At 64.4% G+C, this 56,773-nt stretch carries 52 protein-coding genes and 1 pseudogene (2 of these 53 only partly in view); 26 read left to right on the top strand and 27 right to left on the bottom strand.

Annotated elements, in window-relative coordinates:
- From recB to E3U47_RS11855, 5 genes are all read left to right on the top strand, one after another.
- On the top strand, positions 1-1,683 hold the 3' end of the coding sequence (gene recB / locus E3U47_RS11875) for an exodeoxyribonuclease V subunit beta (protein WP_134691626.1). Its footprint begins 1,989 nt before the window's first position; the window shows 1,683 of its 3,672 coding nt (coding positions 1,990-3,672); its start codon lies off the left edge, out of view; its stop codon occupies positions 1,681-1,683.
- Complete coding sequence (gene recD / locus E3U47_RS11870; protein ID WP_134691625.1) at positions 1,680-3,755, top strand: exodeoxyribonuclease V subunit alpha; 2,076 nt, start codon at positions 1,680-1,682, stop codon at positions 3,753-3,755. The genes recB and recD overlap by 4 nt, the downstream gene beginning before the upstream one ends.
- A gap of 70 nt (positions 3,756-3,825) precedes the next feature.
- Positions 3,826-4,401, top strand: coding sequence for a YfiR family protein (locus E3U47_RS11865; RefSeq protein ID WP_134691624.1), 576 nt, complete (start codon positions 3,826-3,828; stop codon positions 4,399-4,401).
- Positions 4,398-5,669 (top strand): diguanylate cyclase domain-containing protein, encoded by a 1,272-nt coding sequence (locus E3U47_RS11860; RefSeq protein WP_134691623.1) that lies wholly within the window; start codon positions 4,398-4,400, stop codon positions 5,667-5,669. Before E3U47_RS11865 ends, E3U47_RS11860 begins: the two co-directional genes overlap by 4 nt.
- Positions 5,670-5,690: 21 nt before the next feature.
- Positions 5,691-6,173 (top strand): OmpA family protein, encoded by a 483-nt coding sequence (locus tag E3U47_RS11855; RefSeq protein WP_134691632.1) that lies wholly within the window; start codon positions 5,691-5,693, stop codon positions 6,171-6,173.
- A gap of 39 nt (positions 6,174-6,212) precedes the next feature.
- Here E3U47_RS11855 and E3U47_RS11850 read toward each other — a convergent pair whose 3' ends face one another.
- On the bottom strand, positions 6,213-7,163 hold the full coding sequence (locus tag E3U47_RS11850; protein WP_134691622.1) for a LysR family transcriptional regulator: 951 nt from the start codon (positions 7,161-7,163) through the stop codon (positions 6,213-6,215).
- A gap of 133 nt (positions 7,164-7,296) precedes the next feature.
- Here E3U47_RS11850 and E3U47_RS11845 point away from each other — a divergent pair, with 133 nt between their 5' ends.
- Together E3U47_RS11845 and mmsB are read left to right on the top strand one after the other, a co-directional pair.
- A complete protein-coding gene (locus tag E3U47_RS11845; protein ID WP_134691621.1) occupies positions 7,297-8,823 on the top strand; it encodes a CoA-acylating methylmalonate-semialdehyde dehydrogenase in 1,527 nt (508 codons plus the stop codon).
- Positions 8,824-8,833: 10 nt separating this feature from the next.
- On the top strand, positions 8,834-9,724 hold the full coding sequence (mmsB, locus tag E3U47_RS11840; protein WP_134691620.1) for a 3-hydroxyisobutyrate dehydrogenase: 891 nt from the start codon (positions 8,834-8,836) through the stop codon (positions 9,722-9,724).
- A 100-nt stretch (positions 9,725-9,824) separates the two neighbouring features.
- Here mmsB and E3U47_RS11835 read toward each other — a convergent pair whose 3' ends face one another.
- The 10 genes from E3U47_RS11835 to E3U47_RS11790 all read right to left on the bottom strand — a co-directional run bounded on the left by E3U47_RS11835 (position 9,825) and on the right by E3U47_RS11790 (position 19,269).
- Positions 9,825-10,169, bottom strand: coding sequence for a cupin domain-containing protein (locus tag E3U47_RS11835; protein ID WP_023631693.1), 345 nt, complete (start codon positions 10,167-10,169; stop codon positions 9,825-9,827).
- Between the two features lie 119 nt (positions 10,170-10,288).
- Positions 10,289-11,221 (bottom strand): phosphatidate cytidylyltransferase, encoded by a 933-nt coding sequence (locus tag E3U47_RS11830; RefSeq protein ID WP_134691619.1) that lies wholly within the window; start codon positions 11,219-11,221, stop codon positions 10,289-10,291.
- A 1-nt stretch (position 11,222) separates the two neighbouring features.
- Entirely contained in the window at positions 11,223-11,846 is a 624-nt protein-coding gene (locus tag E3U47_RS11825) for a 1-acyl-sn-glycerol-3-phosphate acyltransferase (protein ID WP_134691618.1), read from the bottom strand.
- 5 nt (positions 11,847-11,851) lie between these two features.
- Positions 11,852-12,271 (bottom strand): hypothetical protein, encoded by a 420-nt coding sequence (locus E3U47_RS11820; RefSeq protein WP_134691617.1) that lies wholly within the window; start codon positions 12,269-12,271, stop codon positions 11,852-11,854.
- A complete protein-coding gene (locus E3U47_RS11815) occupies positions 12,268-13,593 on the bottom strand; it encodes a phosphatase PAP2/dual specificity phosphatase family protein (RefSeq protein ID WP_134691616.1) in 1,326 nt (441 codons plus the stop codon). Before E3U47_RS11815 ends, E3U47_RS11820 begins: the two co-directional genes overlap by 4 nt.
- On the bottom strand, positions 13,593-15,347 hold the full coding sequence (locus E3U47_RS11810) for a bifunctional alpha/beta hydrolase/class I SAM-dependent methyltransferase (protein WP_134691615.1): 1,755 nt from the start codon (positions 15,345-15,347) through the stop codon (positions 13,593-13,595). The genes E3U47_RS11815 and E3U47_RS11810 overlap by 1 nt, the downstream gene beginning before the upstream one ends.
- Before the next feature lie 30 nt (positions 15,348-15,377).
- Positions 15,378-15,983, bottom strand: a complete 606-nt coding sequence (locus E3U47_RS11805; protein WP_134691614.1) for a CDP-alcohol phosphatidyltransferase family protein — start codon at positions 15,981-15,983, stop codon at positions 15,378-15,380.
- Positions 15,984-16,442: 459 nt separating this feature from the next.
- The gene (locus E3U47_RS11800) at positions 16,443-17,648 is read right to left on the bottom strand and encodes a methylaspartate mutase (protein WP_134691613.1); all 1,206 of its coding nucleotides are present in this window, start codon (positions 17,646-17,648) and stop codon (positions 16,443-16,445) included.
- Positions 17,649-17,695: 47 nt separating this feature from the next.
- Entirely contained in the window at positions 17,696-18,076 is a 381-nt protein-coding gene (locus E3U47_RS11795; protein WP_177414224.1) for a methylaspartate mutase, read from the bottom strand.
- 65 nt (positions 18,077-18,141) lie between these two features.
- Positions 18,142-19,269: a fatty acid desaturase gene (locus tag E3U47_RS11790; RefSeq protein ID WP_134691611.1), complete on the bottom strand. Its 1,128-nt coding sequence runs from the start codon at positions 19,267-19,269 to the stop codon at positions 18,142-18,144.
- Positions 19,270-19,521: 252 nt separating this feature from the next.
- Between E3U47_RS11790 and E3U47_RS11785 the strand changes: the two genes are divergently transcribed.
- Positions 19,522-20,403, top strand: coding sequence for a LysR family transcriptional regulator (locus E3U47_RS11785; RefSeq protein WP_134691631.1), 882 nt, complete (start codon positions 19,522-19,524; stop codon positions 20,401-20,403).
- 12 nt (positions 20,404-20,415) lie between these two features.
- Here the strand turns inward: E3U47_RS11785 and E3U47_RS11780 are convergent, their stop codons facing one another.
- From E3U47_RS11780 to E3U47_RS11770, 3 genes are all read right to left on the bottom strand, one after another.
- Positions 20,416-21,402 (bottom strand): quinone oxidoreductase, encoded by a 987-nt coding sequence (locus E3U47_RS11780; RefSeq protein ID WP_256660265.1) that lies wholly within the window; start codon positions 21,400-21,402, stop codon positions 20,416-20,418.
- Positions 21,403-21,412: 10 nt separating this feature from the next.
- Positions 21,413-21,988: a LysE family translocator gene (locus E3U47_RS11775; protein WP_134691629.1), complete on the bottom strand. Its 576-nt coding sequence runs from the start codon at positions 21,986-21,988 to the stop codon at positions 21,413-21,415.
- Positions 21,989-22,150: 162 nt separating this feature from the next.
- A complete protein-coding gene (locus E3U47_RS11770) occupies positions 22,151-23,035 on the bottom strand; it encodes a LysR family transcriptional regulator (RefSeq protein ID WP_134691610.1) in 885 nt (294 codons plus the stop codon).
- 77 nt (positions 23,036-23,112) lie between these two features.
- On the opposite strand from E3U47_RS11770, the gene E3U47_RS11765 reads away from it, so the two are divergent.
- Entirely contained in the window at positions 23,113-23,877 is a 765-nt protein-coding gene (locus tag E3U47_RS11765; RefSeq protein WP_134691609.1) for a sulfite exporter TauE/SafE family protein, read from the top strand.
- On the opposite strand, the gene E3U47_RS11760 is transcribed toward E3U47_RS11765, so the two are convergent.
- Complete coding sequence (locus E3U47_RS11760) at positions 23,867-24,181, bottom strand: putative quinol monooxygenase (protein ID WP_134691608.1); 315 nt, start codon at positions 24,179-24,181, stop codon at positions 23,867-23,869. The genes E3U47_RS11765 and E3U47_RS11760 overlap by 11 nt on opposite strands.
- A gap of 155 nt (positions 24,182-24,336) precedes the next feature.
- Between E3U47_RS11760 and E3U47_RS11755 the strand changes: the two genes are divergently transcribed.
- The 3 genes from E3U47_RS11755 to ggt all read left to right on the top strand — a co-directional run bounded on the left by E3U47_RS11755 (position 24,337) and on the right by ggt (position 27,683).
- Positions 24,337-24,927, top strand: a complete 591-nt coding sequence (locus E3U47_RS11755; RefSeq protein ID WP_134691607.1) for an NAD(P)H-dependent oxidoreductase — start codon at positions 24,337-24,339, stop codon at positions 24,925-24,927.
- Positions 24,928-25,000: 73 nt separating this feature from the next.
- Positions 25,001-25,897, top strand: a complete 897-nt coding sequence (locus E3U47_RS11750) for a LysR family transcriptional regulator (protein WP_134691606.1) — start codon at positions 25,001-25,003, stop codon at positions 25,895-25,897.
- Between the two features lie 118 nt (positions 25,898-26,015).
- Positions 26,016-27,683 carry a gamma-glutamyltransferase gene (gene ggt, locus E3U47_RS11745; RefSeq protein WP_134691605.1) on the top strand — a complete coding sequence of 556 codons (1,668 nt, stop codon included), beginning with the start codon at positions 26,016-26,018 and terminating at the stop codon, positions 27,681-27,683.
- Between the two features lie 71 nt (positions 27,684-27,754).
- Here ggt and E3U47_RS25505 read toward each other — a convergent pair whose 3' ends face one another.
- The 3 genes and pseudogenes from E3U47_RS25505 to E3U47_RS11735 all read right to left on the bottom strand — a co-directional run bounded on the left by E3U47_RS25505 (position 27,755) and on the right by E3U47_RS11735 (position 30,816).
- Positions 27,755-28,459, bottom strand: coding sequence for a methyl-accepting chemotaxis protein (locus tag E3U47_RS25505; protein ID WP_372239503.1), 705 nt, complete (start codon positions 28,457-28,459; stop codon positions 27,755-27,757).
- Between the two features lie 198 nt (positions 28,460-28,657).
- Positions 28,658-29,539: pseudogene (locus tag E3U47_RS25500) on the bottom strand (methyl-accepting chemotaxis protein); the annotation flags it as partial.
- 389 nt (positions 29,540-29,928) lie between these two features.
- Positions 29,929-30,816 carry a neutral zinc metallopeptidase gene (locus tag E3U47_RS11735; protein ID WP_134691603.1) on the bottom strand — a complete coding sequence of 296 codons (888 nt, stop codon included), beginning with the start codon at positions 30,814-30,816 and terminating at the stop codon, positions 29,929-29,931.
- A gap of 200 nt (positions 30,817-31,016) precedes the next feature.
- Between E3U47_RS11735 and pcaH the strand changes: the two genes are divergently transcribed.
- A complete protein-coding gene (gene pcaH, locus E3U47_RS11730) occupies positions 31,017-31,736 on the top strand; it encodes a protocatechuate 3,4-dioxygenase subunit beta (RefSeq protein ID WP_134691602.1) in 720 nt (239 codons plus the stop codon).
- A gap of 11 nt (positions 31,737-31,747) precedes the next feature.
- Positions 31,748-32,353 carry a protocatechuate 3,4-dioxygenase subunit alpha gene (pcaG, locus tag E3U47_RS11725; RefSeq protein WP_134691601.1) on the top strand — a complete coding sequence of 202 codons (606 nt, stop codon included), beginning with the start codon at positions 31,748-31,750 and terminating at the stop codon, positions 32,351-32,353.
- Positions 32,354-32,425: 72 nt separating this feature from the next.
- On the opposite strand, the gene E3U47_RS11720 is transcribed toward pcaG, so the two are convergent.
- The 6 genes from E3U47_RS11720 to E3U47_RS11695 all read right to left on the bottom strand — a co-directional run bounded on the left by E3U47_RS11720 (position 32,426) and on the right by E3U47_RS11695 (position 38,583).
- On the bottom strand, positions 32,426-33,016 hold the full coding sequence (locus E3U47_RS11720) for a cupin domain-containing protein (protein WP_256660264.1): 591 nt from the start codon (positions 33,014-33,016) through the stop codon (positions 32,426-32,428).
- Positions 33,017-33,247: 231 nt separating this feature from the next.
- Positions 33,248-33,685: a cupin domain-containing protein gene (locus E3U47_RS11715; protein ID WP_134691600.1), complete on the bottom strand. Its 438-nt coding sequence runs from the start codon at positions 33,683-33,685 to the stop codon at positions 33,248-33,250.
- Between the two features lie 107 nt (positions 33,686-33,792).
- Positions 33,793-34,692 (bottom strand): LysR family transcriptional regulator, encoded by a 900-nt coding sequence (locus tag E3U47_RS11710; RefSeq protein ID WP_134691599.1) that lies wholly within the window; start codon positions 34,690-34,692, stop codon positions 33,793-33,795.
- Positions 34,693-34,748: 56 nt separating this feature from the next.
- Positions 34,749-35,834: a tRNA (uridine(54)-C5)-methyltransferase TrmA gene (gene trmA, locus E3U47_RS11705; RefSeq protein ID WP_134691598.1), complete on the bottom strand. Its 1,086-nt coding sequence runs from the start codon at positions 35,832-35,834 to the stop codon at positions 34,749-34,751.
- Positions 35,831-37,126, bottom strand: a complete 1,296-nt coding sequence (locus E3U47_RS11700) for an NCS2 family permease (protein WP_134691597.1) — start codon at positions 37,124-37,126, stop codon at positions 35,831-35,833. Before E3U47_RS11700 ends, trmA begins: the two co-directional genes overlap by 4 nt.
- Positions 37,127-37,362: 236 nt before the next feature.
- Complete coding sequence (locus tag E3U47_RS11695) at positions 37,363-38,583, bottom strand: MFS transporter (RefSeq protein ID WP_134691596.1); 1,221 nt, start codon at positions 38,581-38,583, stop codon at positions 37,363-37,365.
- 341 nt (positions 38,584-38,924) lie between these two features.
- Between E3U47_RS11695 and E3U47_RS11690 the strand changes: the two genes are divergently transcribed.
- The 3 genes from E3U47_RS11690 to E3U47_RS11680 are packed head-to-tail and all read left to right on the top strand — an operon-like array spanning position 38,925 to position 41,523.
- Positions 38,925-40,361, top strand: coding sequence for a cytochrome ubiquinol oxidase subunit I (locus tag E3U47_RS11690; RefSeq protein ID WP_134691595.1), 1,437 nt, complete (start codon positions 38,925-38,927; stop codon positions 40,359-40,361).
- 1 nt (position 40,362) lies between these two features.
- Positions 40,363-41,370, top strand: a complete 1,008-nt coding sequence (gene cydB, locus E3U47_RS11685) for a cytochrome d ubiquinol oxidase subunit II (RefSeq protein WP_134691594.1) — start codon at positions 40,363-40,365, stop codon at positions 41,368-41,370.
- A 12-nt stretch (positions 41,371-41,382) separates the two neighbouring features.
- Positions 41,383-41,523, top strand: a complete 141-nt coding sequence (locus E3U47_RS11680; protein ID WP_134691593.1) for a DUF2474 domain-containing protein — start codon at positions 41,383-41,385, stop codon at positions 41,521-41,523.
- Positions 41,524-41,551: 28 nt separating this feature from the next.
- Here E3U47_RS11680 and E3U47_RS11675 read toward each other — a convergent pair whose 3' ends face one another.
- Both E3U47_RS11675 and E3U47_RS11670 read right to left on the bottom strand, forming a co-directional pair.
- Entirely contained in the window at positions 41,552-42,676 is a 1,125-nt protein-coding gene (locus tag E3U47_RS11675) for a methyltransferase (protein ID WP_134691592.1), read from the bottom strand.
- 63 nt (positions 42,677-42,739) lie between these two features.
- Positions 42,740-43,501 carry an autoinducer binding domain-containing protein gene (locus E3U47_RS11670; protein WP_167659474.1) on the bottom strand — a complete coding sequence of 254 codons (762 nt, stop codon included), beginning with the start codon at positions 43,499-43,501 and terminating at the stop codon, positions 42,740-42,742.
- A gap of 202 nt (positions 43,502-43,703) precedes the next feature.
- Between E3U47_RS11670 and E3U47_RS11665 the strand changes: the two genes are divergently transcribed.
- Entirely contained in the window at positions 43,704-44,480 is a 777-nt protein-coding gene (locus E3U47_RS11665; protein ID WP_134691590.1) for a ferredoxin--NADP reductase, read from the top strand.
- A gap of 22 nt (positions 44,481-44,502) precedes the next feature.
- Here E3U47_RS11665 and recN read toward each other — a convergent pair whose 3' ends face one another.
- Positions 44,503-46,176, bottom strand: a complete 1,674-nt coding sequence (recN, locus tag E3U47_RS11660) for a DNA repair protein RecN (RefSeq protein ID WP_134691589.1) — start codon at positions 46,174-46,176, stop codon at positions 44,503-44,505.
- Between the two features lie 164 nt (positions 46,177-46,340).
- On the opposite strand from recN, the gene grpE reads away from it, so the two are divergent.
- The 8 genes from grpE to E3U47_RS11620 all read left to right on the top strand — a co-directional run.
- Positions 46,341-46,913: a nucleotide exchange factor GrpE gene (gene grpE, locus E3U47_RS11655; RefSeq protein WP_256660263.1), complete on the top strand. Its 573-nt coding sequence runs from the start codon at positions 46,341-46,343 to the stop codon at positions 46,911-46,913.
- A gap of 101 nt (positions 46,914-47,014) precedes the next feature.
- On the top strand, positions 47,015-48,943 hold the full coding sequence (dnaK, locus tag E3U47_RS11650) for a molecular chaperone DnaK (RefSeq protein ID WP_134691587.1): 1,929 nt from the start codon (positions 47,015-47,017) through the stop codon (positions 48,941-48,943).
- A gap of 212 nt (positions 48,944-49,155) precedes the next feature.
- Positions 49,156-50,280, top strand: coding sequence for a molecular chaperone DnaJ (gene dnaJ / locus E3U47_RS11645; protein ID WP_134691586.1), 1,125 nt, complete (start codon positions 49,156-49,158; stop codon positions 50,278-50,280).
- Between the two features lie 13 nt (positions 50,281-50,293).
- Positions 50,294-51,100, top strand: a complete 807-nt coding sequence (gene dapB / locus E3U47_RS11640) for a 4-hydroxy-tetrahydrodipicolinate reductase (protein ID WP_134691585.1) — start codon at positions 50,294-50,296, stop codon at positions 51,098-51,100.
- Between the two features lie 337 nt (positions 51,101-51,437).
- A complete protein-coding gene (carA, locus tag E3U47_RS11635; RefSeq protein ID WP_134691584.1) occupies positions 51,438-52,574 on the top strand; it encodes a glutamine-hydrolyzing carbamoyl-phosphate synthase small subunit in 1,137 nt (378 codons plus the stop codon).
- 104 nt (positions 52,575-52,678) lie between these two features.
- A complete protein-coding gene (carB, locus tag E3U47_RS11630; RefSeq protein WP_134691583.1) occupies positions 52,679-55,900 on the top strand; it encodes a carbamoyl-phosphate synthase large subunit in 3,222 nt (1,073 codons plus the stop codon).
- Positions 55,897-56,379 carry a transcription elongation factor GreA gene (gene greA, locus E3U47_RS11625; RefSeq protein WP_081255197.1) on the top strand — a complete coding sequence of 161 codons (483 nt, stop codon included), beginning with the start codon at positions 55,897-55,899 and terminating at the stop codon, positions 56,377-56,379. The genes carB and greA overlap by 4 nt, the downstream gene beginning before the upstream one ends.
- A protein-coding gene (locus E3U47_RS11620; protein ID WP_134691582.1) for an MFS transporter crosses the window boundary here: on the top strand, positions 56,357-56,773 show its 5' portion. It continues 24 nt past the right edge of the window; the window shows 417 of its 441 coding nt (coding positions 1-417); it begins with the start codon at positions 56,357-56,359; its stop codon lies beyond the right edge, outside the window. Before greA ends, E3U47_RS11620 begins: the two co-directional genes overlap by 23 nt.

Below are 56,773 nucleotides of genomic sequence, written 5' to 3'. Positions count from 1 at the left end.
GTGATGCGTTTTCGGCGTTACCGCGATACCTGGCAGCGCCAGGGCGTGCTGCCGATGCTGCGCCGCCTGCTGCATGACTTCCGGCTGCCGCGCACGCTCATGGGCCGCAGCGACGGCGAACGGGTGTTGACCAACCTGCTGCACCTGGCCGAGCTGCTGCAACAGGCGGCGGGCGAACTGGATGGCGAGCAGGCGCTGATCCGTCACCTCACCGAGCACCTGGCCACCGCCGGGCAGGCCGGCGAAGAGCAGATCCTGCGCCTGGAGAGCGACGAACAGCTGGTCAAGGTGGTGACCATCCACAAGTCCAAGGGCCTGGAGTACCCCTTGGTCTACCTGCCGTTCATCTGCACCAGCAAGCCGGTGGACGGCCAGCGCCTGCCGCTGGGCTGGCATGACGACGAGGGGGTCGCACACCTCACGTTGACCCCCGATGCACGGCAGATCGAGCGCGCCGACGATGAACGCCTGGCCGAGGACCTGCGCCTGCTCTACGTGGCCTTGACCCGGGCCCAGCATGCCTGCTGGCTGGGGGTGGCCGACCTCAAGCGCGGCACCCAGCGCGGTTCGCAGTTGCACCGTTCGGCCCTGGGCTACCTGCTCGGCGGTGGCGTGCCGCTGGCGGCGAGCAATCAATTGGCCGCGTGGCTCGACACCCTGGCGGCCAGTAGCCCAAGCATCGCCAGGCTGCCGTTGCCGCAGGCCGACGAACAGCGCTACCGCATACCGGACAACCAGCGCGAGCTGCTGCCACCGCGCAAACCACGGCGCGCCGCCGCCGAGCATTGGTGGATCGCCTCGTACAGCGCCCTGCGCCTGGGCGACCAGACGCTGGTCGCCGACAGCTCCCAGGCCCAGCAACTGCTGGACGACGAAACCCTGGACAGCCAGTTGCTGCGCGAGGTGCCGGCCGAGGCGGGCGACATTCATCGCTTCCCGCGCGGCCCGAACCCCGGCACCTTCCTCCATGGCCTGCTCGAGTGGGCCGGGCGCGAAGGCTTTGCCGAGGTCAGTGCCCAGCCCGCCGAGATCGAGCGCACCGTTGGCCGGCGTTGCAACCGGCGTGACTGGAAAGGCTGGATCCCGACGCTCACGCAATGGCTGCAACAGCTGCTGGTACAGCCCTTGCCGCTGCAGGGTACTACGGTAAGCCTGGCGGGGTTGCGCCAGTACCAGATCGAGATGGAGTTCTGGTTCGCCAGCCACCGGGTCGATGCGCAGCAGCTCGATCAACTGGTGGCGCGCCATACCCATGTCGGCGCCGCGCGCCCGGCGGCCTTGCCGACCGTGCTCAACGGCATGTTCAAGGGCTTCATCGACCTGGCCTTCGAACTCGATGGGCGCTACTACGTGGCCGACTACAAGTCCAACTGGCTAGGCCCCGATGCCGGCGCCTACGAGGCCCAGGCCATGGAGCAGGCGATCCTCGAGCATCGCTACGACCTACAGTACGTGCTCTACCTGCTGGCCCTGCATCGCCAACTGCGCGCACGCCTGCCCGACTACGACTACGACCGCCATGTCGGCGGTGCCTTGTTCATCTTCCTGCGTGGTGTCACCACGGCGGGCCATGGGCTGTACCACACCCGGCCGCCACGGGCGCTGATCGAGCAGCTCGACGCGCTGTTCCGCGGCGAGCACGCACCCGAACAACAGGACCTGTTTGCCGGAGCCGCGCCATGAGCCGACGCCTCGACGACCTGCTGCCAACGCCATTGCAGGCCGAACACCTCAGCGCCCTGGCGCCACTGGGCGACAGCCATGACCTGCTGGCCCTGCTCGATCGCTGGGTCGAGCGTGGCTGGCTGCGCGCCCTTGACCGGGCGTTCGTCAGCTTCCTCGAGGAGCGCGCGCCCGGCAGCGACCCGCTAGTGCTGCTGGCGGCGGCGTTGGCCAGCCATCAGCTGGGCCATGGCCATGTCTGCCTCGACCTGCGCCAGACCCTTGCCGAACCGGACTTTGCCTTGTCGTTGCCACCGGAAGGGGATGCCCTGACCGGTCCCCTGCTGCTGCCCTCGCAGCTGCTGGGCAGCCTCGACCTGGGGCTGTGGTTGCAGCGCATCGGCCAAAGCACCCTGGTGGCCGATGGCGATGCCCTTGCGCAACGCCCACGACCCTTGGTGCTCAGTGGCGAACGCCTGTACCTGCGGCGCTACTGGACCTACGAGCGGCGCATCGACGCCACGCTGCACCAGCGTCTGGCACGGCAGCTGCCGTTGCAGGCTGACTTGCCGCAGCGCCTGGCGCAGTTGTTCGACGGCGGCGCCCCCGCGGGGGAGGTGGATTGGCAAAAGCTTGCCTGTGCCTTGGCTACCCGAGCCGGTTTCAGCGTGATCACCGGAGGCCCGGGTACTGGCAAGACCACCACTGTGGTGCGCCTGCTGGCCCTGTTGCAGGCGCCCGCGGTCGAGCAGGGGCGGCCGCTGCGTATCCGCCTGGCAGCGCCGACCGGCAAGGCCGCGGCACGTCTGACCGAATCCATTGGCCAACAGGTGGCGCGCCTGCAAGTGGCAGCCGAGGTGCGCGAGCAGATCCCCACCGAGGTCAGCACCGTGCACCGCCTGCTGGGCAGCCGCCCCGGGTCGCGGCACTTCCGCCATCACGCGGGCAATCCCTTGCCGCTGGATGTGTTGGTGGTCGACGAGGCGTCGATGATCGACCTGGAGATGATGGCCAACCTGCTCGATGCCCTGCCGGCCAGCGCGCGTCTGGTGCTGCTGGGCGACAAGGACCAGTTGGCCTCGGTGGAAGCCGGCGCGGTGCTGGGCGACCTGTGCCGGGATGCCGAGGATGGCTGCTACTGGCCGCAGACCCTGGCCTGGCTGGAGCAAGTGGGGGGGCAGTCGCTGGCCGACATCGGTTTGCAAGCGGGCGTTGAGCCGCGCAAGCCACTGGCCCAGCAGATTGTCATGTTGCGCCATTCCCGGCGCTTTGGTGAGGGCAGCGGCATCGGCCAGCTGGCGCGGCTGGTCAACCGCCAGCAGGCGCTGGAGGCGCGGGCGCTGTTGGCCACCCGGCTCGACGATGTGTTCTGCCTGACGCTCGGTGGCGAGCACGACAAGCGCTTCGATCGCCTGCTGCTCGATGGCCTCAACCAGGGCGCAGAGGGTCCGCAAGGCTACCGCAGCTACCTGCGCACGATTGGCCGCTTGCGCCCGGCGCCGGGCACGCCCGTCGACGATCCGCGCTGGGAGCAATGGGCCGGCGAGGTGCTGCGCAGTTTCGAGGCGTTCCAGTTGCTGTGCGCGGTGCGCAAGGGCGCCTGGGGCGTCGAAGGGCTGAACGAACGGGTCGCCCGGGTGCTGCACAATGCCGGGCTGATCGACACCCAGCAACCCTGGTACGAGGGCCGCCCGGTGCTGGTGACGCGCAACGACTACGGCCTTGGCCTGATGAACGGTGATATCGGCATTGCCCTGCGCCTGCCGGACGAGCAGGGCGAGGCGCTGCTGCGCGTGGCCTTCCCGCGCAACGATGGCAGTGGTGGCGTGCGTTTCGTCCTGCCCAGCCGGCTCAGCGAAGTGGAAACCGTGTTCGCCATGACCGTGCACAAGTCTCAGGGCTCGGAGTTCAGCCATACCGCGCTGGTGTTGCCCGATGCGCTGAACCCGGTGCTGACCAAGGAACTGGTGTACACCGGCATCACCCGCGCCAAGCACTGCTTCAGCCTGATCGAGCCGCGCGCCGGGGTGTTCGAGGAGGCTGTGGAGCGCAAGGTCAGGCGGGTGTCGGGGCTGATGCTGGAGCAAGTCTGACTCTGGAGTTCGCCGCCGATATGCTATCGTTGCGGCATTATCTGCAAATACTTTTGTGAGATTTCCCTCCATGACAGTGGCTGTCTCGGCCTTGAGACGAGTGACGGGCTGTGCGTTCTCGCTGCTGATGGCCCTGCTGTTGTCGAACGGCGCGTCTGCCTGGGCGGCCGGCACCGTGCCGGACGCGCAAGTGCAGCAGCGCGCCCGGGCCGTTACCCAGGTGGTGCTGGGCATTCTCAGCTACGCACGCTGGCCGGCCGAGCCCAACCCCTTGCGCCTGTGCCTGATCGGCCCCACCGAGTACGCCGATGACCTGATCAAGGGCAATGTGCAGAACTCCGGGCAGCCGCTGCAGGTGCGGCGCCTTCTGGCCAATGACCCGAGCGTGGCCAGTGCCTGCGATGCGGTGTACATCGGCAAGCTCGACCAGGCCCATCGCGAGCGGCTGTTCCAGGCGCTCAACGGCCATCCGGTACTGAGCATCAGCGAGGCCGGCGACCCGTGCACGGTCGGCAGCCTGTTCTGCCTGCGCATTGGCGACCCGCAGGTGGCCTTCGACGTCAACCTCGACTCGGTCGCGCGCAGCGGCGTGCGCATCCACCCCAGCGTGCTGCAACTGTCGCGCCGCCGGGCAGGGCAGCCATGAAACGTCCAGCCAAGCGCGTCAGCCGGCCAACCTTGCGTGCGGTACTGGGCCGCGGCCACCTGGGCGTGGCCTTGCTCGCCGCCGGTCTTGCCGGTGTGCTGGTGACCCTGCTCGGGGTCGCGGCGCTGCGGGTCTACGCCAACCACAACCTGCACCTGATCGCCCGCTCCATCAACTACACCGTCGAGGCCGCCGTGGTGTTCGACGACAGCGCCGCGGCCAACGAGGCGCTGGCGCTGATCGCCGCCACCGAGGAGGTGGCCGACGCCAAGGTGTACGACAACGACGGCGACCTGCTGGCCCATTGGCAACGCGATGAGCAGGGAGTGATGGCGCAGTTGCAGAGCCAGGTGGCGCGCAGCCTGCTGGAAGAGCCGATCAACATGCCGGTGCAGCACATGGGCCAGCGGGTCGGCCATATCGAGCTGACCGGGCAGGGCGGCAGCCTGGTGCGCTTCCTGCTCAGCGGCCTGGTTGGCATCCTGGTGTGTACCGTGCTCAGCGCGGTGCTGGCGCTGTACCTGTCGCGCCGGGTGTTCGGCGATATCATCCGGCCGCTGCGCCACCTGGCCAGCGTCGCCCACGCGGCGCGCCGCGAGCGTAGTTTCGACCGGCGCGTGCCCGAGACGCAGATCGCCGAGCTCAATGAGCTGGGTAACGACTTCAACGCCCTGCTCGATGAGCTGGAAGCCTGGCACAGCCACTTGCAGAGCGAGAACGAGAGCCTCGCCCACCAGGCCAGCCACGACAGCCTCACTGGCCTGCCCAACCGCGCGTTCTTCGAGGGCCGCTTGAGCCGCAGCCTGCGCAGCGCCGCGCGCAACGAGGAGCACCTGGCGCTGCTATTCCTCGACAGCGACCATTTCAAGCAGATCAACGACAGCCTCGGCCACGCGGTGGGCGACCAGGTGCTGGTCAGCGTCGCCAGCCGGGTGCGCGCGCAGCTGCGCGAGCATGACCTGGTGGCGCGCCTGGGCGGCGACGAGTTCGCCATTCTGCTGACGCCGCTGCACTCGCGCGAGGACGCCCAGCGCATCGCCGAGAAGATCATTGCCAGCATGAAGGTGCCGGTGCCGCTGGAGGATGGCAACAGCATCACTACTTCGCTGAGTGTCGGCATCGCCTATTACCCCGACGACGGCCGCGACCCGGCCAGTCTGCTCAATGCCGCCGATGCGGCGATGTACCAGGCCAAGCGCAAGCGCCGTGGCCATTGGCAAGTGGCCCAGCCGGAGCGCCGTGCCACTGACGTAAAGAACAGGAGCTGAACCGTGACCAACCGTTTTTTCATGCTGCGTTTCCCGATGCTTGCCCTGCTGCTCGCGCTGCTGGCGCTTGGCGGCTGCCAGAGCGTGCCGCCCAAGGGCCTGACCGCCGAGCAGGTGGCGGTGCTCAAGCGCGAGGGCTTCGCCCCGACCGACGAAGGCTGGGCGTTCGACCTGTCGGGCAAGGTGCTGTTCGGCAGCGACCTGGACAGCCTCAACAGCCAGAGCGAATCGATCGTCGAGCGAATCGGCAAGGCCTTGCTGTCGGTGAACATCCAGCGGGTGCGCATAGACGGCCACGCTGACGCCTCGGGCAAGGCCGCCTATAACCAGCAGTTGTCCGAGCGCCGCGCGCAGAGCGTGGCCAAGGCCTTGGCCGGCATCGGCATGCAGCCGCAGAACATCCAGACCCGCGGCATGGGCAGCAGCCAGCCGGTGGCGGACAACCGCACCGCGGCGGGGCGCATGGAGAATCGCCGGGTGTCGATCGTGGTGGGGTCGGAGTGATACCGACATCGCGGGGCTTGCCCCGCGATGATGCCTACCTCAATCCCGCGCGAACTTCATCTCCCGCGTCTCCCCCATCAACAACGGCGCATTGGCCTCGGTCACCTCACGGATGTAATCCCACAGCAGGGTGATCCGCTTCAACTTGCGCAGGTCCTCCCGGCAGTACATCCAGAACTGCCGCGTCACCTCGACCTGCTCCGGCAGCACCGTCACCAGCCGTGGGTCCTGCGCTGCCAGGAAGCACGGTAGGATCGCCAGCCCGCGCCCTTGCAACGCCGCAGTGTACTGGGCGATCACGCTGGTGCTGCGCAGGTGGGCCTGGGCATTGGGGATCAGGTTGGCCAGGTACAGCAGCTCCGAGCTGAAGGCCAGGTCGTCCACGTAGCTGATGAACGGGTGGCCCCCCAGGTCGGCGATCTCGCGGATGGGTTCATGGCTGTCCAGGTAGTCCTGGGTGGCATACAGGCGTAGGCGGTAGTCGCACAGCTTGCAGCACACATAAGGGCCATGTTCCGGGCGCTCCAGGGCGATGACGATGTCGGCTTCGCGCTTGGACAGGCTGATGAAGTGCGGCAGCGGCAGGATATCCACCGAGATCGCCGGCCAGGCGTCGACGAAATGGCTCAGCTGCGGGGTGACGAAGAAGCTGCCGAAGCCCTCTGTGCAGCCCATGCGCACATGCCCCGACAACGCCACGCCCGAGCCCGAGACTTGCTCGCAGGCCATGTGCAGGGTGCTCTCGATCGACTCGGCATAGCCCAGCAGGCGCTGGCCCTCGGCGGTGAGGACGAAGCCGTTGGTGCGCGACTTCTCGAACAGCAAAGTGCCCAGCGCCCCTTCCAGTGAACCGATGCGCCGCGACACCGTGGTGTAGTCCACGGCCAGGCGCTTGGCCGCACTGCTGGCCTTGCGGGTGCGCGCTACCTCAAGAAAGAACTTGAGGTCGTCCCAGTTCAGCGCGCTCAGGGAGGTGAGGTCTTTTTGCATGATGATCCGGTTTTTTTGTGCATTCTTGTTGGATGTTTGCACATCTATACTCGATCTCAGCCCCTGTACGCCACCCCGTGTCCATGCCGGCGTAGGCGTCTTCGTTCCGACAATAATTCCAAGGAGAGCGCAGATGAACGCACCCCAGACGCCCGACCAGACCAAGGTCGAGCAGGTCAAGCTGCTGATCGACGGCCAATGGGTCGAGTCGAAAACCACCGAGTGGCGCGACATCGTCAACCCGGCCACCCAGCAAGTGCTGGCGCGGGTGCCGTTCGCCACCGAAGAGGAGGTGAACGCCGCCGTGGCCGCCGCCGAGCGCGCTTTCAAGACCTGGCGCGACACCCCGATCGGCGCGCGCATGCGCATCATGCTCAAGCTGCAGGCACTGATCCGTGAGCACAGCAAACGCATCGCCGTGACCCTCAGCGCCGAGCAGGGCAAGACCATTGCCGATGCCGAAGGCGATATCTTCCGCGGCCTGGAAGTGGTCGAGCACGCGGCGTCCATCGGCACCCTGCAGATGGGCGAGTTCGCCGAGAACGTCGCCGGTGGTGTCGACACCTACACCCTGCGCCAGCCGATCGGCGTGTGCGCGGGCATCACCCCGTTCAACTTCCCGGCGATGATCCCGCTGTGGATGTTCCCGATGGCCATCGTCTGTGGCAACACTTTCGTGCTCAAGCCGTCCGAGCAGGACCCGCTGTCGACCATGATGCTGGTCGAGCTGGCGCTGGAGGCGGGCATCCCGGCCGGCGTGCTAAACGTGGTGCACGGCGGCAAGCAGGTGGTCGATGGCATTTGTACCCACCCGGACATCAAGGCGATTTCCTTCGTCGGCTCGACCGAGGTCGGCACCCACGTCTACAACCTGGGCAGCCAGCACGGCAAGCGCGTGCAGTCGATGATGGGCGCCAAGAACCACGCCGTGGTGCTGCCCGACGCCAACCGCACCCAGACCATCAACGCCCTGGTCGGCGCGGCCTTCGGCGCGGCCGGCCAGCGCTGCATGGCCACCTCGGTGGCGGTGCTGGTGGGCAAGGCCCGCGAATGGCTGCCGGATATCAAGGAAGCGGCCAGCAAGCTCAAGGTCAATGCCGGCAACGAGCCGGGCACCGATGTCGGCCCGGTGGTCTCCAAGCGCGCCAAGGAGCGCGTGCTGGGCTTGATCGACAGCGGTATCAAGGAGGGCGCCAAGCTCGAACTCGATGGTCGTGACGTCAAGGTGCCGGGCTACGAGCAGGGCAACTTCGTCGGCCCGACCCTGTTCTCCGGGGTGAAGACCGACATGCAGATCTACACCCAGGAAATCTTCGGCCCGGTGCTGGTGACTTTGGAGGTGGATACCCTCGACGAGGCCATCGCCCTGGTCAACGCCAACCCGTTCGGCAACGGCACCGGCCTGTTCACCCAGAGCGGCGCGGCGGCGCGCAAGTTCCAGAGCGAGATCGATATCGGCCAGGTGGGTATCAACATCCCGATCCCGGTGCCGGTGCCGTTCTTCAGCTTCACCGGGTCCCGTGGCTCCAAGCTTGGCGACCTCGGCCCATACGGCAAGCAGGTGGTGCAGTTCTACACTCAGACCAAGACCGTCACCGCCCGTTGGTTCGATGACGACAGCGTCAATGACGGTGTGAACACCACCATCAGCCTGCGCTAAGGAGCTCGTCATGCGTATCGCATTCATTGGCCTGGGCAACATGGGCGCGCCCATGGCCCGTAACCTGATCAAGGCCGGACACCAGTTGAACCTGTTCGACCTGAACAAGACCGTGCTGGCCGAACTCGCCGAGCTGGGCGGGCAGGTCAGCACCTCGCCGAAGGACGCCGCCGCCAACTGCGAGCTGGTGATAACCATGCTGCCGGCCGCCGTTCATGTGCGTGGCGTGTACCTGGACGAAGACACCGGCGTGCTGGCCGGCATCCGCCCCGGCACCCCGACCGTGGACTGCAGCACCATCGATCCGCAGACCGCCCGTGAGGTCTCCAAGGCCGCGGCGGCCAAGGGCATCGACATGGGGGATGCGCCGGTCTCCGGCGGCACCGGTGGCGCGGCGGCCGGCACCCTGACCTTCATGGTCGGCGCCAGCGCCGAGCTGTTCGCCACGCTCAAGCCGGTGCTCGAGCAGATGGGCCGCAATATCGTGCACTGCGGTGAAGTGGGCACCGGGCAGATCGCCAAGATCTGCAACAACCTGCTGCTGGGCATCTCGATGATCGGCGTGTCCGAGGCCATGGCCCTGGGCAATGCGTTGGGCATCGACACCAAGGTGCTGGCCGGGATCATCAACAGCTCGACCGGACGTTGCTGGAGTTCGGACACCTACAACCCGTGGCCAGGCATCATCGAGACTGCCCCGGCTTCACGGGGTTATACCGGCGGCTTCGGCGCCGAACTGATGCTCAAGGACCTGGGGCTGGCCACCGAGGCCGCGCGCCAGGCGCACCAGCCGGTGATCCTCGGCGCCGTGGCCCAGCAGCTGTACCAGGCCATGAGCCTGCGCGGCGAGGGTGGCAAGGATTTCTCGGCGATTGTCGAGGGGTACCGCAAGAAGGATTGACCCGCGAGTGGACTTGATCGCGGATCGCATGGTCTTCCCCCTTGTAACTGCGCACCTTGGGGGAGGGGCATGCGCTCCGCGATTTTTTTGCTTCGAGCTATCAGGCAAAGACGAAGTACTTGCGCACCGTCTCCACCACTTCCCAGGTCCCTTTCATCCCCGGTTCGATCACGAACACATCCCCAGCCTTCAGATGCTTCGGCTCTTCACCCTCAGGCGTGACGATGCAATAGCCATCGAGGAAATGGCAGTATTCCCACTTCTCATAGTTGACCTCGAACTTGCCCGGCGTGCAGATCCAGGTGCCCATGATCTTGCTGCCGTCGGCGGACAGGTAGGCATTGAGGTTGACGGTGTGCGGGTCGCCGCCGATGCGTTTCCACTTGGTGGCGTCGACCACCGGGGTCGGGCAGGTTTCGCGCAGGACGGTGATGAAATCGGACATGGCGTGGCTCCAGATGAGTGGCGAAATGATCCATCACCATAGGGCCATCGCCTTGGGCACGGTTGCCTAGGCTCGACGTTCAGCTGTCTGCGCGCGCTATGCCGGCAGGGGCTTTTGCCTCACGCCCACCAATACCGCACGAAGTGGAAGAACACTGGCGCGGCAAAGCACACCGAATCCATGCGGTCGAGCATGCCACCATGGCCTTCGATCATGTGCCCCCAGTCTTTAACCCCACGGTCGCGCTTGATCGCCGACATCACCAGCCCACCAAAGAAGCCCATGGCGTTGACGGTCAATGCCATCAGCGCCGCCTGCCAGAAGGTGAACGGGGTGATCCAGCACAGCGAGGCGCCCACCAGGGTGGCCAGCGCCACGCCGCCGGCCAGGCCTTCGACGGTCTTCGACGGTGACAGGTTGGGCGCCACCTTGCGCTTGCCGAACAGCTTGCCGCACACGTACTGCAACACATCGCTGATCTGCACCACGAGGATCAGCCAGGCAATCAGCAGCAGGTTGCGGCCCTCGTAGCCAGGGATGTCCAGGGTCATAAGCGCCGGCACCGACGACACGCAGTACACCGCGATCATCAAGCCCCATTGCACCTTCGAGGCGCGCTCGAGAAAACGTGTGGTATCGCCGCCGAAGCTGGCCAGGATCGGCAGCAGCAGGAACAGGTATACCGGGATGAAGATGCTGAACAGCCCGTACCAGTCCATGGCGATCAGCAGGTACTGCACCGGCAGCGCGACATAGAACGCCGCCGCCAGGGCCGGGTAGTCGCTGCGTCGGGTCGGGGTGAGGGTCATGAATTCGCGCAGGGCGTAGAACGACACGCCGTAGAACAGCACGATCACGCCGTACTTGCCGAACAGGAAGGCGATGCCGATCACCAGCACCATCACCCACCAGGCATTGATGCGCGCGTTGAGGTTGTCGATCACCGCGTGCGGCGCCGGGCCGGCGCGCCACTTGAGCAGGCGGCCGACCAGGCTGGCGAGTAGCAGCAGGGCGCCGATGCCGGCGAACAGGGACAGGGTGTTGTGATCCATTTCAGGCCTCCTTCGGTGCCAGGTTCAGCAGGGCCTGGCGGGCCCGCTCGAGAAAGGCGTGCTTGCTTTCGTCCGGCCCCAGGTGCAGCGGCTCGCCGAAGCTCAGGGTGCACAGCAGTGGCAGCGGCAGGGCGCGGCCCTTGGGCATGACCCGGTTGAGGTTGGCGATCCATACCGGTACCAGTTCGACCTGCGGGTTGGCCGTGGCCAGGTGGAACAGGCCGCTCTTGAATGGCAGCAGCGGGTCGTCTGTCAGGTTGCGCGTGCCCTCTGGGAAGAAGATCAGCGAATCGCCCTGGGCAAAGGCATCGAGCACCGGTTGCAGCGGGTTGCCCTCGCTTGCGCTGTGCTGGCGGTCGATCAGCACGCCGTTGAACACCTGGCGGATCAGGAAGTTGCGGATACCTGGCTGGCACCAGTAGTCGGCACCCGCCACGGGCCGGGTGCGACGCCGCAACGGCTCGGGCAGCGCGGCCCACAGCAGCACGAAGTCGCCATGGCTGCTGTGGTTGGCGAAGTACAGGCGTTGCACCGGTTGCGGCGTGCAGCCCAGCCACAAGGCACGGGCGCCGGTGATCAGGCGGGCGGCGGAGGTGATGACGAAGGCGGTCAGGCTGGCGAGCATCGGGTTTATCCGGTGAAGGGAAGGGTGGCGATCAGCAGCACCTGCACGGCCAGGCACAAGGCCTGGCGGCGTAGCAGGGCTAGCGCGGCCTGGCTGCGGCCCGGCCAGTCGCGCGGATCGTGGTGGGGCGGTTTCAGGCGCAGTTCGAACAGTGCGCGGTCCAGTGCCTCGGTGTCGGCGGGCAGGTCGGCGCTGGCGCCGAGCTGTGCGAACAGCTCGGCATCCAGGGCGACGCGGATGGCCCAGTATTTGTGCGCCAGGCCGATTACCAGCAACGCCACGCAGAGCAAGCGGGCGAGCGGATGCAGGGCAATGCCCAGCAGCGGTGTGAGGCTATAAGCCAGGGCCAGCAGGGTGATGCCATCTGACAGGCGCTCCAGCTGGCGCCCGCGAGCGAGCAGGCTGGCGACTACAGATAGGTTCATGGATGGGCTTCCAGCTGTTGCAGGGCGAGCTGGTGGGCCGGCTGCAGGACCACGCCGGGGCGCGCCTGGCGAATCAGCGCTTGGGCCTGTTCGGCAGAGGCACAGCGGCCGCTGAGCAGCAGCCAGGCGGCGACGGCGCTGGCGCTGCGGGAGTAGCCCAGGGCGCAGCAGACCAGCACCGGGCCTTGTCGCTGGCAGTGTTCGATGGCCTTGGCGGCCTGTTGCAGGGTTTCCCGGTCTGGGGCGATCAGGTCCAGGGTTGGCAGGCTCTGGTAGTGCTGTGGTGTTGTCATCGCGGGGCGACTGACGGCAAGACAGGGCAGTTCCGCGCTCAGGTCGACAATCGCTGCGAACAGCGATGCTTGCGTGCGCCCTGGTACCCTGCCCAGATACACGCCGTCAGCCACCTCGTCCGCCTGCGGATGGCGCCGCGTCCATAGCCGCGAATTGATCCAGGCGCCCAGCAGGTAGGGCGCCAACAGCCAGCTGGCGGCCACCGACAGCCGCCCGTCGGCGCCTTTCTGGAACCCTGCGGCGCCGAACAGGGCATAGTTCAGTGCCACCAGCAGTAACGACAGCGCTGGCCACAGCAACCACAATCCGCCACCGCCGAGCGTCATCGCCAGCAGCGTCAGCACGGCCGCGCCCAGGCCATAGCGCAGCGCCAGGCGCCAACGTTGCGGATCTTGCGCCAAACCTGCCTGCCGCCAGGGCAACGGGCTGCTGCGCGGCCACAGCCACAGGCAGACGAAACCCGCCAGCGCCCCGGTCGGCACATCGACGAAGTGATGCTGCCAGGTAGTCAGCACCGACACACCGATCAGCCCCATCCAGCCATGCACCAGCCAGCGCCAGGCAGGACGGCGCGCATGCCGGGCGAACATCGTCCAGATGATCACCAGCAATGCAATGTGCAACGACGGCGCCTGGTTGTAGGGCTTGTCGAAGCCCATCAACACATCGAACAACCAGCCGAACAGCCCAGATATCTCGGGTCGTTCGAAGGTGAAGCGCAGCGGCCAGAGCAGGAAGCAAGCCACGCAGATCACCTGCGCGGTGAGCAGCGCCAGGGCATGGCGGTCCATTTCCGAGCGCGAGCGCGGCAGCAGGAACGACAGCCCGTACAGCAGGTCGATCGACCAGTACGGGATGATCGTCCAGGGCCACAACGGCAGGTGTCGCTCCCAATCGAATACCAGGCTGGCGATATCCGCGCGCCCGGCGGTATAGGTGTTGGCTAGCCCGTAGCTGAGAAAAAACAACGGCCCCAGCAGTAACAGCCACAGTACGCCACGGCGAATCAGCCCGCTTTCACGGGCCATCATCGCACCCGTTGCGCCAGGCTGACGCTGAAGATGCCCCATTCGTCGATGCGCTGGGTCAGCTTGCGAAAACCTGCTGCCTCCACCAGTTGGTCCATCTCTACCTGGCTGCGTCGACGCATGACCCAGGCCTGTCCGCCACGGTGGCTGGTCAGGGCGCGGGCGATCATCTCCAGTTGCGGGTGCCACGGCTGGCCGGTGTAGACCAGGTAGCCACCGTCCTCGATAGCGTCGGCCAGCCCGGCCAGGGAGTTGCCCACCTGCTCGTTACTGGCAAACAGTTCGTACAAGCCGGAAACCACGGCCAGGCTGGGGTGCGGTGCGAGGTTGGCCAGGCTCTGGCGGTCGAAGGCGTCGCCCTGGACGAAACGGGCGACCTGGCCCAGCCCCTTGGCTTCGATCAGTGCGCTGCCTTGCTGGACGTTCAGGTCGCTGTAGTCGCGCAGCAGGATCGAGTCCGGCAACTGCTCCAGCCCTTGCAGGGCCTCGAGGATGTAGCGGCCGTGACCGGCGGCGATATCGACGATATGCACCGGGCGTTGTTGCGCGCGCAGCTGGGTGATGGCCAGGCGCAGCAGTTCCTCCACATGCAGCTTGCGCTGGCGAATGCCGCGCCAGCCGATGGCGTTGAGGTAGTTCTGGTCGATCAGCGCGCCCAGGCGGCCTTTGCCCGTGGCCGTATTGCGGTAGACATAGTCGAGGGTGGAGCCAGAGTCGAAGCCGGTGTCGAAGCCCAGCTTGATCCCCGCGGACAGGCCCTGGCCCAGGCGCAGGCTGGCGCGGGTGGCGCGCCAGTAAAGGTCGCGCGGCGAGTTGCGCGGCAACGGTGCGGCCAGGCTTTCGGCCTCGGCGCAGCTGGCGCCGGCCTTGTCGGCAGCGAGTAGCGATGGCACAGGTGCGGGCGCGTCGAAGCAATGGGCGACGAAGCGCTCGATTCGCGCCAGGGCGTGGGCCCGATCACGTTCGCCCAAGGTGTCGTGGAAGAAGCCGGCGAGCAGGTGCATTTCCTTGCGGGCGCTGCCCAGGCGTTCGAAGAAGCGCAGCTGCGGGCCGCGCTCGACGACGAAGTCGGCGCCGGAGACCAGCAGTTGGGTCGGCACCTGGATCGCCTGGGCATCGGCCACCACGCGTTCGGCGGCCTCGTACAAGCCCAGCAGCATGGTCACCGAGATCGGCCGGCTGATCAGCGGGTCGGCGACATAGGACATGACCCGTTCCGGGTCGTGGGTGAGCAGGCGTGGCTTGACGTAGCTGTTGACGAAGAAGTTGCCGCGCAGGGCCTTGAGCAGTTTCAGACCGGGGCGGGCGAACGGCACGTAGAGCTTGACCTTGAACGCCGGCGAGGCGAGCACCAGGCAGCGCACCTTGGGCGCATAGTCGTGGGCCCAGGTGGCCACCAGCACAGCGCCGACACTTTGCGCCAGCACCGCCATGTCGGCCTCGGCGATACCGTGCCGGGCCTGGATATGCTCGATGAACGTCTGCACATCGCGCACGCTGGTGGCGAAGCTCGGGCTGTCGCCGCGGGCGCCGGGCGACTGGCCATGGCCACGGGCATCCCAGGCGAACAGGTCGTAGCCGGGCATGTCCAGCTCGTCGGCCAGGTGCGCCAGGCGCCCGCCGTGCTCGTGGCCGCGGTGGAACATCACCAGCGCGCGGCGCGGCTGGTGCTCGTTGCGCGTGGCGGGCCAGTGACGGTAGTGCAGCTCGACCCCGTCATGGGTTGAGAAATGCAGCGATTGCGCTTGGCGCATGGCGAATATCCTTGTCCGGCAGCGAGAGGCTCAGCGGGTTTCGGCCAGGCCATGGCGAACCCGGTTGTACAGGGTATAGAGCGATAGCAGCAGGATGACCAGCAGCAGGCCGTTGATCCAGCTCGCGGCCAGCAGGCCCAGCGCCACCCCGGTGCCCAGCACGCCGAAGGCGAACGCCCGGTCGCTCTTGCCCATGGGCCCGTCGTAGCGGCGCGAAGCGCCGGCCAGCGGCCCCATGACCCCGGCGTATTCACTGATCACCGAGGCCAGCACCACCAGCACCACCAGTGTTGGCGCAACGCCGGGCAGCAGGGCGAAGGGCAGGTACAGCGCCGCGTCGGCGACCAGGTCGCACAGTTCGTTGAGGTAGGCGCCGAGCTTCGATTGCTGGCCGAACTCGCGGGCGAGCATGCCGTCCACGGCGTTGAGGGCCATGCGCAGCAGCATCCACAGCGGGATCAGGATGAACAGCCAGGTGAACTGGGGTAGCCAGGCCAGTAGCAGGCCCAGCAGCAGGGAGACCACGGCAGCGGCCACAGTGACCTGGTTGGCGCTGACGCCGCGGTCATGCAGGCGTTGCACGGTGGGGCGCAGCAGCGCCTGGAAACGGGGTTTGAGCTGGTAGATCGATGGCACGGCGAATTCCCTGTCTTGGCGCGGCATGGGCCGGATTGTGGGGAATCGGGTGGCTGCCGGGCAAGGGGCATTTGCCCTACTTGTGAAGTAGACGAAACTCGCACGCGGCGGGCAGTGTGCCGCTTGTCGGACCTGGTGTGCAGGGTGTGTGGCTTATCGCGGCAAGCAACTGGTAGGTCTTTGGAAGCCAGGGTTGTTGATCGTGTTAGGGCTTCCAGATGTTTGTCGTAAACCATGCAGCGCCTAGGAGATCGAGCGCCGCCCGCGCGGCGCATCGCGACGCAAGGCCGCTCCTACATTTGTTTCGGGCCAGTTATGCCTGTGCAAGTATCGGCGCCTGCCTGGGTGCATGCCTTGAGTCATGTGGAGCAGCGTCAGCGCCCACGCTGAAACCGGGGCGTTCCTGCGCGAACTGGCCGTCGTCCAGTGAGCAACGGCCAGTGCGGTTGACGCCTCTGCTCAGTGAAACGCGTCGTAGGTAATGATGTTCTGGCGCAGCGCCGAGAGGAATGAAAACGCGTTCTCCACCCTCGCCCCTTCGAAGCCCATGTAGTAGTTATTGGCATCCAGCACGGTTCCCGCGCCACGCTTGTTGTCCGGGTGCAGGCAGTAGGGGATCGACAACAGCCCGCTGTCGAACGCGGCGAGGATGGCTTCGCAGATGTCGCTGTCCAGGGCCAGGGTCCCGTTGATCAGCGCGCCCGCCTTGTCGAGGATGCGCCGATACTCCTGTTGGTCGAAGGGAATCGGCTTGAGGGTATGCTGGGCGCGCAGGCAGTAGTCGGCATACTCCAACGCCGCGATGTTCTCCTCGACCCGTGGGATGCGCCGGGACTCCACCGGGGTCTTGACGATCACCCGTTGCACGCCGGCGGCTCGCACCACCGACAGCGCGTCCTGGGTGATGCGGCAGAAACCGCCGAGGGTGCGCGGGAAGAAACCCATGAAGACGTAGGCGACGAAGTGGTAGCTGCCAGGGGCGAAACGCTCGCCAACCAGGGTCTGCAGGGCGCTCAATGCGGCCAGGTCCTGCAGCGGCGAAGTACCTTGGGCGTAGGAGAACGCCAGGGTGGCGATGCCGTGCTGGCGCAGGAACAAGCCCTCGAGCACATTCAGCGCCACCAGGATCGCCGGGTCGCACATCTGGCCCATCATGCAGCCGGCGAAGCTCTCGATATGGCTATTGGGCACACCCGCGGCGAGTATCCGGCAGGCCTTCTGCCAATGGCCGAAGGCCGCACGCAAAGGGGTGCGGCTGTAGGGCAGGCAATAGGACACCGGCCCGCCTTCGGTGGCCGACAGGCCGACTTCGGTCATGCGCTGGAAGATATGCACAGGGTCGGGCGAACCATGGCGCACTTGCACGGGCGTCGCATAGCGTGTCTCGATCGTAGCCAGCATCGCCCTGGTATCGGCGACCGGGTGATTGACGATGGGATAGCCGTTGAGCATCGCGCCGCTGTCGATGGCCTTTTGCGCCGCCTTGAGGTCGTTGACCCGGGTGAAGGCGTCGAGGGTGATGGTGCAGACAGTGTGGGCACGGCTCGCGGCGGTAGCCTCCAGGCCGCGTTGCATGCGCTCCAGCGAGCTGAAGCCCAGGCGTGGTTGCAGCACCGGGCCGCGGGCGTCGAAGTGCCCGAGCACATAGGCATTGAAATCCTGCATGAATGGGTTCTCTTGGTGCGAGGAAAGCCGGCCTGTCGAGCGCCGGGTCACGAGCCGCTGCGAGCCAGGTCCTGGCTGGGCGCGGTGCTGTCGAGCAGTGCCTGGAAACGATCGAAGTTGTTCTTGTCGCTGTCGTCGAAGACCGCGTCGAAGCCCGCCTGCACCAAGGTATGGCTGTAGCGCTCGAGGGTGGCCGCGTCGTTCTCGGTGCAGATCTTGCCGCCAATGCACAAGGCGCCGGCGTAGCGGCTTTCGTCGCGGATACGCTGGGCCAGCTCGACGCCTTCCAGGTAACCGTGGCCGTTGACGGTGCTGACCACCACCAGGTCGCAGGGGTGCTGCTTGAGCCAGTCGATGACATCGCTCATCGGCGTGTTCGGCCCCATGTTGTTGACCTGGTAGTTACCTTCGCTCAGGAGGAACTCCATGAATACCATGTTCCAACTATGGGAGTCGGAAGGAATGGTTACCAGCAGTGCAGGCTGTTGCGCTTTCATTGGTCACCCGTCAATGCGTTAAATGTTGAGCCTTGATAGTAAGGAAGGGCTTTCTGGAAGTTTCGGAAGTTGTCCGTGACTGTCGAGACATACCCCCACTTGTCGATATAGTTTCTGGGGAAGGGCTTGGCGCCCAATAACTTGTCACGCTCCCGCGCGGTGACATAATTTGGCCAGTCGCTGGAGCGCGGACGGCGATGATGAAAATCATGGCAAGGTGTATCGCCGACCATGATGAACAGCCGCACGAACAGATGATAAGTGAAGGTCTTCAGCAACCAGCGGGAGATACACAGGATGCGCTTCAGCGGTTGGGCGTTGTCAGGCATGTTCAGCGGCTCGCCGATGAACACCGAGGTGGTGCTGTCGCAGATGAAGTCGACACCGCGTTTCTCCAGCACTTCGACGCTCGGCCAGGTGTGTTCGGCGGCCAGGCGGAACGTGGTGCTGATGTGGTAGCCGATGAACACCGGCAGCACCCAGGCCGCGATGAACCCCTGCAGTTGGCCAAGCGCCCAGGCACCCAGGGTGAGGCCGGCCCACAGCGCCATGGTCAGCGCGGCCACGCCACGGTCGGTGGCGGTGGCGTTGGCCTTGATGCGGTTGAGCGAGGTGCGCAGGATAGCCAGTGGCGAGAAGGCGGCGAACAGCAGCTTGGCCCACATCATGGCGATGCTGTCGGTGGGCTTGAGGCCAACCACCCCCTGCAGGTAGGTGAGGGTGTCGTCCTGGTCGGTCAACAGGGTCCTGGAGCTGTGGTGCAGCATGTGCTCGTGCTTGTAGAGGGTATAAGGCTTGAGCATGAACAGGGCGGAAATGACATGGCCGACAACGGTATTGGCACGACGGCTGGCAAACACCATGTCATGGGCGCAGTTGTGGCAGATCATGACTTGCATTTGTTTGATACCGCCCGCGGCCAGGACAAAACCCGGCAACCACCACAGCAGGCTATGCTGGTAATAACCGAGACTGGTCAATAACACGCCGAGGATTATAAAACTTGCCGCGACGCCGACATGGAACAGCGGGGTTCTTTTACCTGGAGTTTCAAGTTCCTCGGGCAGTGGTTTGGCGCTCAACCAACTCAGGAACGGCTGGAGGAAACCGGGTAGCGGCCTCATTGTTTCCCGGGGTGTTATTTCATTTTGCTTGTGCACACTTTCCACTCCGCAAACTTGTATTGGGGGTGGACCTTAACCGCCTGTAATGGCTATTTGAATTCCAAATTATGGAGATCGATATTGCATTTTTAGCTATTGCATCGACCGAATTCGGACCCGCCGCTAGCTGCCTGCGGCGCGTCATCCATGGTCACGCCAGGCCGCTGTGTTACGCTGCCCGGCGCGTGTCAGACGATGGAACCAAACAAGCAGATGAACTGGGATGACCTGAAGACTTTCATATCGGTCGCCAAGACCTGCAACGTCACCGATGCTGGTGCCGCCCTGCGGGTTTCGGCCTCTACCGTGTCGCGCAAGATTGCCGCGCTCGAAGAGGCGCTGGGCTCGGCACTCTTTCTGAAACGAACCAATGGCTACTTCCTCACCGAGGCCGGCCAAGCATTGCTCCCGCTGGCGCTGGAAGCCGAAGAACGCTTCAAACTGATCGAGCGGCAGATCGCCCACCCCCGTGAGCACGCCGGTGGCTGCGTGCGCATCGATTGCCCTGAAGTCATGGGCACGCACTTGATCATTCCGGCGCTCGAGCAAGTGCACGAGCAGTATCCCGACATTCAGTTCGACCTGGTCAATTCGGCGTTGTCCTCGAAGCTGACCCACAGCCACAGCGATATCATCATTCGCCTGCATCGCCCGGAAAATGGCAATTTCACCATGCGTTGCCTGGGGCGGCTGACCCAGGGGCTGTTCTGCTCCGACACCTACGCCGCGCGGCACGGCTTGCCGCAGCAGCCGACGGATCTGCAGCGTCACCAGTTGATCGGCTGGACCGAAGAAATGGCGCACATGCCGCTCGCCCGCTGGTTGCACGAACTGAGCAACGGCCATAAACCCTGGTTGCGCCTGCAGAACCTCAACGCGCAGATCAACGCCGTGGCCACCGGCCTGGGCATTGCCGCGTTGCCGATCTATGTGGGCATACGCAACGGGTTCACCCGCGTGCTTCCCGCAGGGCCCGCCCATGGCGCGGATATCTGGCTGCTGCGTAACCTGGCCAGCCAGGACCTCAAGCGGGTCAGCGTGGTCACCGAACATCTGATTGGCTACTTCGCCCGGACCCGCACCGACCTGCCTTGAGGGACGCGCGGATCAAGGCCGCAGGATCACCGTGCCCAAGGTCTGACGGTCCTGGAGCAGTTGGTGCACCTGACCGGCATCCGCCAGGTCGTGGGCAGTGATCTGCGGCAGCTTGATCTGCTCGGCCTTCAACGCCTCCATCACCCGGCGAGCGGCCATGCGCAGCTCGTCGCGCTCTGCCACATAGTGCTTGAGCGTGGGCCGGGTCACATGCAGCGAGCCCAGCGCGCCCAGGCGCGACAGGTTGAAGCCGGTCACGTCCCCCGACGCATTGCCGAACAGCACCAGCTGGCCGCGTCGGCGCAGGCTGGCCAGGGAGAACTCGATCGTGTCCTTGCCGACGGAGTCGAAGACCACGTCGACCCCGCGCTCCTCGGTCAGCTCGCGGATGGCCTGGGGCGTGGCGGCGTCGCTACTGTCCAGGGCGGCGATACAGCCGGCGTTGAGCGCTGCCTGGCGCTTTTGCGCGGTCGAGGCCAGGCCGATGACCTTCATGCGGCGCGCGGCCAGCCAACTGGTGGCCAGGCTGCCGACGCCACCGGCGGCGGCGTGCCACAGCACCCAGTCGCCGGTCATCAGTGGCACGCATCGGTGGGTCAGGTATTCGGCGGTGATGCCTTTGAACATCACGGCTGCCGCGGTTTCGAAACTGATCTCCGGGTCCAGGCGGATCACCCGCGCGGCCGGCACTATGGCATGGCTGGCGTAGCTGCCGGACGAGCCGTCGATGAAGGCGACGCGGTCGCCGACTTTCAGTTCGCTGACATCCGCCGCACATTCGATGACCCGCCCGGCGCCCTCGGTGCCGAGGCCGCGTGGATACGCCGAGCCATCGTCCAGCGCCCCCGAGCGGCGATAGGTGTCGATGAAGTTGACCCCGGCGGCCTCGATGGCGACAAGTACCTGCCCGCTACCCAGCAGGGGCAGTTCATGTTGGCGCAGGTACAGGACATCCGGGCTGCCGGGCTCATTGAAGACTACTGCTTTGGCGCGGGTCATCTGTTTGTCCTTAGAGGTTGCTGGTGCGTACGAAGATCCAGGCCGCCACGGCGATCAGCATCAGGCCGAACACCACGTTCTGCGCCTTGAGCAGGCCGGGGCGGACCGCCAGCAGGCGCTGGATGGTGGCGCCCATGGATACCCAGATGATATGCGCGGTGAAGTTCACCAGGATCAGCGCCAGGCTCAGGGCCAGTACCGCGCTGCTGTTGCTGGTGCCAGCGGGGATGAAGGTGGAGAACATCACCAGCAGCATCACCAGCCCCTGGACATTGCCCAGCTGGACGATGATGCCGTCGCGAAACTGCAGGTCCAGCCGCTGGTCGCCGACCTTGCGCATCGGCCGGATGATCAGCTTGATCCCCAGCCAGAGGATGTACAGGCTGCCGGCCACGCGCAGCACCCATATCAGGTGGGGGCTGGCCATGATCGTGTGATAGAGGCCCAGGCCCACCAGCACGGCGATCAGGAAGTAGGTGGCATCGAGGCCGACGATGAACTTGACCGAGCGACGCACGCCGCTTTGCGCGCCGGAGGTGGCCACCATGAGGTTGCCGGGACCGGCGCTCAAGGCCAGCGGCACCATGGTGGTCAGCCATAGCGCCCAGTTGATTTCTAAAGACACAGGGACTTTACCTTATCGCAAGATAATCAGGACGTTGCGCGCCAGTCTAAGTCCGCCGTGGTGGATTGGTTATCGCCAAAAATGCAAAGCCACCAGCCATAAATGGGGGTATCGCCGGTTCGTTCAGGTGCCGTGCAAATGCGTCACCAGTTCGCGGGTGAAACCGGGCAGGGCGCTGAAGTCGCGGGCGCACAATTGCAGGCGGCGGTTGGCCCAGCGATCCTGTAGGGCGACCCAGTGCAGCGCAACCCGGCCGTGCCAGCGCAACACCGCCGCCCGTGGCACGATGCCTACCCCGGCACCGCCGGCGACCATGCGGATCACCCCGTCGAAGCCATCGGCGCGGACCCGGACTTGCAACCGCCGGCCCAGGTGCAGGGCTTGTTCTTCCAGGTGCAGGGCCAATGCGCTGTGGGCGCCAAGGCAGACGTGCCCGTGCTCGAGGCAGTCGGCGAACCTTGGTGTCTGTTGCCCGGCCAGGGGATGCCCGGGCGGCGTCAGCAGCACCAGCGGGTCGTCGCGAAAGGCCAGGGTCTGCAGGTGTTCGCAGGGCGCGGCGTCGGAGACGATGCCCAGGTCGGCCATGCCCTGGGTGATCGACTGGACGATGCGCAGGCTGGGCAGTTCCTCGACATCGATGGTCATCCCCGGGTAGCGGGCCAGGTGGCTGGCCAGCAGTTCCGGCAAGTATTCGGTCAAGGCGGCGGTGTTGCACAGCAGGCGTATCTGACCCTGCTGGCCCTGGGCGTATTGCCCGAGGTCGTATTGCAGGCGTTCGACCTGCTGGGCGATCAGCCGCGCATGTTGCAGCAGGGCCTGCCCTGCGGCTGTAGCCTGCACGCCACGGCGGTTGCGCTCGAGCAAGAGGATGCCGAGTGACGCTTCCAGGGCGCGGATGCGCGCGCTGGCCGCCGGTAGGGACAAGTGGCTGCGGCGGGCGCCGGCGGTGATGTTGCCGCACTCCAGAGTGTGCTGGAACAGCTTGAGATCGATTAGGTCGAAATGCATCTGCCTCTGTCCTGGAAAGAGTCTGGGTATAGGTATGACAGATTTTCAGGCGGCCGTCGCCAGGTGAGGATAGCGCCATGAATATGTCCTTGGCGTTCTACCAGCACCTTGGCCCAGCCCTGACGACGCTGGTGATTTTCACATTCCTGCTGGCCGGTGCGGTCAAGGGCGTGATCGGCTTGGGCCTGCCGACCATCGCCATGGGGCTGCTTGGCCTGGCTATGCCTCCGGCGCAGGCTGCGGCGTTGTTGATCGTGCCCTCGACATTGACCAACCTGTGGCAACTGGCGTGCGGTGGCCAGCTGTCGGCCTTGCTGCGGCGGTTGGGCGGGATGCTGATGGCAATCTTCGCTGGCACCTTGCTGGGCAGCTTCTGCCTGGGTATCGACAGCGGCCCTTGGGCGGTCCATGCATTGGGTGGCGCGCTGCTGCTCTACGCCCTGCATGGGCTGGGTGGCCGCGGCTGGCGGGTTGCCGCGGCGCATGAGCGCTGGCTGGGGCCGTTGTGTGGGCTGCTGACGGGGGTAGTGACGGCGGCCACCGGTGTGTTCGTGATGCCGGCGGTGCCTTACTTGCAGGGCCTGGGGCTGGACCGCGAGGCTTTGGTCCAGGCCCTGGGCCTGTCGTTCAGCGTTTCGACCCTGGCGCTGGCCATCGGCCTGGCCGGTCAGGATGTGCTGGGCGGCCAGGCGCTGGGGGCCTCACTGCTGATGCTGGCCCCGGCCTTGCTCGGCATGTTCGCCGGGCAGTGGTTGCGCGGCCGGATCAGCGCCGTGCTGTTCAAGCGTGGCTTTTTCATCGGCCTGGCGCTGCTGGGTGGTCATTTGCTGATCAACGGTTAGCCGACGAGGCGCTGAGCATGTCGAGCCTCTGGATCTCGAAATCGCGCTCCAGGTAGTCCATGCGTTTCTCGAAGAATGCCCGCATGTGCGGCAGGGCCGAGTGCACGTCCAGGTCGGCCTCGCTCGCCCATACCTCGAAAAACACGAACAGGCTTGGGTCTTGCTGGTCGCGCAGCATGTGGTACTCGATGCAGCCTGGCTCCCGGCGGCTCGGCTCGACGTAAGGGCGGAACAGTCGCTCGAATGCCTCGGCCTTTTCAGGGCGGGTCTTGGCTTTGAGAATGAAGGCGTGATGCTCGCTCATGGGGAGGTCTCCAGGGGAAGAGTGTCCATGATAAATCAACAATATGTTTGAAATTCGTGATTTCAGGGCAAATGTATTTTGCCGCCGAACCGCTGTTTCCCCAGTGGGTGATTGCCTAACCTGCCGGCAATTTCACTTACCGGGTTGACCCTTTCATGAAAAAGATTCTCCTGCTCAACGGTGGCAAGCGCTTCGCTCATTCCGACGGCCGCCTCAACCAGACCCTGCACGACGCCGCCGTGGCCCATCTGGACCGTGCCGGCCACGACGTTCGCGAAACCTTCATCGACGGAGGCTACGACGTTCAGGCGGAGGTGGATAAATTCCTCTGGGCGGACGTGGTGATCTACCAGATGCCGGGTTGGTGGATGGGCGCGCCGTGGACCGTGAAAAAGTACATCGACGAGGTCTTCACCGCTGGGCACGGCAGCTTGTACGCCAACGATGGTCGCACCCGTTCCGATGCATCGCAGAAGTACGGGAGCGGTGGCCTGATCCAGGGCAAGCAGTACATGCTGTCGCTGACCTGGAATGCACCGCGGCAAGCCTTCGACGACCCGAGCGACTTCTTCGAGGGCAAGGGCGTGGACGCGGTGTACTTCCCGTTCCACAAGGCCAACCAGTTTCTCGGCATGAGCGGCTTGCCGACCTACCTGGCGGTGGATGTGATGAAGCGCCCGGATGTGCCAGCGGCAGTGGCGGCTTATGCGCGCCACCTGGACACGGTGTTCGGCAAGGCCCGTTGAATCGCCGCGCCGGCTTGCATGTTGGCTGCCCAGCCGCTATCAATCACGGCATTCCCTTGCCAAGGCTACTTGAGTGAAAACCCGTTCCGAAGAACTCCAGGTATTCGTCGCCGTGATCGATTGCGGCTCGATCTCCGCTGCCGCCGAGCAGATGGGCCAGACCCCGTCGGCGGTCAGTCGCACCTTGTCGCGCCTGGAGGGCAAGCTCGGCACCACCTTGGTCAACCGCACCACCCGGCGCATGGACCTGACCGAGGAGGGGCGCTTCTTCCTCGCGCGCGCCCGGCTGATCCTCGAGCAGATGGACGACATGGAAGAGCGCCTGTCGCTGAACCGCCAGACCCCGACCGGGCGCCTGCGTATCAACGCTGCCGCGCCGTTCATGCTGCATGCGATCCTGCCGTGGATCGGCGAGTTCCGCCAGCAATACCCTGGCATCGAGCTGGAACTGAACACCGACGACTTGATCATCGACCTGCTGGAGCAGAGCACCGACGTGGCCATCCGCATTGGCGAACTGGCCGACTCCAGCCTGCACGCCCGCTCGCTGGGCTGCAGCCCGGTGCAGGTCCTGGCCAGCCCCGGCTATCTTGCCCGTCACGGCACGCCGGACAAGGTCGAGGACCTCGAACGTCACAGCTTGCTGGGCTTCAGCTCGCTCGAGTCGCTCAACCAGTGGCCGTTGCGCCACGCCCAGGGCGACCGCTGGCCGGTCCGTGCGCAGCTCACCGCCTCCAGTGGCGAAACCCTGCGGCAGTTGGCGCTTGCCGGTGAGGGCATCGTCAGCCTGTCGCACTTCATGACCCATGAGGACATCCGTGCCGGCCGCCTGGTGGTAGTGCTCGGCGAGCACAACAACGGCTACCGCCAGCCGATTCACGCGGTGTACTACCGCAACACCCAGCTCGCCCTGCGTATCCAGTGCTTCCTCGATTTCATCCAGAAAAAACTGGCGATCTACGCCTGCTGAGTTGCCTGAACGCGACAGCGGCTGCCTGTTGGCGGCGCGCCCTGGCTGCGGTGTTTGCTTAGTCCAATGGCTTCGGCCTTAATGACTGATCAACAAAAACAACACCAAGGAAGTGCGCATGCGTATCGTCATGTTCCCATCGCTGGCCCTCGGCGCCGCGATCCTGAGCTGTTCCTCCGCATTTGCCGTGACACTCGAAGGCGGCGCGGTGGCCGCGCCCGATCAATATGGCGCACAGGTCGCCGCCGACATTCTCAAAATGGGTGGTAACGCGGTGGACGCCGCGGTCGCCACTGCTTTCACCCTGGCGGTGACCTATCCCGAAGCGGGCAACATCGGGGGTGGTGGCTTCATGACCTTGTTCGTCGACGGCAAGCCGTACTTTCTCGACTACCGCGAAGTGGCGCCCAAGGCCGCGACCAAGACCATGTACCTGAACGACAAGGGCGAGGTGATCGAGAACCTCAGCCTGGTCGGCGCCCGCGCCGCTGGCGTGCCGGGCACGGTGATGGGGCTGTGGGAGGCGCACCAGAAGTTTGGCAAGCTCAAGTGGGGCGAGCTGCTGACCCCGGCCATCGGCTATGCCCGCAACGGCTTCAAGATCGCCCAGAAGCAATACCAGTACCGTGACGATGCCCAGGGCCTGTTCAAGACCGCCACCAACTTCAACGACTACTTTGGCACCATGAAGGTCGGCGAGCTGTTCAAGCAGCCGGAGCTGGCACAGACCCTGGAGCGCATCGCCGACAAGGGCGTCAGCGAGTTCTACCAGGGCAAGACCGCCGACCTGCTGGTGGCGCAGATGCAGGCCGACAAGGGCCTGATCAGCAAGGACGACCTCAAGGACTACAAGGCCGTGTGGCGCGACCCGATCGCCATCGACTGGCGCGGCAACGTGGTCTACACCGCGCCACCGCCAAGCTCCGGCGGCGTCGCCCTGGCCCAGTTGCTGGGCATCAAGGAAGACCGCGCGGCGGACTTCAAGGGCGTCGAACACAACTCGGCGAAATACATCCACCTGCTGGCCGAGATCGAAAAGCGCGTGTTCGCCGACCGCGCCGACTACCTGGGTGACCCGGCCTTCACCCAGGTGCCGGTCAAGCAGCTGGTGGCCAAGGACTATCTGGCCAAGCGCGCAGCACAGGTCAACCCCAGCGCGATCTCCGTCACCGACCAGGTCAAGCCGGGCCTGGAGCCGCACCAGACCACGCATTTTTCCATCGTCGACAAGCAGGGTAACGCGGTGAGCAACACCTACACCCTCAACCTCGACTATGGCAGCGGCGTGGTGGTCAAAGGCGCGGGCTTCCTGCTTAACGACGAGATGGACGACTTTAGCGCCAAGCCGGGTGCGGCCAACGTGTTTGGCGTGGTCGGCGGCGACGCCAATGCCATCGAGCCGGGCAAGCGCATGCTGTCGTCGATGAGCCCGAGCCTGGTGACCCGTGACGATAAGGTGGTGCTGGTGCTGGGCACGCCGGGTGGCTCGCGGATCTTCACCTCGATCTTCCAGGTGATGAACAACCTCTACGACTTCGGCATGCCGCTGGAGAAGGCGGTGGCGGCGCAGCGCGTGCATCACCAGTTACTGCCCAAGGACACCATCTACTTCGATAGCTATGCGCCGCTCAAGGGCGCGGTGGCCGATGACCTGAAGCAGATGGGCTATGTGCTCGAGGACCAGGGCTGGGAGATGGGCGACATCCAGGCGATCCGGGTGACCGGGGAGAAGCTGGAGACAGCGTCTGATCCGCGCGGGCGTGGGGTGGGAATGATCGTCAAGTGACGTGTTCGCCGGCAAGCCGGCTCCTACAGGGTTCCCCGTAGGAGCCGGCTTGCCGGCGAACCTTTCGCAGGTCAGACGCGGAACTGGCTGACCAGTGTCTGCAGGTGGCCGCCCAGGCGCGCCAGCTCGACGCTGGAGGCGGCGGTCTCGTCGCTGGCCGCGGCGGTCTGTTCCGACACGTCGCGCACGTTCAGAATGCTGCGGCTGATCTCTTCGGCGACCGCACTCTGTTGCTCGGCGGCGGCGGCGATCTGCTGGTTCATCGACTGGATGTTCGACACCGTGCGGGTGATGCTGTCCAACGAGTCGCCGGCCTTGCGCGCCAGTTCCACACTGCTGTCGGTCAGGCTGCGGCTGCCGTTCATCACTTCGGCCACCTGCTGGGTGCCGTTCTGCAGGCTGGCGATCAGCCCTTCGATTTCTTCGGTGGACTGCTGGGTACGCTGGGCCAGGCCACGCACCTCGTCGGCGACCACGGCGAAGCCACGACCGGCCTCGCCGGCACGGGCCGCCTCGATGGCGGCGTTGAGCGCCAGCAGGTTGGTCTGCTCGGCCACCGACTTGATCACGTCCATGACGCTGCCGATCTTCTGGCTTTCCTGCTGCAGCAGGGTCATGGCTTCGGTGGAACGGTGCACTTCGTGGGCCAGGCGCTCGATCTGGCCGATCGCCTCGGTGACCACCTTGTCGCCGCTGCGGGCTTCGTCGTCGGCATTGGTTGCGGCGTGGGAGGCCTGTTCGGCGTTGCGCGCGACTTCCTGCACGGTGGCGGCCATCTCGTGCATGGCGGTGGCGACCTGGTCGGTCTCTACTTTCTGGCTGTTGGCGCCGGCGCTGGTCTGCTCGGTCACCGCCGACAGCTCCTCGGCCGCGCTGGCGATCTGGGTGACGCCGTCGCGGATACCGGTGATCAGGTCGCGCAGGGTGTTGCCCATGCGCGCGATGCCCTGTTGCAACGCGCCCAGCTCGTCGCGGCGGGTGACGCGCAGGGTCTGGGTCAGGTCGCCGCTGGCGATCTTCTCCACGGCGTCCATGGTTTCGCGCAGCGGGCGGGTGATCTGGCGGGTGATGATGAACGCGGCGAGCACGCCGACCAGCAGCGCCAGCAGGGTGGCGGTGGTTTGCAGGCTGCGGGCCTGGATGCTTTCGGCGTCGCGACGTTCGATCTGGATCTGGTACAGCGCGTCGCTGCGCTTGACGATGTCGGCGCCTTGCACGGTCATCTCGGCACGGGCCACACCGATGGCGGCGGTGGCTTCACGGAACTGGCGCACCGCATCGCGGTAGGCCAGCACGGCGCTTTCGAACTGCTGGATACGCGAGGCTTCGGCCGGCAGCTGGCGCTTGAGGCTGTCGATTTCGCTCAGGGCGCTTTCCAGCTGGCGCAGGGCGGCCTGTTCGGCTTCTGGGGTCAGGTCGGCGATGTAGCTGCGCACGTCCAGGCGCACTTGCACCAACTGCTGCTTGGCCTTGCTGATCAGCAGGTACTGGGCCAGGTGGGCGGCGTCGCTTTCCGGGCTGGACAACACGGCGTTGCTGATCGCCTCGATGGCGTCGTTGGCGCGGGCGGCGGCCTGGTTCATCGCGTCACGGGCGACGAGGGTGGTCTTGTAGCCCTGGCGCATCTTTTCCAGCGAGACCCGGTATTCGCTAATGCTCTGGCCCTGCTCGCGCAGCAGCTTGAGGTTCTCGGGGCTGGTGAAACTGTTGACCAGGTGCTGTTGCTGGCTGCCGAAGGCGTCGAGCTTGGCCTGGACATTGGCCGCCGAGGCGTCGTCGCCGTTGGTCAGCATCCACTGCAGCCGCGCCACGCGCAGGTTGGTCAGGTCACTGTTGAGCTGGGTGATGTCGCTCATCCAGTTGCTGCGGTCGATCAGGCTGCCCAGGCTGTTCCAGCCGGTCAGGGCCAGCAGGCCGGTCAGGACCAGGACCAGGCCGAAGCCCAGGCCGAGTTTAAGGTTGACGCTGATATTGGCGAACCAGCTGTTCATGCACGCTCTCCCAGAAAATGATTTCGCTCACTTGATCTCAATAGCTGGGCGTTGTTGTTGTCAGATAGCCCACAGATTTGTGTAGGACTTATCGGCAGGCCAGGGCGAAGCTGAAACGCTTTTTCAGCAAATTTGTAACCGGCTGAAATGCTTGGTTTTTTCGGGGCGCAAACGGCAAGCCAGCCTCCATGGGGACGCACATTTTGGGGGCGTCGGCTTGTCGCCGATGGGCCGCACAGCAGCCCTGATAGTCGTTAAAGGCTACGCGCGGCAAACGTATCGCACTGGTTGACATCCCCACTGCTAAAGCCGGCCTTGAACCAACGGACGCGTTGTTGCGAGGTGCCGTGGGTGAACGAGTCGGGCACCACCCGACCCTGGCCCTGCTGTTGCAGACGGTCGTCACCAATGGCATTGGCGGCATTCAGCGCCTCTTCCACATCCCCCGGCTCCAGCCAGTTCAGACGCTTCTGTGCCTGGTAGGCCCAGACCCCGGCCAGGCAATCGGCCTGCAGTTCCTGGCGTACCAGCAGCCCGTTGTCCCCCTCCATGCGTTGCCCACTACGACGCGCGGCGTCGACCTTGGCCGAGACGCCGAGCAAGGTCTGCACATGGTGGCCGATCTCGTGGGCGATCACGTAGGCCTGGGCGAAGTCGCCAGCGGCCTTGAAGCGGGTTTCCATTTCGCGGAAGAAGGTCATGTCCAGGTATACGCGTTGGTCGCCCGGGCAATAGAACGGCCCGACCGCCGAGGAGGCGAAGCCGCAGGCGGAGTTGACCTGGCCGCTGAACAACACCAGCTTGGGATCGCGGTACTGCTTGCCGGCTTGGGCGAACAGGGCCTTCCAGGTGTCCTCGGTGTCGCCGAGGATCGAGGCGACGAACTCGGCCTGTTCGTCGTTGGCCGGCGGTGCCTTGCTGGCGACATTGGCCGGGACGGTCTGTTGTTGCTCCATCTGCCCGGCGAGCTGGCCGAGGATCTGCAATGGGTCCTGCCCGGTCAACCAGCCAATACCGACGATCAGCAGGATGGCGCCCAGGCCCAGGCCCTTGCCACCTCCGAAGCGCATGCCGCCGCCACCGCCTCCTTCGCCGCGGGCATCGACCACATTGTCGCTGCGTCGGCCTTTTCGCCATTCCATCGGGTGTTCTCCGCTATGTGAAACATGAGGTCAAAGATTAGTTCAGGGCCGCCGCCTGCGTCAGCCCGGATTCTATGCATAACCAAATGGTTATGGCTGTGACCGTGAAATTCAATATTCATCCCGATGTGGCTGCCAGAAACTGCGAGTCCGTCTGCCACGCCCAGGCGCCTTCATAATTCCAAAAAGAGGAAACCGGCATGCCCGCCCAGGACACCCGCCGCTTCGTGATCCGTGATCGTAACTGGCATCCGAAGGCTTTGACCCCCGACTACAAGACTTCTGTGGCGCGCTCGCCGCGCCAGGCGCTGGTCAGCATCCCGCAGTCGATCAGCGAAACCACCGGCCCCGACTTTTCCCATCTGCGTTTTGGCGAGCATGACCACGACTTGCTGCTGAACTTCGATCACGGCGGCCTGCCGATCGGCGAGCGGATCATCGTTGCCGGGCGGGTGCTCGACCAGTACGGCACACCGCTGCCACACACCCTGGTGGAGATGTGGCAGGCCAACGCCGGTGGCCGCTACCGGCACAAGAACGACCGTTACCTGGCGCCGCTGGATCCGAATTTCGGTGGGGTTGGCCGCTGCCTGACCGACCGCGACGGCTACTACAGCTTTCGCACCATCAAGCCCGGCCCGTATCCCTGGCGCAACGGCCCCAACGACTGGCGTCCGGCGCATATCCACGTCTCCATCAGCGGCCCATCGATCGCGACCAAACTGATCACCCAGTTGTACTTCGAGGGTGACCCGCTGATCGCCATGTGCCCGATCGTCAAGTCGATCGCCAACCCCGATGCGGTCGAGCGGCTGATCGCCAGGCTCGACATGAGCCACGCCAACCCAATGGATTGCCTGGCCTACCGCTTCGACATCGTGCTGCGTGGCCAGCGCCAGACCCACTTCGAAAACCGCTGAGGAGTAACGCCATGCCTATCGAATTGCTGCCGGAAACCCCTTCTCAGACCGCTGGCCCCTATGTGCACATTGGCCTGGCCCTGGAGGTCGCAGGCAACCCAACCCGCGAGCAGGAAGTCTGGAACCGCCTGGCCACGCCCGCGGCGCCGGGCGAGCACATTCTGCTGCTCGGCCAGGTATACGACGGCAACGGCCACCTGGTACGCGACTCGTTTCTCGAGGTGTGGCAGGCCGATGCCAACGGCCAGTACCAGGACGACTACCGCCAGGAAAACGCCTTCAACAGCTTTGGTCGCACCGCGACCACCTTCGAGGCTGGTGAATGGACACTGCACACGGTCAAGCCGGGCGTGGTGAACAATGCCGCTGGCGTGCCGATGGCGCCGCACGTCAACATCAGCCTGTTTGCTCGGGGGATCAATATTCACTTGCACACCCGGCTGTATTTCGATGATGAGGCCCACGCCAATGCCAAGTGTCCGGTGCTCAACCTGATCGAGCAGCCGCAACGGCGCGAGACCCTGATCGCCAGGCGCTGCGAGGTGGAGGGGAAGACGGCGTATCGTTTCGATATTCGAATTCAGGGGGAAGGAGAGACGGTGTTCTTCGACTTTTGACGGCGTTATCAGGCTTGGGCCTCACGGGGTACTCAGCCGCTGCGCGATGGCAGCGCCTGGTACCGCGGTTGTTCATGGCTTGGCCGATGACGTGGACGGCGGCGCAAGCAGGTCAAACCCATCGCTTTGAAATTGGAACAGCACGCAGTCGACGGGCCCCTTGCAGCCGCTTTCATGTACGAGTTTGGCCGGCAGCAAGTAATAATCGCCAGGCCCATACTCGTCCCTTCTGCCATCGATCACTGTGTAGAAGGTGCCCTGGTGCACGAACGTCGGCAGCGCATCACTGTGGATATGCCGTCCGTTATCGGTACCTGCCTTGAAGCGCACAAGGGCGACGTAGCATCCGGCGCCCCTGGGCCTCCACGGGGTGTTGGCATTCCCTGTGATCTTGGCGCCCAGATCGCCGTTGAGATTTTTATAGGTGACCCTGTACGTTCTAGTGTCCGGGTCCCAGGATGCAGGCACATTGCGCCAGCCAATACCTGAGAGGCCGTTTGTCTGCCTGATCAGCGGCAGGGCAGACAAGACACAAGTATCAGCCGAGGCCGTCTGGGTACTCACGCTGGCCATTGACGCGCTGGTGCCTGGCTGCGTGGAATTCATGCAGGCCGCCAGGTTCGTGAAGACGCTGAGCGCCAGGAGAACGGTTGAGGTACGCATGGCCTGCCTCCTTCGTTCATCGGGGGGCAGGTACCTGATCGCCTACAGGCAACAAGGCCGCCGAGGCGTGTTCATCCTGGTCCAGGAAAGCCTGCATCCTGCAAGGCACGGCGCCCCGTAAAGCACAGGGCAGCGCGCTGGCTTGCGAGAGGAAGATTAAAGGCTGTACGGGGCATGGTCACCTGGTAGAAATGACAGGGTGGGTTACACCCTGTCTGGCCACTGCTTTTTTTACGATTTGACTGGTACCAGGTCGAATTGGTCCGCCTGGTATTGGAACAGCAGGCAATCTTCGGCGGCCGTGCAGCCGCTTTCATGGACCAGCTTGCTGGGCAGCTTGTAGTAGGCACCTGCCGGGAACTCGGTGCGCTGACCGTCGATCACCGCGTAGAAGGTACCCTTGATCACGAAGGTGGGCAGGGTCTCGGTATGCTGGTGCAGGCCGTTGTCGGTGCCCTTCTTGAATTTCACGTAGGCCGAGTAGGGCCCCTTGCCGAACAGATCGCCTTCGACATTGGCATAGCTGACCGCTCCCTGGGTACCACTGACTTCCTGCCATTTAAGGGTATTGCTGTCCGGTACGGAGATTAGCGATTCGGCATGGGCCTGGGCGGTGAGGGCAAGGGTGCCCAGGGTGAGGCCGGCAACGAGGGTTTGCAGTGCTTTCATGTGATGGCTCCTTCGCCAATGAAATCGTGGAGCGAAGGTTAAGCAAATATTTTGTGCACAGATACGTCACTTGTTTGCCAAGATTTGTGCATAAATTGCACGGTTATTTATGTCCAGCGTGGCGTTGCATAGTACGTTTGCACGTAGTCGAGGAACGCACGCACTTTCGGTGGCAGGTAGCGACTTTGCGGATAGACGACGTGCAGGCTGCGCGCAGGCAATTGCCAGTCGCCAAGGACCTGCACCAGCCGGCCATCCTGCAGGGCGTCGTGGATGATGAAGCGATCGAAGCTGGCGATGCCAACGCCGCCGATGGCCGCTGCGCGCAAGGCCATCGGCGAGTTGGCGCTCAGGCGTTGGGGCATGCGCACGTCCTGCCAGGCCGTGGCGCGGGTCAGGCGCAGCCGCTGCGGATGTTGCAGGCGGTTGTAGCCCAGTAGCGGGTGCTCGGCCAGCGCGTCGGGGGTGGTGGGGGTGCCGTGGCGAGCCAGATACGCAGGGGCCGCCACCAGCAGCACCTCGCTGGCTGCCAGGCGGCGGGCCACCAGGCTCGAGTCGGGCAGGTGGTCGGTGACCCGCAGGCAGACGTCGACTTCCTCCTCGAGCAGGTCGACGAAGCGATCGGTACAGTTGAGCTCGACCTGCACCTGCGGATAGCGCTCGATGAAGTCCGGCAGCCAATGGCCCAGCTCGAGCTCGCCGAACGCGGTGGCCACGCTCAGGCGCAAGGTGCCGGTGGGCTGCTGGTGGTGCGCGCGGAGCTCCTGGTTCATCGCCTGGACTTGCTCGAGAATCTGTACGCAGTGGCGATAGAACAGCGTGCCCGCCTCGGTCAATTGCAGGCGGCGCGTAGTGCGATTGAGCAATTGGCTGCCGAGGTGGCGTTCGAGGTTCTTGACCTGGCGCGACAGCACGGTATGGGACATGCCGACTTGCTCGGCGGCGGCGCTGAAACTGCCGAGGTCGACGACCCGGCGAAAGGTCTGCATGGCGCTCAACTGGTCCATTGGAGCCTCACTCCTTGCGGCAAGCGGCGAGGCCTTGCGGCCCCGCCGGGTCGCGGTCAGCGCCGAACCAGCAGCACCCCGCTTTCCATGTGGTGGGTATAGGGGAACTGGTCGAACAGGGCGCAACGTTCGATGCGGTGGGTATCCTGCAACTGGGCGATGTTCTGCGCCAGGGTTTCGGGGTTGCACGAAATGTACAGGATGCGCTCGAAACGCCGGGTCAGCTCGCAGGTGTCCGGGTCCATGCCGGCGCGGGGCGGGTCGACGAACACGGTGCCGAAGTCATAGGCCTTGAGGTCGATGCCCTCCAGGCGACGGAACGGGCGGACCTCGTTCAGCGCCTGGGTCAGCTCTTCGGCCGACAGGCGCACCAGGCGCACGTTGTCGACGCCGTTCTCGTCCAGGTTGTGCAGCGCGGCATTGACCGAGGTCTTGCTGATCTCGGTCGCCAGTACCTGGCGGGCGCGGGTGGCCAGCGGCAGGGTGAAGTTGCCGTTGCCGCAGTACAGCTCCAGCAGGTCGTCGTCACGCGCGTCCATGGCCTCGAAGGCCCAGCCGAGCATCTTCTGGTTTACCGCGCCGTTGGGCTGGGTGAAGGCGCCCTCGGGCTGGCGGTAGCTGAAGGTGCGCCCGGCAATCGCCAGCTTTTCGACTGCGTAGTCACGCCCGATCACCACGCGCTTGCCTTTGGAACGGCCGATCACGCTGACGTTCAGGTCGCCGGCCAGTTGCCGCGCGGCGGCCTCCCAGGCATCGTCCAGCGGGCGGTGATAGCACAGGGTGATCATCGCATCGCCCGCCAGGGTGGTGAGGAACTCCACCTGGAACAGGCGGTTGTTCAGGTCCTCGTTACCCTGCCAGGCAGCCTTCAGGCGCGGCATCAGTTCGTTGATGCGCTCGCTGGCGATGGGGAAATCATCGATCAGGATCGCCTTGTGCTTCTCGCCCGGGGCGAACATCGCGTAGTGGCGCTGGCCGTCCTCGCGCCACAGGCGGAACTCGGCGCGCAGGCGGTAGTGCGCGCGCGGCGAGTCGAATACCGCCGGCTCCGGGGCGCCGAATGGCGCCAGCAGCTCGCGCAAGCGGGCGACCTTGGCCGCCAGCTGGGCATCGTATTGCGTGGGGTCGAAGACGGCACTCATGCGGGGAACCAGCCCAACTTGATGACGAACAGGATGGACAGGATCACCAAGGCCGGGTTCAGGTCGCGATGACGACCGGAGATCAGCTTGATGGCGGTCCAGGCGATGAAGCCGAAGGCGATGCCGTTGGCGATCGAGTAGGTCAGCGGCATGGCCAGGGCGGTCACCACCACCGGCGCGGCCTCGGTGACGTCGTCCCAGTTGATCTCGGCCAGGCCCGAGGCCATCAGCACGGCGACGAACAGCAGCGCCGGGGCGGTGGCGAAGGCTGGCACGCTACCGGCCAGCGGGGCGAAGAACAGCGCCAGCAGGAACAGCGCGGCGACCACGATGGCGGTCAGGCCGGTGCGGCCACCGGCGCTGACGCCGGCTGCCGATTCGATGTAGCTGGTGGTGGTCGAGGTGCCCAGCAGGGAGCCGGCCATGGCGGCGGTGCTGTCGGCGATCAGGGCACGGCCCATCTTCGGCATGTGGCCGTCCTTGCCCATCAGGCCGGCCCTCTTGGCCACGCCGATCAGGGTGCCGGAGTTGTCGAACAGATCGACGAACAGGAAGGCAAAGATCACGCTGATCAAGCCAACGTCCAGGGCGCCGGCGATGTCCAACTGGAGGAAGGTAGGGGCCAGTGAAGGCGGCATCGAGACCACGCCGCCGAACGGCGTGACGCCCATCGCGATCGATGCCAGGGTAACGGCCAGGATGCCGATCAGCACGGCGCCGCGGACCTTCATCGACTCGAGGGCGACGATCAGGAAGAAGCCCAGGGTGGCGAGGATCGGCGCCGGCTGGCTGAGGTCGCCCAGGCCCACCAGGGTGGCCGGGTTATCGACGACGATGCCCGCGTTGTGCAGGGCGATCAGCGCCAGGAACAGGCCGATACCGGCAGCGATGGCCGAGCGCAGCGGCAGTGGGATGCTGTTCACGATCCACTCGCGGATACGGAAGATCGACAGCAGGAAGAACAGCACCGCGGAGAGGAACACCGCGCCCAGCGCCACCTGCCAGGTGTGGCCCATGTGCAGGACCACGGTATAGGTGAAGAACGCGTTCAGGCCCATGCCCGGCGCCAGGGCGATCGGGTAGTTGGCGATGATGCCCATGGTCACCGAGCCGATGGCCGCGGCCAGGCAGGTGGCGACGAAGATCGCGCCCTTGTCCATGCCGGTCTCGCCGAGGATGCTCGGGTTGACGAACAGGATGTAGGCCATGGCCAGGAAGGTGGTGACGCCCGCGAGAATCTCGGTGCGCACGTTGGTGTTGTGTGCTTTTAGTTGAAACAGCCTTTCCAGCATGCCTGCTCCCAGGGCGCCCTCGCGCCGTGAATGTATCGACCCCATCAGCAAAGCACAGACCGTACCGGGGGCCGTGGTTTTGTGTGGGGCGGAAAAAAGCCGCGCATCATACCAGCATGCATGGCAGGGGCCTATGGCCATTGGGGCAGTCGGTCGAGTCAGGTGCAATGGCCTGGTTCGCCGGCAAGCCGACTCCTACGGGGCCTTGTAGGAGCCGGCTTGCCGGCGAAAGGGCGTCAGCCGTTGTGCATACGGTCCCGGTGAGTCAGCGTCGGGAACAGCTTCATCCATACCCCGGTGACTACCAGTGTACCGACCCCGCCGAGCACCACCGCTGGCACTGTGCCAAACCAGTGGGCGGTGACCCCGGACTCGAATTCGCCGAGCTGGTTCGAGGCGCCGATGAACAGCCCGTTCACCGCGCTTACCCGGCCGCGCATTTCGTCGGGGGTCTCCAACTGCACGAAGGCACCACGAATGACCATGCTGATCATGTCCGCCGCGCCCAGCACCACCAGCACCGCCAGGGAGAACCAGAACGAGGTCGACAGGCCGAAGGCGATGGTCGCCACGCCGAACACCCCCACCGAAGTGAACATGATCAGCCCGACCTTGCGTTCCACTGGGAAGCGCGCCAGCCACAGCGACATCAGCAAGGCGCCCACGGCCGGTGCCGAACGCAACAATCCCAGGCCCCAGGCGCCGGTGAGCAGGATGTCCTTGGCGAACACTGGCAGCAGCGCGGTGGCGCCGCCCAGCAGCACGGCGAACAGGTCCAGGGAGATGGCGCCGAAGATGTCCGGGCGGCTGCGGATGAAGCGGATGCCGGCCAGCAGCGACTCGAGATTGGCGCGGCCGCGTTGCGCCAGTTGCTGGCGGGCGTCGAGGCTCAGGGTCAGCAGGCAGGCGATGCCGTACAGCGCCACGGTCGGCCCGTACACCCAGGTGCTGCCGAAGGCGTAGAGAAAGCCGCCGATGGCCGGGGCGACGATGGTCGCCGCCTGCGATGCCGAAGCGGATGCCGCCACTGCCCGTGGGAACAGGCCTGCGGGTACCACGTTGGGCAGCAGCGCCTGGGTGGCCGGCATCTCGAACGATCGGGCGCTGCCGAGCAAGAAGGCCAGCACGAAGATCAGTTCGCGGGTGACATGGCCGCTGGCGCTGCCCAGGGCCAACGCCAGGGCAATCAACGCCTGCAGGGTCTGGCACAGGGCGGCGACCTTGCGCCGGTCGTAGCGGTCGGCGACATGCCCGGTATGCAGCATGAACAACACCCGGGGGGTAAATTCGACCAGGCCCACCAGGCCCAGGTCGAGCACGTTGCCGGTGAGCTGGTAGAGGTGCCAGCCGATGGCCACGGTGAGCATCTGGAAGCCGCTGGCGGTGAACACCCGGGCCATCCAGAACGCGACGAACGGGCGGTGATGACGCAGTAATTGCGGGGCTGAATCGGACATCGGTGGCCTGCAACCTCGGAACTAGAGGGGGCAGCAGCTTAACATCTGTTTGTAACATTTGGTTGCTGAAAGCGCGGTGGGACAGCCTGCGAGCCCCGGGTAAAGAGGGTGAGGCAACAGGTCACGCGGCAATCAACCACACATCCGAATGGGTCATTCGGGACTATGCTTCCAAACAGTCGTTGATCTGGGTCAATCCTTCCAGATGCAACGATTGGCCTTTGGGCCGGAATCCCTGCGATCGAACAGAACAATTCCAACGCGGCGCACTCGATACCCGTGGGGGCAGTGGGCGGCAAGGCCATGAGCCCGGTCGCCGGATTACCTGAAGAGGAAGCATCATGTTCGGATTGGAAGCCCTAGAGCTCGCCCGAATCCAGTTTGCCTTTACCGTGTCCTTTCATATTCTGTTCCCGGCCATCACCATTGGCCTGGCGAGCTACCTGGCGGTCCTCGAAGGCCTTTGGCTGAAGACCGGCGACAACACCTACCGTGACCTCTACCACTTCTGGTCGAAGATCTTCGCCGTCAACTTCGGCATGGGCGTGGTCTCAGGCCTGGTGATGGCCTACCAGTTCGGTACCAACTGGAGCCAGTTCTCCGACTTTGCCGGTTCTATCACCGGCCCGCTGCTGACCTACGAGGTGCTCACGGCGTTCTTCCTCGAAGCCGGTTTCCTCGGCGTGATGCTGTTCGGCTGGCACCGGGTCGGGCGTGGCCTGCACTTCTTCGCCACCTGCATGGTGGCGCTTGGCACACTGGTGTCGACCTTCTGGATCCTCGCTTCCAACAGCTGGATGCAGACCCCCCAGGGCTACGAGATCGTCAACGGCCAGGTCATCCCGGTGGATTGGCTGGCCGTGATCTTCAACCCATCGTTCCCCTACCGCCTGATGCACATGGCCACCGCGGCGTTTGTCGCCACCGCGTTCTTCGTCGGCGCCTCGGCGGCCTGGCACCTGCTACGCGGACGCGACAACCCGGCAGTGCGCAAGATGCTGTCGATGGCCATGTGGATGGCCCTGGTAGTGGCGCCGATCCAGGCTGTGATCGGTGACTTCCATGGCCTCAATACCCTGAAGCACCAGCCGGTGAAGATCGCCGCCATCGAGGGCCACTGGGAGAACAAACCCGGTGAGCCGACCCCGCTGATCCTGTTCGGCATCCCCGACATGCAAGCCGAGACCACCCGCTTCAAGGTCGAGATCCCGGCCCTGGGCAGCCTGATCCTCACCCACAGCCTGGATAAACAGGTTCCGGCGATGAAGGAGTTCCCGGCAGAAGACCGGCCTAACTCGACCATCGTGTTCTGGTCGTTCCGGGTGATGGTCGGTCTGGGCATGCTGATGATCTTCGTCGGCCTGTGGAGCCTGTGGCTGCGCAAGCGTGGCACGCTGTACAGTTCGCGGCCTTTCCTTTACCTGACCCTGTGGATGGGCCCCTCGGGGCTGATCGCCATTCTCGCAGGCTGGTTCACCACCGAGGTCGGGCGTCAGCCGTGGGTGGTCTACGGGCTGATGCGTACTGCCGATGGCGTGTCCAACCACAGCTATGCGCAACTCGGCTTCACCCTGGTGATGTTCGTGGTGGTCTATTTTGCGCTGTTCGGTACCGGCATCGGCTACATGATGCGCCTGGTGCGCAAAGGGCCGAAAACCGGTGAGGGCGATGAACACAACCCCGGTGGCCCAGGCCAGCAACGCACGCCGGCGCGGCCATTGTCCGCAGCCGATGACGGCCATGAGGCCGACTCCGCCAGCCTGAACAAGGGGAACTGAGATGGGTATCGATCTTCCGCTGATCTGGGCCGTGATCATCATCTTCGGCGTCATGATGTACGTGGTGATGGACGGCTTCGACCTGGGTATCGGCATGCTCTTCCCCTTCGTCAAGGACGAGCGTGACCGTGATGTGATGATGAACACCGTCGCCCCGGTATGGGACGGCAACGAAACCTGGCTGGTGCTGGGCGGCGCGGCGTTGTTCGGCGCCTTCCCGCTGGCCTACTCGGTGGTGCTCGAGGCGCTGTACCTGCCGTTGATCCTGATGCTGGTGGGGCTGATCTTCCGTGGCGTGGCCTTCGAGTTCCGCTTCAAGGCGCGGGCGCACAAGCGCCATATCTGGGACAAGGCATTCATCTGGGGCTCGCTGGTGGCGACCTTCTTCCAGGGCGTGGCGCTGGGGGCGTTCATCGAGGGCTTCAAGGTGGTGGACCGCAAGTACGCCGGCGGCACCCTCGACTGGCTGACGCCATTCACAGTGTTCTCCGGCTTGGGCCTGATCGTCGCCTACACCTTGTTGGGCTGCACCTGGCTGATCATGAAAACCGAGGGGCCGCTGCAGCAGAAGATGCATGACGTGGCGCGGCCATTGGCACTGGTGCTGCTGGTGGTGATCGGTATCGTCAGCCTGTGGACGCCGCTGGCCTATCCGCAGATCGCCGAGCGCTGGTTCAGCATGCCCAACCTGGTGTGGTTCATGCCGGTGCCGATCCTGGTGCTGGTGACCTTCTACGGCCTGCTTCGGGCGGTGCAACGCAATGCCCACTACACACCGTTCCTGCTGACCCTGGTGTTGATCTTCCTTGGCTACAGCGGGTTGGGCATCAGCTTGTGGCCGAATATCATCCCGCCGTCGATCAGCATCTGGGATGCTGCGGCGCCGCCGCAGAGCCAGGGCTTCATGCTGGTGGGCACGCTGTTCATCCTGCCGTTCATCCTGGGCTACACCTTCTGGAGCTACTACGTGTTCCGCGGCAAGGTGACCCACGAAGACGGCTACCACTAGGAGCGCCAAGCGATGACTGTGGAACAGAAGAAACCGTTGTGGCAGCGCCTGGGCTGGCTGGTGCTGATCTGGGGGCTGAGCGTCGTGGCGCTGGGCATCGTCGCCTACGGGATGCGCATGTTCATGAGTGCTGCTGGGTTGAGCACCCATTAAGTTGGCAGGGGCCGCAAAGCGGCCCCGTTCATTTGCGCGCTTTCAGCACCACGAACTTCGGCGTTGCCGCCACCTGCTCGACGCCCCTGAACAACCGCGCCAGCTTGCTGTGGTAGCCCAGGTGCCGGTTGCCGACTATATACAGCGCGCCACCCACCTCCAGCGCCTCGCGGGCCTGCTGGAACATGCGCCAGGCAAGGAAGTCGCCGACTACTTGCTGCTGGTGGAACGGTGGATTGCACAGCACCACGTCCAGCGATTGCCTTGCCTGCCCGGCCAGGCCATCGGCGGCGCGGATCTCGACTGCACGCGCGCCCAGCGCCACCTGCCAGTTTTCCCGGGCCGACTGCGCCGCCATGTACGACTCGTCCACCAGCGTGTAGTGGGCATCCGGGTTGGCCAAGGCGCTGGCGATCGCCAGCACGCCATTGCCGCAGCCCAGGTCGGCCACCCGGGCTTGACCGAGGTCGCGTGGCAGGTGCGGGAGGAAGGCGCGGGTACCGATGTCCAGACCTTCGCGGCAGAACACGTTGGCGTGGTTGATCAGCTCGAGGGCAGGGGTATCCAGGCGGTAACGACTTGGATAGGGGGAGTGGGCCAGTGGACGTTCGGCGACGGTTGCGGTGAGCAGCCGGGCTTTCTTCTGTGCCAGCGAGGCTTGCACCGGGCCGATGTACTTTTCCATCAGCTCGCCCGCGGCGCGGGGCAGGTGCTTGATCATGGCCCCGGCGATCACCTGGGCGCCGGGCGCCAGGTGGCCTTGCAGACGGATCAGTTGCTCCTCGAGCAAGGCCAGGGTCTTGGGCACGCGCACCAGCACGCGGTCGAAAGGGCCGTGCCAGGCATCGCTGGCCGGCACGAACGGCACTGCATCGTATGCTTGGCCGTTGCCTGCCAGGTTCTTTTCCAGGGCCATGCGCGCCAGGTGCGAATCACCGCTGCTGGTCACCTTCATTTGCCCGGCCAGGCTGGCGGCCAGGGCGCCGAAACTGTCGTTGAGCACCAGCACCCGGCAGTTGGCGCCAGGCTGCTGGGCCGCGAGGTGTTCCAGCAGGTACTGGTCGGCGGCATCGAACGCTAGCAGCGGGTCGTGGGCCTGCTCCGGTTGGCGGATCAGGTCGAGGTCGGCAAAGGGGCTGTTGAACAAGGGCATGACGTGGGGCTCAGCTGCGAATGTCCCCGGCACGGTGCGCGACGGGGTCGAGGGGAGAGGATTCTACAGGCCTTTGCCGGGGGGAGGGGTATGCTCCCGTATATCTTGGTCGCGCATGATATAGGCCGCGGACATGGTGCTCGTGGCACCAGTCTTCTTGCGCGCATTGTTCGAGTGGAAGTGCACCGTGCTTTCCTTTATCGACAGGGCCCTGGCCACTCGCTTGGCGTTTTTCAACTCGATAAAGGCATAGAGCACCTCCCGCTCACGCTTGCTCAGGTTAGGTATTGGCACGGGAGAGGGAATTTCGGGCAGGTGATAGTTGTAAAGCGCGGCATGGAGCCTGCTGCCAAGCAGTAACACCCGAGCCTCGTGCTCATAGAACTCCTCGGTGCTGATAGGACCATGGCTGCGGAATACGTTCAGAACGGTCGAGTTCTGTCGGGCATCAAATACTGATTGACTCCAGCCATGGGAGAAGGAAATACCAAACTCGGCCGCTGTTTCGCACAGGGGCATGGCTTCATCGAACAGACGGCCGTGCCAGAAAAGTGGAAGTTCTCCATGACAATGATTATCGTTTGAAATTGAAGGGTCGAAGTCAAAGAGCTTGTCAGCTATGTAGCGTTGGTCCCAGGCAGGAGCAAAACTGCTGTGGTGATAAAAGTGCACTGTGGGGCCCGCTGTGCAAATGCGCAGAGTGACGCTTAGGCAATCCAGGCCTGCCGGTGCTATCAGCGATTGAGCGTGGCTGATCAGGGCGCGAGGGCCGCCCTGCTTCAGTACTAGATCGAACTGCTCAGGCGTCCATTCTGGCATCGACATCGGTAACGCTCCACGTGGATCCATTGTTCAGCAATACGGGTCGAGTGTAGGAAAACTTCCCGTCCGGTGCTGGTTTTTTTGTTATAGGTGCCGCGCTTTCATCGTGTCTTCATGTCAGCTTTTACGGATGCCCTACAATCCGACGGTGTTTATCCTTGACGCTTTGCGCGACACTGGGCGCATCTGATTCCTGGAGCCCGTCATGACCGCCAGCGCCGACAAGTTCACCCGCCAGACCCTGCTCGACGTGCAGCCGTTCACCCCCAACCTGTTTTCCTTGCGCGTAACGCGCGACCCGGGCTTTCGCTTTCGTGCGGGGCAGTTCGCCCGGTTGGGCGTGACCAAGGCCGATGGCAGCGTGGTCTGGCGGGCTTACTCCATGGTTAGCGCCCCCCATGACGAATTCCTCGATTTTTTCTCCATCGTCGTGCCGGGCGGCGAGTTCACCAGTGAGTTGAGCCGTTTAGGCGAGGGGGACACCCTGTTGATCGATCGACAGGCCTTCGGTTACCTGACTCTGGACCGCTTCGTCGGCGGACGCGACCTGTGGTTACTGGCCACCGGTACTGGCATCGCGCCCTTTATGTCGATCCTCCAGGACTTCGAGGCCTGGGAGCGGTTCGACAACATCAAGCTGGTGTACTCGGTGCGCGAGGCGCAGGAACTGGCGTATGTCGACGAAATCTCCGGGCTGGAGCAGCGCGACTACCTGGCCGAGTTCGCCGGCAAGCTGCAGTTCATTCCGGTGGTCACTCGCGAGCGGCATCCGGGGGCGTTGAATGCGCGCATCACCACGCTGATCGAGAACGGCGAGCTGGAACAGGCGGCGGGGTTGGCGCTGTCGCCGGAGCATTCGCGGATCATGCTCTGTGGTAACCCCGAGATGATCGACGAGACACGCAAAGTGCTCAAGGCACGCGATCTACAGTTGAGCCTGAGCAAGCGGCCGGGGCAAGTGGCGGTGGAGAACTACTGGTAAACCACCGGTGCCTGCACAAGCTTCATGCCTTGCTGCTGACCACCATCTTGCGCGCATGGGCCAGGGACTCCTTGGTCAGGTCGATTCCGCCCAGCATCCGCGCGACTTCCTCCACGCGCTCGCGCTTGCCCAGGCTGGCGACAGCGGTATGGGTGGTGTCGCTGTTGCGCACCTTGTGCACGAACAGGTGGTGGTGCCCTTGCGCCGCCACTTGCGGCAGGTGGGTCACGGTCAGCACCTGGCCGCGTTCGCCGAGGCGGCGCAGCAGTTGCCCGACGATCTCGGCCGTAGGGCCGCCAATGCCCACGTCCACTTCGTCGAACACCAGGGTGGGGATGCGTGAGGTCTGGGCGGTGATCACCTGGATCGCCAAGCTGATGCGGGACAGCTCGCCCCCCGAGGCGACCTTGGCCAGCCCCTTGAGCGGCTGGCCGGGGTTGGCGCTGACCAGCAGCTCGATTTGCTCCAGGCCGTGAGGTGAAAGGTCGCCATTGTCGAAGGGCGTGAGTTCGATGCAGAAGCGCCCGCCGGGCATGCCCAGGCGCTGAATCTCCTGCTCCACCGCCGTGGCCAGTTGCTTGGCCGCCTGCTGGCGCAGGGCGCTGAGTTCGCTGGCCTTGTCTTTATAGTGCTGGGCGAAGGCCGCCAGCTCCTCGCCCAGTCGCTCGAGCGACTCGTCGCTGGCGTTAAGGCTTTCCAGTTCCTCCATCAGGCGCTGTTGCAGGTGCGGCAGTTCGGTTGGGTGCACGCGGTGCTTGCGGGCGAGGGTGTAGATGGTGTCGAGGCGTTCCTCGAGGTCCTGCAGGCGCATGGGGTCGGCATCGAAGTGGTCGAGGAAGCGGTTGAGCTCGCCCACGGCCTCTTCCACCTGAATCTGCGCGCTGGCGATCAGGCTGACTGCTTCGCCGAGGGCCTTGGGCGCGTTGGCTACGGCCGTGAGGCGGTTGAGGCTGACGGTCAGGGCGCTGAGCACATTGCCAGAGTCACTTTCGCTGCATTGGTCGATCACCTGGCGGCAGATGCCGAACAGGGCTTCGGCATTGGTCAGGTTCTTGTGCTCTTGCTCGAGTTGCTCGAGTTCGTGCTCGCCAAGGCCGAGATTGTCCAGCTCCTCCAACTGGTAGCTGAGCAACTGGTGGCGTGCGCGCTGCTCGTCTCCGGAGTTACGCAGGTGCTCCAGCTCCTGGTGTGTCTGGTTCCAGCGCTTGGCGGCCAGTTGCACCTGGCGGGCCAGGTCGATGGCGCCAGCGTATTCGTCCACCAGGCGGCGGTGGGTGTCGGTTTTCAGCAGCGACTGGTGTTCATGCTGGCTGTGAATGTCGATCAGCAGTTCGCCCAGCGCCTTGAGATCGCCAAGCGGGCAGGGCGTGCCGTTGATGTAGCCGCGGCTGCGGCCTTCGGCGGTGATCACCCGGCGCAGGATGCACGGGCCGTCGCTTTCCAGGTCGCGCTCGGCGAGCCAGGCATGGGCCTCGGGGATGTCGACCAGGTCGAAGGTGGCGAGGATATCGGCCTTGTCGGTGCCTGGGCGCACCACGCCGCTGTCGGCGCGGTCGCCCAGGGCCAGGCCCAGGGCGTCGAGCATGATCGACTTGCCAGCCCCGGTCTCGCCAGTGATGACGGACATGCCGCGGGCGATCTCGAGGTCGAGGTGTTCGACGATGGCGTAGTTATGGATGGACAGGTGCACCAGCATGGGGCGGCTCCCGAAGGGTTTTGTCTGGATATTTATACAGTGCTTTTTGCTGGTCTGCCAATAGCAGCCTGATGAATGTGGAAAAGCACATTGCCCCTTGAAGCCGGTTTTTCCGGCCCCATATAGCTGGCAAGACAAGGCGAGCATGGCTCGCACAACAGAAATTGCGAAGGAGAAACCCGATGGCTGACGAACAGCTGGATGAGAAGAACCTGAATTCCGAAGAAGCCGGTGCAGCAACCACTGACGCGCGCGTTCTGGAGCTCGAGGAGCAGCTGGCCGCCGCCAAGGATCAATCCCTGCGCGTTGCCGCCGATCTGCAGAACGTGCGCCGCCGTGCCGAGCAGGATGTCGAGAAGGCGCACAAGTTCGCCCTGGAGAAGTTCTCTTCCGACCTGCTGCCGGTGATCGACAGCCTGGAGCTGGCTTTGGCGCACTCCAGCGCCGAAGACGAGAACGTCAAGAAGATCCGCGAGGGCGTCGAGCTGACCCTGAAGATGTTCCAGGACACCCTCAAGCGCTACAACCTCGAAGCCGTCGATCCGCTCGGCCAGCCGTTCAACGCCGAGCACCACCAGGCGATGGCCATGCAGGAAAGCGACAGTGCCGAGCCGAACAGCGTGCTGAACGTGTTCCAGAAAGGCTACCTGCTCAACGGCCGCCTGCTGCGCCCCGCCATGGTGGTGGTCAGCAAGGCCCCGAGCGCGCCGCAGCCTTCGATCAACGAAAAGGCTTGAAATCCGTCGGGACACCCCCATCTAGGTGTCAAGCCTTCAAGTATTACTGCAGTTGGCCAAAGTAGTCGCTGCCACCAAATTCAAGTTTCGGGAGAATCATCATGGGTAAAATCATCGGTATCGACCTGGGGACCACCAACTCCTGCGTCTCCGTGCTGGAAAACGGCACTGCCAAAGTCATCGAGAACGCCGAAGGCGCGCGTACCACGCCTTCTATCATTGCCTACGCCAACGACGGCGAAATCCTGGTCGGCCAGTCGGCCAAGCGCCAGGCGGTCACCAACCCGCACAACACCCTGTTCGCGGTGAAGCGCCTGATCGGCCGTCGCTTCGAAGAAGACGTCGTGCAGAAAGACATCAAGCTGGTGCCTTACAAGATCGTCAAGGCCAGCAATGGTGACGCCTGGGTCGAGGCCTCCGGCAAGGAAATGGCCCCGCCGCAGATCAGCGCCGAAGTCCTGAAGAAAATGAAGAAGACCGCCGAAGACTACCTCGGCGAGCCAGTCACCGAAGCGGTCATCACCGTGCCGGCCTACTTCAACGACAGCCAGCGCCAGGCCACCAAGGACGCCGGCCGCATCGCTGGCCTGGACGTGAAGCGCATCATCAACGAACCGACCGCCGCCGCGCTGGCCTACGGCATGGACAAGGCCAAGGGCGACCACACCGTCATCGTCTATGACCTGGGTGGCGGTACCTTCGACGTGTCGGTCATCGAAATCGCCGAAGTCGACGGTGAGCACCAGTTCGAAGTACTGGCCACCAACGGTGACACCTTCCTGGGTGGCGAAGACTTCGACATGCGCCTGATCGACTACCTCGTCGACGAGTTCAAGAAAGAGTCCGGCATGGACCTGAAGAACGATCCCCTGGCCTTGCAGCGCCTGAAGGAAGCCGCTGAAAAGGCCAAGATCGAGCTGTCTTCCGCTCAGTCGACCGACGTCAACCTGCCGTACATCACAGCAGATGCAACCGGTCCGAAGCACCTGAACGTGAAGATCTCCCGTGCCAAGCTGGAATCGCTGGTCGAAGACCTGGTCAACCGTACCATCGAGCCATGCCGCATCGCCCTGAAAGACGCCGGCATCGACGCCAGCAAGATCGACGACGTGATCCTGGTCGGTGGCCAGACCCGTATGCCGATGGTGCAGAAAGCCGTTGCCGACTTCTTCGGTAAAGAGGCGCGCAAGGACGTCAATCCGGACGAAGCCGTGGCCATGGGTGCTGCCATCCAGGGCGCCGTACTGGCCGGTGACGTGAAAGACGTCCTGCTGCTGGACGTCAGCCCGCTGACCCTGGGTATCGAAACCATGGGCGGCGTGATGACCGCGCTGATCGAGAAGAACACCACCATCCCGACCAAGAAGTCGCAGGTGTTCTCGACCGCCGATGACAACCAGGGCGCCGTGACCATCCACGTGCTGCAGGGCGAGCGCAAGCAAGCTTCGCAGAACAAGTCGCTGGGCAAGTTCGACCTGGCCGATATTCCGCCGGCTCCACGTGGCGTGCCGCAGATCGAAGTGACCTTCGACATCGACGCCAACGGCATCCTGCACGTCGGTGCGAAGGACAAGGCCACCGGCAAGGCGCAGTCGATCGTGATCAAGGCCAACTCCGGCCTGTCCGACGAAGAAATCGAGAAAATGGTGCGTGACGCCGAGGCCAATGCCGAGGAAGACCGCAAGTTCGAAGAGCTGGCCGCCGCCCGTAACCAAGGTGATGCGCTGGTCCACTCGACCCGCAAGATGGTCGCTGAAGCGGGTGACAAGGTCACCGCCGAAGAGAAGACTGCCATCGAGGCCGCCGTGGTCGCCCTGGAAGCCGCCGTCAAGGGCGACGACAAGGCTGCCATCGACGCCAAGGTCGAGGAGCTGTCCAAGGTTTCGGCCCCTGTTGCCCAGAAGATGTACGCCGAGCAGCAAGCCGAGCAACCGCAGGGCGGCGCTCAGCAGCAGGCCGAGCCGGAAGCCAAGCACGATGACGTGGTTGACGCCGAGTTCGAGGAAGTGAAAGACAACAACAAGCAGTAATCCCTGCATGTTGTCGGCCAGTTCATCGCCGTTTGCCGGTGAACTGGTAGGATGTCGCCGCGCGGGGGCTTGCTCCCGCGTTGGCGTGTCTGGAACACGAGAATTATTTACAGCATCTGTCTGGGCGCATTCGCGTATGGCGGCAGGTGCTGACGGCATGGCGCATGAAGCGCAGAGGTATGCCGACCGCCCCCAAAGAGTGCAAATGACCTATGGCAAAGCGTGATTTTTATGAGGTCCTGGGTGTCGAACGCGGCGCCACCGAAGGTGATCTCAAGAAGGCCTACCGCCGACTGGCGATGAAGTACCACCCGGACCGCAATCCGGGCGACAAAGAGTCCGAAGACCTGTTCAAGGAGGCCAACGAGGCCTACGAAGTGCTGTCGGATGCCAGCAAGCGCGCGGCCTACGACCAGTATGGCCATGCCGGCGTCGACCCAAGCATGGGTGGTGGCGGTGCTGGTTTTGGCGGCGCCAACTTCTCCGACATCTTCGGCGATGTCTTCAGTGACTTCTTCGGCGGCAGTCGTGGTGGTGGTCGTGGCGGTGCCCAGCGCGGCAGCGACCTGCGTTACACCCTTGAGCTCAACCTCGAAGAGGCGGTGCGCGGTACCACGGTCAATATCCGTGTGCCCACGCTGGTCAATTGCAAGCCGTGCGATGGCTCCGGCGCCAAGAAGGGCTCGACCCCCTCGACCTGCCCGACCTGTGGCGGTATCGGCCAGGTGCGCATGCAGCAAGGCTTCTTCGCCGTGCAGCAGACCTGCCCGCGCTGCCACGGCCAGGGCAAGATCATCACCGACCCGTGCACCTCGTGCCACGGCGAGGGTCGCGTCGAAGAGTACAAGACTCTGTCGGTCAAGGTCCCGGCCGGGGTCGACACCGGCGATCGCATTCGCCTGTCCGGCGAAGGCGAGGCAGGTACCCATGGTGGCCCGACCGGCGACCTGTACGTAGTGGTCAACGTGCGCGAGCACCCGATCTTCCAGCGTGACGGCAAGCACCTGTACTGCGAAGTGCCGATCAGCTACACCGACGCGGCCCTGGGCGGCGAGCTGGAAGTGCCGACCCTCGATGGTCGGGTGAAGCTGAAGATTCCCGAAGGTACCCAGACCGGCAAGCAGTTCCGCCTGCGCGGCAAGGGCGTGGCACCGGTGCGCGGTGGTGCGGCAGGCGACTTGCTGTGCCGCGTGGCGGTGGAAACCCCGGTCAACCTCAGTCGTCGCCAGCGTGAGCTGCTCGAAGAGCTGCGCGATTCGCTCGAGGGCGACAGCTCTCACTCGCCCAAGGCCAGTGGCTGGTTCGAAGGCGTGAAGCGCTTCTTCGGCGATCTCTGAGAAGGAACAGGCTATGCGACGTATTGCAGTGATGGGCGCCGCCGGGCGCATGGGCAAGGTGCTGATCGAGGCGGTGCAGCAGCAGGCGCCCAAGGCTGGCCTGACCGCGGCGATCCATCGCCCGGACAGCACCCTGGTCGGTGCCGATGCCGGTGAGCTGGCGGGCCTGGGCCGCATTGGCGTGACGATTTGCGACGACCTGGCCAAGGTCGTCGACGAGTTCGATGTGCTGATCGACTTCACCCATCCGTCGGTGACTCTGAAGAACCTGGCGCTTTGCCGCAAGGCGGGCAAGGCCATGGTCATCGGCACCACCGGCTTCTCTGTGGAGGAGAAGGCGCTGCTGGTCGAGGCTGGCAAGGACATTCCGATCGTCTTCGCCGCCAACTTCAGCGTTGGCGTCAATCTCAGTCTCAAGCTGCTGGACATGGCGGCGCGCGTGCTGGGTGACGATGTCGATATCGAGATCATCGAGGCCCACCATCGACACAAGGTCGATGCGCCGTCGGGTACCGCGCTGCGCATGGGGGAAGTGGTTGCCAATGCGCTGGGGCGTGACCTGCAGGAAGTGGCGGTGTATGGCCGTGAGGGCCAGACGGGTGCCCGTGACCGCAAGACCATCGGCTTCGCCACCGTGCGTGCCGGTGATGTGGTCGGTGATCACACTGTGCTGTTCGCTGCCGATGGCGAGCGTCTGGAGATCACCCACAAGGCCTCGAGCCGCATGACCTTCGCCAAGGGTGCGGTGCGCGCGGCGCTGTGGCTGGATGGGCGTGAGCCTGCGCTGTATGACATGCAGGATGTGCTCGAGCTGCATTGATGCGGCCCCTGTAGGAGCGGCCTTGTGTCGCGAAAGGGTCGCGCAGCGGCCCCTGGATCTCTGAGTTGCTCAGAATTGCCGGGGCTGCTGCGCAGCCCTTTCGCGACACAAGGCCGCTCCTACAATGATTACGTAATTCCTGCTGTCGCAATCCTGTGTTTTAGAGACACATTCCAGGTAGACCCAAAACGCATTTTTCTGTAAGCTACAGCTTTAGTGTGTCCACTAAAAGCGCGCAGACTAATTCAGCATAAAAGCGGGGTGACGTGTCCATACGTCATTCCGCTTTTTTGCAACCTGCGATCGCCCTTTCAGGCTTGATTTACGGGAGGTCTTCTTGACTAAGCCAGCCATACTCGCCCTTGCCGATGGCAGCATTTTTCGCGGTGAAGCCATTGGAGCCGACGGTCAGACCGTTGGTGAGGTCGTGTTCAATACAGCAATGACCGGCTACCAGGAAATCCTCACAGACCCTTCCTACGCCCAGCAAATCGTCACCCTGACTTACCCGCACATCGGCAACACCGGCACCACCCCAGAAGACGCCGAATCCAATCGCGTCTGGTCCGCCGGCCTGGTCATTCGTGACCTCCCGTTGCTGGCCAGCAACTGGCGCAACACCCAGTCGCTGCCTGACTACCTGAAAGCCAACAACGTCGTCGCCATCGCCGGCATCGACACCCGCCGCCTGACCCGTATCCTGCGCGAAAAAGGCGCCCAGAACGGCTGCATCCTCGCCGGTGACGACATCACCGAAGAGCAGGCCATCGCCGCCGCCCGTGCCTTCCCGGGCCTCAAGGGCATGGACCTGGCCAAGGTCGTCTCCACCAAGGAGCGCTACGAGTGGCGTTCCAGCGTGTGGGAGCTGAAGACCGACAGCCACCCGACCATCGACGCTGCCGACCTGCCGTACCACGTGGTTGCCTTCGACTACGGCGTCAAGCTGAACATCCTGCGCATGCTGGTCGCACGTGGTTGCCGCGTGACCGTGGTGCCGGCTCAGACCTCGGCCAGCGAAGTGCTCGCGCTCAACCCTGATGGCGTGTTCCTGTCCAACGGCCCTGGCGATCCGGAGCCGTGCGACTACGCGATCCAGGCGATCAAAGAGATTCTCGAAACCCAGACCCCGGTGTTCGGCATCTGCCTTGGCCATCAGCTGCTGGCCCTGGCCTCCGGCGCCAAGACCCTGAAGATGGGCCATGGCCACCACGGTGCCAACCACCCGGTCCAGGACCTGGACACCGGCGTGGTCATGATCACCAGCCAGAACCACGGGTTCGCCGTCGACGAAGCCACCCTGCCGGGCAACGTCCGCGCCATCCACAAGTCGCTGTTCGACGGCACCCTGCAGGGTATCGAGCGCACCGACAAGAGCGCGTTCAGCTTCCAGGGCCACCCTGAGGCGAGCCCAGGCCCGACCGACGTCGCGCCACTGTTCGATCGTTTCATCGATGCCATGGCCAAGCGCCGCTGAGCATCCTGCATCAAGGCCCCGGGCCGGCTCGCGCCGCCCGGAAGCGCCTGACCCAGATTGTTCAAGACGGCTTGCCGACTGACCCGCGGATTTGAGTGACAACCATGCCAAAACGTACAGACATCAAAAGCATCCTGATTCTCGGCGCTGGCCCGATCGTGATCGGCCAGGCCTGCGAATTCGACTATTCCGGCGCCCAGGCTTGCAAAGCCCTGCGCGAGGAAGGTTTCCGCGTCATCCTGGTGAACTCCAACCCAGCCACCATCATGACCGACCCGGCCATGGCCGACGCCACCTACATCGAGCCGATCAAGTGGCAGTCGGTGGCCAAGATCATCGAGAAAGAGCGTCCTGACGCCGTCCTGCCGACCATGGGTGGCCAGACCGCGCTGAACTGCGCCCTGGACCTGGAGCGCCATGGCGTTCTGGAAAAGTTCGGCGTCGAGATGATCGGTGCCAACGCCGACACCATCGACAAGGCCGAGGATCGCTCGCGCTTCGACAAGGCAATGAAGGCCATCGGCCTGGAGTGCCCGCGCTCCGGTATCGCCCACAGCATGGAAGAGGCCAACGCGGTCCTCGAGAAGCTCGGCTTCCCATGCATCATCCGCCCGTCCTTCACCATGGGCGGCACCGGTGGCGGTATTGCCTACAACCGTGAAGAATTCGAAGAAATCTGCGCCCGTGGCCTGGACCTGTCGCCGACCAAGGAACTGCTGATCGACGAATCGCTGATCGGCTGGAAGGAATACGAGATGGAGGTGGTCCGCGACAAGAAGGACAACTGCATCATCGTCTGCTCCATCGAAAACTTCGACCCGATGGGTGTGCACACCGGTGACTCGATCACTGTCGCGCCTGCGCAAACGCTGACCGACAAGGAATACCAGATCATGCGCAACGCCTCGCTGGCGGTGCTGCGTGAGATTGGCGTCGAAACTGGCGGCTCCAACGTGCAGTTCGGTATCTGCCCGAACACCGGGCGCATGGTCGTGATCGAGATGAACCCGCGTGTATCGCGTTCCTCGGCGCTGGCCTCCAAGGCCACCGGCTTCCCGATCGCCAAGATCGCCGCCAAGCTGGCCATCGGCTACACCCTCGACGAACTGCAGAACGACATCACCGGCGGTCGCACTCCGGCGTCCTTCGAGCCGTCGATCGACTACGTCGTCACCAAGCTGCCACGCTTCGCCTTCGAGAAATTCCCCAAGGCCGATGCCCGCCTGACCACCCAGATGAAATCCGTCGGTGAAGTCATGGCCATCGGCCGGACCTTCCAGGAGTCCCTGCAGAAAGCCCTGCGTGGCCTGGAAGTCGGCGCCTGCGGCCTCGACCCGAAAGTCGACCTGGCCAGCCCGGAAGCCGCCAGCATCCTCAAGCGCGAACTGACCGTGCCGGGTGCCGAGCGTATCTGGTACGTGGCCGACGCCATGCGTTCGGGCATGACCATCGAGGAAATCTTCCAGTTGACCGGCATCGACCTGTGGTTCCTGGTGCAGATGGAAGACCTGATCAAGGAAGAAGAGAAGGTCAAGACCCTGGCCCTGTCGGCGATCGACAAGGACTACATGCTGCGCCTCAAGCGCAAGGGCTTCTCGGACCAGCGCCTGGCCAAGCTGCTCGGCATCACCGACAAGAACCTGCGCCGTCACCGCCACAAGCTGGAAGTGTTCCCGGTGTACAAGCGCGTCGACACCTGCGCCGCCGAGTTCGCCACCGACACCGCCTACCTGTACTCGACCTATGAGCAAGAGTGCGAGGCCAACCCGTCGACCCGCGACAAGATCATGATCCTGGGCGGTGGCCCGAACCGTATCGGCCAAGGCATCGAGTTCGACTACTGCTGCGTACACGCGGCACTGGCGCTGCGTGAAGACGGCTACGAGACCATCATGGTCAACTGCAACCCGGAAACCGTCTCCACCGACTACGACACCTCCGACCGCCTGTACTTCGAGCCGCTGACCCTGGAAGACGTGCTGGAAGTCTGCCGCGTCGAGAAGCCGAAGGGCGTGATCGTCCACTACGGCGGCCAGACCCCGCTGAAACTGGCCCGTGCCCTGGAAGAAGCCGGCGTACCGATCATCGGTACCAGCCCGGACGCCATTGACCGCGCCGAAGACCGCGAGCGTTTCCAGCAGATGGTCCAGCGCCTGAACCTGCTGCAGCCGCCAAACGCCACCGTGCGCAGCGAAGAAGAAGCCATCAGCGCAGCCGGTGGCATTGGCTACCCGCTGGTCGTGCGGCCATCGTACGTGCTGGGCGGTCGCGCCATGGAGATCGTCTACGAACTGGATGAGCTCAAGCGCTACCTGCGTGAAGCGGTACAGGTCTCCAACGACAGCCCGGTGCTGCTCGACCACTTCCTCAACTGCGCCATCGAGATGGACGTGGATGCGGTTTGCGACGGCACCGACGTGGTGATCGGCGCGATCATGCAGCATATCGAGCAGGCCGGCGTTCACTCCGGTGACTCGGCGTGCTCGCTGCCACCTTACTCGCTGAGCAAGCAAGTGCAGGACGAAGTCCGTGTACAGGTCAAGAAGATGGCCCTGGAACTGGGCGTGGTCGGCCTGATGAACGTGCAGTTGGCCCTGCAGGGCGACAAGATCTACGTCATCGAGGTCAACCCGCGCGCTTCGCGTACCGTGCCGTTCGTCTCCAAGTGCATCGGCACCTCGCTGGCGATGATCGCGGCCCGCGTCATGGCCGGCAAAACCCTGAAAGAGCTGGGCTTCACCGAGGAAATCATCCCGAACTTCTACAGCGTCAAGGAGGCCGTCTTCCCGTTCGCCAAGTTCCCAGGGGTTGACCCGATCCTCGGCCCTGAGATGAAATCCACCGGTGAAGTCATGGGTGTCGGCGACAGCTTCGGTGAAGCCTTCGCCAAGGCCCAGATGGGTGCCAGCGAAGTGCTGCCGACCGGCGGTACCGCGTTCATCAGCGTGCGCGACGACGACAAGCCACAAGTGGCTGGCGTTGCCCGCGACCTGATCGCACTGGGCTTCGAAGTGGTCGCCACTGTCGGCACCGCCAAGGTGATCGAGGCCGCAGGCCTGAAAGTGCGCCGTGTGAACAAGGTCACCGAAGGTCGCCCGCACGTGGTCGACATGATCAAGAACGACGAAGTGTCGCTGATCATCAATACCACCGAAGGCCGCCAGTCGATCGCCGACTCCTACTCGATTCGTCGCAATGCGTTGCAGCACAAGATTTACTGCACCACCACCATTGCGGCCGGTGAAGCCATCTGCGAGGCGCTGAAATTCGGTCCGGAAAAGACCGTTCGTCGCCTGCAGGATCTGCATGCAGGACTCAAAGCATGAGCATTACCAAGTACCCTATGACCGTCCAGGGCGCTCGCGCCCTGGAAGAAGAGCACCTGTTCCTGAGCAAGACCGAGCGTCCGCGCCTGAGCCAGGCCATTGGTGAGGCCCGTGAGCTGGGCGACCTGAAGGAAAACGCCGAATACCATGCCGCCCGCGAGGAGCAGGGCATGGTCGAGGCGCGTATCCGTGATATTGAAGGTCGCTTGCAGAACTCGGTCGTGATCGACGTCACCACCATTGCCCACACCGGCAAGGTGATCTTCGGCACCACCGTCGATCTGGAAAACACCGAGACTGGCGATCAGGTGACCTACCAGATCGTTGGCGAGGACGAGGCTGACATCAAGAAGGGCAAGCTCTCGGCGAGCGCGCCGATCGCTCGCGCGATCATCGGCAAGGAAGAGGGCGACACGGTCGTCGTCAAGACGCCAAGCGGCACCGTCGAGTACGAGATTGTCGAAGTCAAGCACATCTGACCGGCGCCTGCGGGCGCCATCCCTCGAGGGGATCCTCTGGCAGCTGGCCCAGGTGTTCTGGGTTGGCGGCTTGTGGGTGTTCCATGTGGGCCTGGTGCCGGCGCTCAAGGTCAGCGGCCTGGCGCCGTTGCTGGTGCATGACATCGCCGGGCAGATCGATCGCTGGTTGATCGGCGTGGCGATGCTCGGGCTGGTGACCCAGCTGGCGGTATTGGCGAGGGTGGACGGCCTAGCGGCCTGGTGGCGGCAGTTTCGTGGGCAGATGTTGCTGCTTGGCCTTGGCGCCTGTGTTGGCTATTACACGCTGCGCTACGGTATTTCCGTGGGCGAGCGTTGGCAGATGTTCTGCTTCCTGGTGCTGGGCTTCTCAGGCATCGTGCTGGTGGCCCAGCCA

The sequence above is a fragment of the Pseudomonas sp. RIT623 genome (assembly GCF_004519305.1).
In the GTDB taxonomy this organism is placed as follows: Bacteria; Pseudomonadota; Gammaproteobacteria; order Pseudomonadales; family Pseudomonadaceae; genus Aquipseudomonas.
This window is presented reverse-complemented; position numbering and strand designations above follow the sequence as displayed.

Coding starts and splice junctions, on each gene's coding strand:
- recD (WP_134691625.1), top strand. CDS start 1,680: ATGAGCCGACGCCTCGACGACCTGCTGCCAACGCCATTGCAGGCCGAA.
- E3U47_RS11865 (WP_134691624.1), top strand. CDS start 3,826: ATGACAGTGGCTGTCTCGGCCTTGAGACGAGTGACGGGCTGTGCGTTC.
- E3U47_RS11860 (WP_134691623.1), top strand. CDS start 4,398: ATGAAACGTCCAGCCAAGCGCGTCAGCCGGCCAACCTTGCGTGCGGTA.
- E3U47_RS11855 (WP_134691632.1), top strand. CDS start 5,691: ATGCTGCGTTTCCCGATGCTTGCCCTGCTGCTCGCGCTGCTGGCGCTT.
- E3U47_RS11850 (WP_134691622.1), bottom strand. CDS start 7,163: ATGCAAAAAGACCTCACCTCCCTGAGCGCGCTGAACTGGGACGACCTC.
- E3U47_RS11845 (WP_134691621.1), top strand. CDS start 7,297: ATGAACGCACCCCAGACGCCCGACCAGACCAAGGTCGAGCAGGTCAAG.
- mmsB (WP_134691620.1), top strand. CDS start 8,834: ATGCGTATCGCATTCATTGGCCTGGGCAACATGGGCGCGCCCATGGCC.
- E3U47_RS11835 (WP_023631693.1), bottom strand. CDS start 10,169: ATGTCCGATTTCATCACCGTCCTGCGCGAAACCTGCCCGACCCCGGTG.
- E3U47_RS11830 (WP_134691619.1), bottom strand. CDS start 11,221: ATGGATCACAACACCCTGTCCCTGTTCGCCGGCATCGGCGCCCTGCTG.
- E3U47_RS11825 (WP_134691618.1), bottom strand. CDS start 11,846: ATGCTCGCCAGCCTGACCGCCTTCGTCATCACCTCCGCCGCCCGCCTG.
- E3U47_RS11820 (WP_134691617.1), bottom strand. CDS start 12,271: ATGAACCTATCTGTAGTCGCCAGCCTGCTCGCTCGCGGGCGCCAGCTG.
- E3U47_RS11815 (WP_134691616.1), bottom strand. CDS start 13,593: ATGGCCCGTGAAAGCGGGCTGATTCGCCGTGGCGTACTGTGGCTGTTA.
- E3U47_RS11810 (WP_134691615.1), bottom strand. CDS start 15,347: ATGCGCCAAGCGCAATCGCTGCATTTCTCAACCCATGACGGGGTCGAG.
- E3U47_RS11800 (WP_134691613.1), bottom strand. CDS start 17,648: ATGCAGGATTTCAATGCCTATGTGCTCGGGCACTTCGACGCCCGCGGC.
- E3U47_RS11795 (WP_177414224.1), bottom strand. CDS start 18,076: ATGGAGTTCCTCCTGAGCGAAGGTAACTACCAGGTCAACAACATGGGG.
- E3U47_RS11790 (WP_134691611.1), bottom strand. CDS start 19,269: ATGAGGCCGCTACCCGGTTTCCTCCAGCCGTTCCTGAGTTGGTTGAGC.
- E3U47_RS11785 (WP_134691631.1), top strand. CDS start 19,522: ATGAACTGGGATGACCTGAAGACTTTCATATCGGTCGCCAAGACCTGC.
- E3U47_RS11780 (WP_256660265.1), bottom strand. CDS start 21,402: ATGACCCGCGCCAAAGCAGTAGTCTTCAATGAGCCCGGCAGCCCGGAT.
- E3U47_RS11775 (WP_134691629.1), bottom strand. CDS start 21,988: ATGGTGCCGCTGGCCTTGAGCGCCGGTCCCGGCAACCTCATGGTGGCC.
- E3U47_RS11770 (WP_134691610.1), bottom strand. CDS start 23,035: ATGCATTTCGACCTAATCGATCTCAAGCTGTTCCAGCACACTCTGGAG.
- E3U47_RS11765 (WP_134691609.1), top strand. CDS start 23,113: ATGAATATGTCCTTGGCGTTCTACCAGCACCTTGGCCCAGCCCTGACG.
- E3U47_RS11760 (WP_134691608.1), bottom strand. CDS start 24,181: ATGAGCGAGCATCACGCCTTCATTCTCAAAGCCAAGACCCGCCCTGAA.
- E3U47_RS11755 (WP_134691607.1), top strand. CDS start 24,337: ATGAAAAAGATTCTCCTGCTCAACGGTGGCAAGCGCTTCGCTCATTCC.
- ggt (WP_134691605.1), top strand. CDS start 26,016: ATGCGTATCGTCATGTTCCCATCGCTGGCCCTCGGCGCCGCGATCCTG.
- E3U47_RS25505 (WP_372239503.1), bottom strand. CDS start 28,459: ATGGCCGCCACCGTGCAGGAAGTCGCGCGCAACGCCGAACAGGCCTCC.
- E3U47_RS11735 (WP_134691603.1), bottom strand. CDS start 30,816: ATGGAATGGCGAAAAGGCCGACGCAGCGACAATGTGGTCGATGCCCGC.
- pcaH (WP_134691602.1), top strand. CDS start 31,017: ATGCCCGCCCAGGACACCCGCCGCTTCGTGATCCGTGATCGTAACTGG.
- pcaG (WP_134691601.1), top strand. CDS start 31,748: ATGCCTATCGAATTGCTGCCGGAAACCCCTTCTCAGACCGCTGGCCCC.
- E3U47_RS11720 (WP_256660264.1), bottom strand. CDS start 33,016: ATGCGTACCTCAACCGTTCTCCTGGCGCTCAGCGTCTTCACGAACCTG.
- E3U47_RS11715 (WP_134691600.1), bottom strand. CDS start 33,685: ATGAAAGCACTGCAAACCCTCGTTGCCGGCCTCACCCTGGGCACCCTT.
- E3U47_RS11710 (WP_134691599.1), bottom strand. CDS start 34,692: ATGGACCAGTTGAGCGCCATGCAGACCTTTCGCCGGGTCGTCGACCTC.
- trmA (WP_134691598.1), bottom strand. CDS start 35,834: ATGAGTGCCGTCTTCGACCCCACGCAATACGATGCCCAGCTGGCGGCC.
- E3U47_RS11700 (WP_134691597.1), bottom strand. CDS start 37,126: ATGCTGGAAAGGCTGTTTCAACTAAAAGCACACAACACCAACGTGCGC.
- E3U47_RS11695 (WP_134691596.1), bottom strand. CDS start 38,583: ATGTCCGATTCAGCCCCGCAATTACTGCGTCATCACCGCCCGTTCGTC.
- E3U47_RS11690 (WP_134691595.1), top strand. CDS start 38,925: ATGTTCGGATTGGAAGCCCTAGAGCTCGCCCGAATCCAGTTTGCCTTT.
- cydB (WP_134691594.1), top strand. CDS start 40,363: ATGGGTATCGATCTTCCGCTGATCTGGGCCGTGATCATCATCTTCGGC.
- E3U47_RS11680 (WP_134691593.1), top strand. CDS start 41,383: ATGACTGTGGAACAGAAGAAACCGTTGTGGCAGCGCCTGGGCTGGCTG.
- E3U47_RS11675 (WP_134691592.1), bottom strand. CDS start 42,676: ATGCCCTTGTTCAACAGCCCCTTTGCCGACCTCGACCTGATCCGCCAA.
- E3U47_RS11670 (WP_167659474.1), bottom strand. CDS start 43,501: ATGTCGATGCCAGAATGGACGCCTGAGCAGTTCGATCTAGTACTGAAG.
- E3U47_RS11665 (WP_134691590.1), top strand. CDS start 43,704: ATGACCGCCAGCGCCGACAAGTTCACCCGCCAGACCCTGCTCGACGTG.
- recN (WP_134691589.1), bottom strand. CDS start 46,176: ATGCTGGTGCACCTGTCCATCCATAACTACGCCATCGTCGAACACCTC.
- dnaK (WP_134691587.1), top strand. CDS start 47,015: ATGGGTAAAATCATCGGTATCGACCTGGGGACCACCAACTCCTGCGTC.
- dnaJ (WP_134691586.1), top strand. CDS start 49,156: ATGGCAAAGCGTGATTTTTATGAGGTCCTGGGTGTCGAACGCGGCGCC.
- dapB (WP_134691585.1), top strand. CDS start 50,294: ATGCGACGTATTGCAGTGATGGGCGCCGCCGGGCGCATGGGCAAGGTG.
- carB (WP_134691583.1), top strand. CDS start 52,679: ATGCCAAAACGTACAGACATCAAAAGCATCCTGATTCTCGGCGCTGGC.
- greA (WP_081255197.1), top strand. CDS start 55,897: ATGAGCATTACCAAGTACCCTATGACCGTCCAGGGCGCTCGCGCCCTG.